45 protein-coding genes, 1 tRNA gene and 1 pseudogene are annotated in these 44,480 nt (G+C 39.4%); 19 read left to right on the top strand and 28 right to left on the bottom strand.

The annotated features are described in order from the left end of the window. The 3 genes and pseudogenes from K6D58_RS08960 to csrA all read left to right on the top strand — a co-directional run. A pseudogene (locus K6D58_RS08960) lies at positions 1 to 433 on the top strand (flagellar hook-associated protein 3); the annotation flags it as partial. Between the two features lie 37 nt (positions 434 to 470). Further along, complete coding sequence (gene fliW, locus K6D58_RS08955; protein WP_296829894.1) at positions 471 to 914, top strand: flagellar assembly protein FliW; 444 nt, start codon at positions 471 to 473, stop codon at positions 912 to 914. Then, positions 914 to 1,132 (top strand): carbon storage regulator CsrA, encoded by a 219-nt coding sequence (gene csrA / locus K6D58_RS08950; RefSeq protein ID WP_296829892.1) that lies wholly within the window; start codon positions 914 to 916, stop codon positions 1,130 to 1,132. Before fliW ends, csrA begins: the two co-directional genes overlap by 1 nt. A gap of 2 nt (positions 1,133 to 1,134) precedes the next feature. On the opposite strand, the gene tsaB is transcribed toward csrA, so the two are convergent. The 19 genes from tsaB to lnt form a co-directional block, all read right to left on the bottom strand. After that, a complete protein-coding gene (tsaB, locus tag K6D58_RS08945; RefSeq protein ID WP_296829890.1) occupies positions 1,135 to 1,824 on the bottom strand; it encodes a tRNA (adenosine(37)-N6)-threonylcarbamoyltransferase complex dimerization subunit type 1 TsaB in 690 nt (229 codons plus the stop codon). Continuing rightward, positions 1,824 to 2,255: a tRNA (adenosine(37)-N6)-threonylcarbamoyltransferase complex ATPase subunit type 1 TsaE gene (tsaE, locus tag K6D58_RS08940; RefSeq protein WP_296829888.1), complete on the bottom strand. Its 432-nt coding sequence runs from the start codon at positions 2,253 to 2,255 to the stop codon at positions 1,824 to 1,826. The genes tsaB and tsaE overlap by 1 nt, the downstream gene beginning before the upstream one ends. Before the next feature lie 14 nt (positions 2,256 to 2,269). Beyond that, entirely contained in the window at positions 2,270 to 2,533 is a 264-nt protein-coding gene (locus K6D58_RS08935) for a hypothetical protein (RefSeq protein ID WP_296829886.1), read from the bottom strand. Between the two features lie 60 nt (positions 2,534 to 2,593). Continuing rightward, positions 2,594 to 3,679: a PilZ domain-containing protein gene (locus K6D58_RS08930; protein ID WP_296829884.1), complete on the bottom strand. Its 1,086-nt coding sequence runs from the start codon at positions 3,677 to 3,679 to the stop codon at positions 2,594 to 2,596. Positions 3,680 to 3,729: 50 nt separating this feature from the next. After that, positions 3,730 to 4,326 carry a hypothetical protein gene (locus K6D58_RS08925; RefSeq protein WP_296829882.1) on the bottom strand — a complete coding sequence of 199 codons (597 nt, stop codon included), beginning with the start codon at positions 4,324 to 4,326 and terminating at the stop codon, positions 3,730 to 3,732. Between the two features lie 15 nt (positions 4,327 to 4,341). Next, positions 4,342 to 6,408, bottom strand: a complete 2,067-nt coding sequence (gene fliD, locus K6D58_RS08920; RefSeq protein ID WP_296829880.1) for a flagellar filament capping protein FliD — start codon at positions 6,406 to 6,408, stop codon at positions 4,342 to 4,344. A 38-nt stretch (positions 6,409 to 6,446) separates the two neighbouring features. Further along, complete coding sequence (locus K6D58_RS08915) at positions 6,447 to 6,827, bottom strand: flagellar protein FlaG (RefSeq protein WP_296829879.1); 381 nt, start codon at positions 6,825 to 6,827, stop codon at positions 6,447 to 6,449. Between the two features lie 123 nt (positions 6,828 to 6,950). Next, on the bottom strand, positions 6,951 to 7,805 hold the full coding sequence (locus tag K6D58_RS08910; protein ID WP_296829877.1) for a flagellin N-terminal helical domain-containing protein: 855 nt from the start codon (positions 7,803 to 7,805) through the stop codon (positions 6,951 to 6,953). A 335-nt stretch (positions 7,806 to 8,140) separates the two neighbouring features. Beyond that, entirely contained in the window at positions 8,141 to 9,001 is an 861-nt protein-coding gene (locus tag K6D58_RS08905; protein ID WP_296829875.1) for a flagellin N-terminal helical domain-containing protein, read from the bottom strand. Positions 9,002 to 9,273: 272 nt separating this feature from the next. Beyond that, the gene (rdgB, locus tag K6D58_RS08900; RefSeq protein ID WP_296829874.1) at positions 9,274 to 9,912 is read right to left on the bottom strand and encodes an RdgB/HAM1 family non-canonical purine NTP pyrophosphatase; all 639 of its coding nucleotides are present in this window, start codon (positions 9,910 to 9,912) and stop codon (positions 9,274 to 9,276) included. After that, complete coding sequence (locus K6D58_RS08895; protein WP_296829872.1) at positions 9,881 to 10,846, bottom strand: hypothetical protein; 966 nt, start codon at positions 10,844 to 10,846, stop codon at positions 9,881 to 9,883. Before K6D58_RS08895 ends, rdgB begins: the two co-directional genes overlap by 32 nt. A gap of 269 nt (positions 10,847 to 11,115) precedes the next feature. After that, positions 11,116 to 12,099, bottom strand: coding sequence for a DHH family phosphoesterase (locus K6D58_RS08890; RefSeq protein ID WP_296829870.1), 984 nt, complete (start codon positions 12,097 to 12,099; stop codon positions 11,116 to 11,118). Between the two features lie 78 nt (positions 12,100 to 12,177). Further along, positions 12,178 to 12,609 (bottom strand): hypothetical protein, encoded by a 432-nt coding sequence (locus tag K6D58_RS08885; protein WP_296829868.1) that lies wholly within the window; start codon positions 12,607 to 12,609, stop codon positions 12,178 to 12,180. Between the two features lie 11 nt (positions 12,610 to 12,620). Continuing rightward, entirely contained in the window at positions 12,621 to 13,571 is a 951-nt protein-coding gene (argF, locus tag K6D58_RS08880; RefSeq protein ID WP_296829866.1) for an ornithine carbamoyltransferase, read from the bottom strand. 136 nt (positions 13,572 to 13,707) lie between these two features. Continuing rightward, positions 13,708 to 13,780: transfer RNA gene (locus K6D58_RS08875), tRNA-Met, on the bottom strand. A 26-nt stretch (positions 13,781 to 13,806) separates the two neighbouring features. Beyond that, positions 13,807 to 14,088 carry a thioredoxin fold domain-containing protein gene (locus K6D58_RS08870; RefSeq protein ID WP_296829865.1) on the bottom strand — a complete coding sequence of 94 codons (282 nt, stop codon included), beginning with the start codon at positions 14,086 to 14,088 and terminating at the stop codon, positions 13,807 to 13,809. 2 nt (positions 14,089 to 14,090) lie between these two features. Continuing rightward, positions 14,091 to 14,561: a transcriptional regulator NrdR gene (gene nrdR, locus K6D58_RS08865; RefSeq protein WP_296829864.1), complete on the bottom strand. Its 471-nt coding sequence runs from the start codon at positions 14,559 to 14,561 to the stop codon at positions 14,091 to 14,093. Further along, positions 14,558 to 15,211 (bottom strand): biotin transporter BioY, encoded by a 654-nt coding sequence (locus K6D58_RS08860; RefSeq protein ID WP_296829862.1) that lies wholly within the window; start codon positions 15,209 to 15,211, stop codon positions 14,558 to 14,560. Before K6D58_RS08860 ends, nrdR begins: the two co-directional genes overlap by 4 nt. Then, a complete protein-coding gene (gene lnt / locus K6D58_RS08855; protein ID WP_296829860.1) occupies positions 15,208 to 17,409 on the bottom strand; it encodes an apolipoprotein N-acyltransferase in 2,202 nt (733 codons plus the stop codon). The genes K6D58_RS08860 and lnt overlap by 4 nt, the downstream gene beginning before the upstream one ends. A 72-nt stretch (positions 17,410 to 17,481) precedes the next feature. Between lnt and K6D58_RS08850 the strand changes: the two genes are divergently transcribed. From K6D58_RS08850 to K6D58_RS08835, 4 genes are read left to right on the top strand one after another with little or no spacing between them, the layout of a single operon-like run. Continuing rightward, on the top strand, positions 17,482 to 18,657 hold the full coding sequence (locus K6D58_RS08850; protein ID WP_296829858.1) for a galactokinase: 1,176 nt from the start codon (positions 17,482 to 17,484) through the stop codon (positions 18,655 to 18,657). Continuing rightward, positions 18,654 to 19,409, top strand: a complete 756-nt coding sequence (surE, locus tag K6D58_RS08845; RefSeq protein ID WP_296829856.1) for a 5'/3'-nucleotidase SurE — start codon at positions 18,654 to 18,656, stop codon at positions 19,407 to 19,409. The genes K6D58_RS08850 and surE overlap by 4 nt, the downstream gene beginning before the upstream one ends. A gap of 24 nt (positions 19,410 to 19,433) precedes the next feature. Then, positions 19,434 to 20,147, top strand: a complete 714-nt coding sequence (locus K6D58_RS08840) for a tetratricopeptide repeat protein (RefSeq protein ID WP_296829854.1) — start codon at positions 19,434 to 19,436, stop codon at positions 20,145 to 20,147. Further along, complete coding sequence (locus tag K6D58_RS08835) at positions 20,144 to 22,258, top strand: VWA domain-containing protein (RefSeq protein ID WP_296829853.1); 2,115 nt, start codon at positions 20,144 to 20,146, stop codon at positions 22,256 to 22,258. The genes K6D58_RS08840 and K6D58_RS08835 overlap by 4 nt, the downstream gene beginning before the upstream one ends. Positions 22,259 to 22,265: 7 nt before the next feature. On the opposite strand, the gene K6D58_RS08830 is transcribed toward K6D58_RS08835, so the two are convergent. From K6D58_RS08830 to K6D58_RS08815, 4 genes are all read right to left on the bottom strand, one after another. Then, positions 22,266 to 22,814 carry a hypothetical protein gene (locus K6D58_RS08830; RefSeq protein WP_296829851.1) on the bottom strand — a complete coding sequence of 183 codons (549 nt, stop codon included), beginning with the start codon at positions 22,812 to 22,814 and terminating at the stop codon, positions 22,266 to 22,268. A 53-nt stretch (positions 22,815 to 22,867) separates the two neighbouring features. Further along, on the bottom strand, positions 22,868 to 24,895 hold the full coding sequence (locus K6D58_RS08825; RefSeq protein WP_296829849.1) for an ATP-dependent helicase: 2,028 nt from the start codon (positions 24,893 to 24,895) through the stop codon (positions 22,868 to 22,870). 63 nt (positions 24,896 to 24,958) lie between these two features. Further along, on the bottom strand, positions 24,959 to 26,143 hold the full coding sequence (dinB, locus tag K6D58_RS08820) for a DNA polymerase IV (RefSeq protein ID WP_296829847.1): 1,185 nt from the start codon (positions 26,141 to 26,143) through the stop codon (positions 24,959 to 24,961). Beyond that, complete coding sequence (locus K6D58_RS08815; protein ID WP_296829845.1) at positions 26,124 to 28,055, bottom strand: hypothetical protein; 1,932 nt, start codon at positions 28,053 to 28,055, stop codon at positions 26,124 to 26,126. Before K6D58_RS08815 ends, dinB begins: the two co-directional genes overlap by 20 nt. A 59-nt stretch (positions 28,056 to 28,114) precedes the next feature. Here K6D58_RS08815 and K6D58_RS08810 point away from each other — a divergent pair, with 59 nt between their 5' ends. The 4 genes from K6D58_RS08810 (at position 28,115) to ligA (ending at position 32,679) form a co-directional block, all read left to right on the top strand. Next, on the top strand, positions 28,115 to 29,281 hold the full coding sequence (locus K6D58_RS08810; protein ID WP_296829844.1) for a DUF8084 family protein: 1,167 nt from the start codon (positions 28,115 to 28,117) through the stop codon (positions 29,279 to 29,281). 87 nt (positions 29,282 to 29,368) lie between these two features. Continuing rightward, positions 29,369 to 29,944: a hypothetical protein gene (locus K6D58_RS08805; RefSeq protein ID WP_296829842.1), complete on the top strand. Its 576-nt coding sequence runs from the start codon at positions 29,369 to 29,371 to the stop codon at positions 29,942 to 29,944. Between the two features lie 21 nt (positions 29,945 to 29,965). Beyond that, positions 29,966 to 30,727: a tRNA (guanosine(46)-N7)-methyltransferase TrmB gene (gene trmB, locus K6D58_RS08800; RefSeq protein WP_296829840.1), complete on the top strand. Its 762-nt coding sequence runs from the start codon at positions 29,966 to 29,968 to the stop codon at positions 30,725 to 30,727. Positions 30,728 to 30,732: 5 nt separating this feature from the next. Further along, positions 30,733 to 32,679, top strand: a complete 1,947-nt coding sequence (gene ligA, locus K6D58_RS08795; RefSeq protein WP_296829839.1) for an NAD-dependent DNA ligase LigA — start codon at positions 30,733 to 30,735, stop codon at positions 32,677 to 32,679. Here ligA and K6D58_RS08790 read toward each other — a convergent pair. From K6D58_RS08790 to recO, 3 genes are read right to left on the bottom strand one after another with little or no spacing between them, the layout of a single operon-like run. Further along, positions 32,660 to 33,628 (bottom strand): M23 family metallopeptidase, encoded by a 969-nt coding sequence (locus K6D58_RS08790; RefSeq protein ID WP_296829837.1) that lies wholly within the window; start codon positions 33,626 to 33,628, stop codon positions 32,660 to 32,662. The genes ligA and K6D58_RS08790 overlap by 20 nt on opposite strands. Then, positions 33,625 to 35,772, bottom strand: coding sequence for a single-stranded-DNA-specific exonuclease RecJ (gene recJ, locus K6D58_RS08785; protein WP_296829835.1), 2,148 nt, complete (start codon positions 35,770 to 35,772; stop codon positions 33,625 to 33,627). Before recJ ends, K6D58_RS08790 begins: the two co-directional genes overlap by 4 nt. 39 nt (positions 35,773 to 35,811) lie before the next feature. Next, on the bottom strand, positions 35,812 to 36,591 hold the full coding sequence (gene recO / locus K6D58_RS08780) for a DNA repair protein RecO (RefSeq protein WP_296829833.1): 780 nt from the start codon (positions 36,589 to 36,591) through the stop codon (positions 35,812 to 35,814). Between the two features lie 163 nt (positions 36,592 to 36,754). On the opposite strand from recO, the gene K6D58_RS08775 reads away from it, so the two are divergent. Together K6D58_RS08775 and miaA are read left to right on the top strand one after the other, a co-directional pair. Beyond that, on the top strand, positions 36,755 to 36,955 hold the full coding sequence (locus tag K6D58_RS08775; protein ID WP_296829831.1) for a DNA-directed RNA polymerase subunit omega: 201 nt from the start codon (positions 36,755 to 36,757) through the stop codon (positions 36,953 to 36,955). A gap of 8 nt (positions 36,956 to 36,963) precedes the next feature. Continuing rightward, positions 36,964 to 37,899 (top strand): tRNA (adenosine(37)-N6)-dimethylallyltransferase MiaA, encoded by a 936-nt coding sequence (gene miaA, locus K6D58_RS08770; protein ID WP_296829829.1) that lies wholly within the window; start codon positions 36,964 to 36,966, stop codon positions 37,897 to 37,899. Here the strand turns inward: miaA and K6D58_RS08765 are convergent. Both K6D58_RS08765 and K6D58_RS08760 read right to left on the bottom strand, forming a co-directional pair. Then, complete coding sequence (locus K6D58_RS08765) at positions 37,862 to 39,283, bottom strand: HAMP domain-containing sensor histidine kinase (RefSeq protein WP_296829827.1); 1,422 nt, start codon at positions 39,281 to 39,283, stop codon at positions 37,862 to 37,864. The two genes, miaA and K6D58_RS08765, sit on opposite strands and share 38 nt — an antisense overlap. Further along, positions 39,280 to 39,969 (bottom strand): response regulator transcription factor, encoded by a 690-nt coding sequence (locus K6D58_RS08760; RefSeq protein ID WP_296829825.1) that lies wholly within the window; start codon positions 39,967 to 39,969, stop codon positions 39,280 to 39,282. Before K6D58_RS08760 ends, K6D58_RS08765 begins: the two co-directional genes overlap by 4 nt. 144 nt (positions 39,970 to 40,113) lie before the next feature. On the opposite strand from K6D58_RS08760, the gene K6D58_RS08755 reads away from it, so the two are divergent. From K6D58_RS08755 to K6D58_RS08730, 6 genes are all read left to right on the top strand, one after another. Further along, positions 40,114 to 40,311: a flagellar FlbD family protein gene (locus tag K6D58_RS08755; protein ID WP_296829823.1), complete on the top strand. Its 198-nt coding sequence runs from the start codon at positions 40,114 to 40,116 to the stop codon at positions 40,309 to 40,311. A gap of 42 nt (positions 40,312 to 40,353) precedes the next feature. Continuing rightward, a complete protein-coding gene (locus K6D58_RS08750) occupies positions 40,354 to 41,136 on the top strand; it encodes a motility protein A (RefSeq protein WP_296829821.1) in 783 nt (260 codons plus the stop codon). Between the two features lie 2 nt (positions 41,137 to 41,138). Beyond that, positions 41,139 to 41,864 carry a flagellar motor protein MotB gene (motB, locus tag K6D58_RS08745; protein ID WP_296829819.1) on the top strand — a complete coding sequence of 242 codons (726 nt, stop codon included), beginning with the start codon at positions 41,139 to 41,141 and terminating at the stop codon, positions 41,862 to 41,864. 122 nt (positions 41,865 to 41,986) lie between these two features. Next, on the top strand, positions 41,987 to 42,535 hold the full coding sequence (locus K6D58_RS08740) for a flagellar basal body-associated FliL family protein (RefSeq protein ID WP_296829818.1): 549 nt from the start codon (positions 41,987 to 41,989) through the stop codon (positions 42,533 to 42,535). Next, a complete protein-coding gene (gene fliM, locus K6D58_RS08735; RefSeq protein ID WP_296829816.1) occupies positions 42,532 to 43,566 on the top strand; it encodes a flagellar motor switch protein FliM in 1,035 nt (344 codons plus the stop codon). Before K6D58_RS08740 ends, fliM begins: the two co-directional genes overlap by 4 nt. After that, positions 43,563 to 44,402, top strand: a complete 840-nt coding sequence (locus K6D58_RS08730) for a flagellar motor switch protein FliN (protein ID WP_296829814.1) — start codon at positions 43,563 to 43,565, stop codon at positions 44,400 to 44,402. Before fliM ends, K6D58_RS08730 begins: the two co-directional genes overlap by 4 nt. The last annotated feature ends 78 nt before the right edge of the window (positions 44,403 to 44,480 follow it).

The following is a 44,480-nucleotide window of genomic DNA, read 5'->3' as shown; positions in this document are numbered from 1 at the left end:
AGATAAAGACGGAAATACTCTTGGTGACCTTGGAATTATTAAGGATAAAAGTCAGCTTCCTCCATACAATATTGCAGATAATGTAAAAGTTTCAGGTGGTTCTCTTTTTGATTCAGTTATTGCACTTAGGGATGCAATGCTTCGTGGTGATACAGAAGCTATCGGCGGAAGAATTTTAGGAACTGTAGATGAAGGTATGAATAACCTTACAACCCGTCTTGCAAAGTCAGGCAGCGAATATGAACGTGCCATGAACAATGTAGAACTGGCTAAGACAAATAATCTTAACGTTACAAGACTTGTAAGCAGGGAAGGTGACATTGATATGACAAAGGCAATTACTGACCTTAAAATGCTTGAATATGTAAATCAGGCAACCCTCAGTAATGCCGGAAAAATGTATTCAAGTACTTTGCTTGATTATATGCGTTAATAAATCAGGTAATTAAAAATAAGGCAGGTTATATAATATGCAGGTTAAAACAAAGATGATGGGAACTGTAGAAGTTGATCAGAGTCATGTTATTACTATTCCGGAAGGTCTCTTTGGTTTTGAAGAGTATACTGATTTTGTTTTAGTAGAAAGTCAGTACAAACCTTTTGTGTGGCTTCAGTCACTTAAAGAAGAAAATCTGGCATTTTTGCTTATAGATCCCTTTATCATCTGCAGTGATTATGAAGCTGATATTGATGACAGGGAGCTTCTTAAAATTGGTATTAAGGATCCGGCTGATGTTACGGTTATGACTGTAGTAACTGTTCCAAGTGACGGTAGTGCAGTGACTGCAAATCTCCAGGGACCACTTATTATCAATAAGAAAAACCATCAGTGTATGCAGGCCATTCTTGACGGAACAAAATGGACTACAAAGCACAATATCCTCGGTGCCCTTAAATCAAAGGAGGGTAACTGATGTTAATTTTATCTAGAAAAGTTGATCAGAAAATACGTATTGGTGACGAAATTACGCTTACAATAATTGAAGTAAGGGGTGATCAGGTTAAGATCGGCGTTGAAGCTCCAAAAAATGTAAAGGTATTCCGTCAGGAAGTTTTTGAAGAAATACAGAATGAAAATATGGCTGCCTCAAAGCAGCCAACAGAAGAACAGCTTAAGAAACTTTTTTCTTAAAACTATTTACTTTCATTAAGTTTTTTTTCACGAACAATTTCAGCTTCGCTTTTGCGGACATAAAGGGGACCATCATAATCAGAAAGTGGTTCCCTTTTTTCTTTTATCATGTTTTCTGCAATTTCAAATAAACTTTCACAGGCATCGTTTTCAGGACTAAAACAATGTACGGAATACATAGGATAATCTGTATTTACCCTTTCCGTAAAATCCTTTGCTCCAGGGCCGCATACAAGAACCCCTGCATCAGCATCTATCTGTTTAAGAATATCTTCCGTAATTAAGTCTTCATCTTCCCTGAGTTTTTCTCCCCTTACAAAGAAATTGCAGAAGTATTCATCTTCTTTTGCTTCGATTAAAGGAACTACTGTTTCAAGGGCTTTTTTGTATGGCCAGGCATAGGCTTCCAGGGATGGTACTCCATATAGGGGTACATTGTGGGAAAGGTTAAGGGCCTTTAAAGTACTCATACCCAGTCTTAAACCTGTAAAAGTTCCAGGGCCAGAAGTACATACTGTATAATTAAGATCTGAAGCAGTAAGACCTGCCTCTTTCATAACATAATCAACCGCAGGAAGAAGTTTTTCTGACTGTTTAATTCCTACATCCAGAGTAAGTTTAATAAGGTTATTTTCTTTTTTTGCTGCTACTGTAATTTTTGATACGGCACAATCAATTGCAAGGGCATTCATCAGTTTATCTCCACATCCCAGTTTTCTATTGTTATTGTTCTTCCTGAATCTTTGTCAGGAGTAATAGTCATGTAAATTGTTTTTTTAGGAAGTTCTTTCTGAACTTTTTCGCTCCATTCAATAATGCATACTCCGTCTCCGTAAAGCATTTCTTCTACACCCAGATTAAGAAAGTCTTCTTCTCCTTCAAGTCTGTAAACATCCATGTGATAAAGAGGCATTCTGCTGCCTTCATATTCACTTATGAGACAGAAAGTAGGGCTGGTAATATTGTCTTTTACACCAAGAGCCTGAGCAATTCCTTTTGTAATAGTTGTTTTTCCGGCAGCAAGTGTACCTGTCATGGCGATGACATCACCGCTTTTTAAATGAGCACCGATTTTTTTTCCAAGTTCAATGGTTTCTTCTGAGGAATTAGTATGAAAAGTCATAATTTGCCTTTGTATCAGGGAAGTTTTCCTTCATTGGAAAGTTCCGTAATGTATTGTTTTAAAGATTTTGTAATAGGAAGGACCGGATAGTCAAGAGTTTTTGGTAAAGGCTCCAGATCTATATTTTTCATTCCAAGAGGATTTATTTCAATTGAAAAATTCACTTGAAAGGATACCTGCTGATTGAGCACTTCCATAATGACTGTGGCTTTGTATCTGTCGATGTAGTATATGTAGCTTTCCTCTTTAGAAATTGCTCGTAATCCTAAAATCCTCATAAAGTATATTTTAATGCTTATCAATTAAAAAAACAATTAGCTTTTATAAAATCTTATGCTTCAGGAAAGGGCGTCATAACCGTAAATCTGGGCATAAATCCTGTTCTGGGCAGATACTGAAATCTGATTGAATTTAACATGAAGAATGTAATTCTTTCCGTCCTGGGCTTTATTTGTAACTATTATTTGTCCTGAAGCCTCCAAAGGTTCCGGTGTTTTCATCTGAAAGTAAAGCTTAAGGAATTGTCCTTTTTTTATTGGAAGGGAAGTTTTTAAGCTGCATCCTGTAGCTGATATATCCTGAAGTTTTCCCGGGTATCTGTGGTCTAAAACGGTAATTTTCTGTTTATTTTTGCTGCTGTCAATTTTTACTGCAGAGAATTCACATGGACTTTCTACATCCATACGTTTTGCCATTCTGCGGAGTATAGGCTGAAGCTGATCAGAAACAGTTACAACCATAAGTTCCCGGTCTTTATTATCTTTTTCGTATCTGATTACCCTTGTAATCATTTTATAACGGGTATCTGATTGTGTACTGAAGGACATGCTTATTTTGCTGAAAACATCAGGCTTGCAGTCGCATTCATTGAAACCCTGGGGAATTTGCAGGGTCATGCCTGTTTCTTTATTTTCAAGAAGGGTAAAATTCCACAGTCTTTTTTTATTGTCATTGTAAGTAAAAGTCAGGCCTTCCTTAAGGCTTCGTGTACTTTTAAGCTGTAACTTCTTTTCGTGACATTTTTCAAGTTTATATCTGAGACTGAAAAGTTCCTGAATTTTATTTTCCAGATTTTCAAGTACTATCATGTCCTGATAATCAGAAGCAAAGATACTGTCCATCAGCTTGTTGTCCCTGTAACTGAATTCAATATTTGGTATTTCATTTTTTTTACACAGATTCCAGAGAAGAACAGTTTCTTTTTTTGTAAGGGAAGCTTCCTTTGCCAGAGCCTTAACGTTTTTAAGGGTTGTAGGCAGGGATTTATGGGAATCAATCCAGTTTTTGGAACTATGAAGGTTCTTAAAGTAACGTAATATAAGGTAGATTATAAAAAGAACAAGAAGTACTCCAAGAGCAGCGAGAATAAAGAGATAAGTAAAGCTGTCCTGCCTTGCGTTTACAGGGGATAATTCTTTTGGCATACTCCCTCCTTATCTTTCGTTTTACCTTAAGTTATGGAAAGATTCTTACTTTATTGTAACATATTCTTTACGGATTGTGAAAGTTTTCTAAGCCTTGGAGAGATTTCGTATTCAGCAATATCACCTGTTGTTACAGTGTCATTGTTTTCCAGGGCTTCCTTAAAATCTGCAAGAAGTGGTGTGAACTCCTTAAAGAATTCTCCCATATCCTGACCGTCAACTTTAATGGCAGTATAGGTTTCCGGAAAAAGTGCGCTGAATGTAGCTGTACGGCAGAAGGAATCAACTGCGTCTGCAAGATTTGCAATAATTGCATGAGCTTCCTTATCTTTTCCACCCTGAAGATAAATGCTTACGTTGGAAAGGTCTTCCGTTAGTTTTTCAAAAAGGGACACACAGCTGATAAATGAATTTCTTATTTCTGATTCAGAAATTACTTCAAGTTCTATAAGTGTATCTTCAGCAAGTTCAATCTGGCAGGCCTGATCAAAATCGTCAGCAAGTATTCTTTTACCATTGATTTTTATTCCGATTGTGGCTGCATTATTTTTTACAGCTTCTTCTTCAAAAGCTTTTAAAACCTGACCTGCAGTTTTTTCATCTTCCAGTGTTACATCAGCATTCTGACCGTTAATTATAAGTTTCACAATATACCTCTTATATTATTGTCGGCTGTTTGCATTGGAATAATTATTTAAAGTATTCTGCTGGGCTTCAAGATTGTTTAATGTTCCTTCCATAGTCGCATACTTGGATTTAAGTTCTGCTTCTTTCCGTTCAAGCTGAGTCTCAAGCTTTGTAATCTTGGAATTTGAATTCTTTATGCTTGTTTCAAGGGCATTTGTTTTTGCAGAAATAATTCCACCTGACTGAACCCAGGATGAAATCTGTTTATCAAGAAGGAAGGCTACACCATTATCAATAATAAGGTCTCCGTCTGAATCAAAACCAAACATGTTTTTTATTTCATCAAGACTGGATTCAAGCATCTGGTCCAGTTTTTTTTCATCAACTTCAAGATAACCCCTCATTTGTCCAGGATTATAACCCCTGCTGCCAGTACTTGCATTAGTAGAAATACCTATTTGAGAAAGAAGTGTTACCTGTGCATCTGTGGAATACTTGTATCCTGAAGAAATAATTCTTTGAAGGGATGTTTTTCCGTTTGTAAGGGTAAAGTCCCCCTGGAACATTCCCAGCCTTTCTTTTGCTTTTTCCTGTTCATCAGAAGAAAGATAGTCAAGTTCAGAAATAACTTCCTGCTTGTCTGTAGAAAGAATATTCATCTCTGCTATAGTCTGGTTATAGTTTCCGACAAAATTAATTAAAGCGTCTTTTGCAGAAGCCGTATCCGGATCTATTTTTACCGTTACCGTTTTTTCGCTTGCATCATGAAGGTGAAGGGTTACATGAGGAATAACATCGTCTATGTCATTTGTACTTCTGTTCATGGTAATGCCTTCGTATTTAATGACTGCATCTCCTGCTTCCGTAATAGGGTGGGATGGAGCAAAACCCTTGTTTTTTGTTGAATCAAAGGCTTTAAAGTCCGTAACGGTTATTTGAGAGTTAGTGCTGGAATTTCTGACAACAAGAGTTTTTGCATCAGGATAATCCTTAAGGTTAAAGGTAACACGGGTCATGCCGCTTTCTTTATCTTCCTTAAATTCTGCCTGATCAATTTCTGTTTCTTTTCCGTCAGAATCCTTAACATAAAAATAATGACTGCTGCTTATGCTTTCCAGAGGTTTCCAGTCTGGATCTTTTTTCATTCCAGAATCACTGCTGCTGTTACTTACAGAGATTCCCCCATAAGTGATGCTTCCCGGGGCAGGCATCTGGGGCAGGGAAGACCTTTCGTTTATTTCTTCTGTAATATCTTCCTTAAGCTCTTTTTTATATGAAAACTGAATTGCGAAATCCTTATTATTTCTGGCCTGTGATGGAAGTTCTGTTTCAAAACCGCTTCTCTGGGGGAGAGTAAATTTATTATCTTCAAAACTTACATTATCCCTGGAAATTTCCGGCATATTTTTTTGAACGACTGCGTCTTTTGTATCTGTATCCTTTATTTTTGTAAGATCTGTGGCAAAGTCAAAAGTTTCAGGTTTTACTTCACCAATCATGTCTATGGATTTTACAAAGGAAAGGGCATCGTTTTCAAAGGTAAGGGCGTTTTCTTTTCCTGTTTTTAATGATTCAATAAGGAGGGATTTTTTATCTGCACTTACTCCGATAAGGCTGGCCTTGATAATGTTACTGCCTCTTTTATTTACGGCTGTTACAAAATCACTTACTTTTCCACCTTTCCAGTTAAAGTCCAGACTTTTATCTCCTGTGTGAAATGTGTATTTCCCCTGTGGTACTTCCAGGTCTTTATCAATGTTTCCGCTTAAAAATCTGTCAGCGGTAGCAGGTTTAATTACGTCTACTTTAAAAGAACCGAACTCTGCTTCTCTTCCTGCGTCTACAGTTAGTGAATTTTCGTCTGAAGAAGTTGTGAGTTTACTGTTAAATGGATTTTCAAATGAGTAAAGGGTTTTTACGCTGTCTCTGAGAGCAGACATTTTTTGATTAACATTACGCCAGGCATCCTGCTGCTTCTGATAGTTTTCAAGCTGAGTTTGTTCCCTTTTAAGAGGAATTCTCTCAACTTCCATCATTGATTCAACGAGATCGTTGGTTTTATATTTGTCAGTGACGCCTGGAATTCCGATTCCGTCTGCCATAGATTTATACGCTTTTCCTTAATGAAATTTACTGAAGGTCAGATAACTTCGTCAAAAAGTAGTCCAATTTGCTGCTTAAGTCTGCTCTGAAATTTCTGAACTTCCTCAGATGGAATTTCACGTATAACTTCGTTGGTTTTGGAATTTACGACTCTTACGATTACTTTGTCGAGATCTTCGTTAACGTTAAACTGAAGTTTGTGTCCGTAAACCATGTCAGAAAGTCTCTGAAGCTCCTGAACATCAGCTTTGGTATCTTCAATACTCTGTGAGATGTTTTCTGTTACTTCTGCAGCGCTGTCCGGCAACTTGTTGATTGATTCTGCCTGAGCCTTAACTTTTTTTGTTGCCTCGAAAGAACTGCTGACTGATGTGCCATCCATTGCACTGGTCTTTCCAATCATACTAATTGTATTCATGGCATTCCTCCTTGAAAAAAAAGAGTGGGGAAGGGGGCGCACCCCTCCTCTCTCTTACGGGATTTTATTGTCCAAAAGAAGACATCCAGATTTCTCTCAAAACAATAAAACCACGATTTTATTCTACTGAAGCAAAGCCAGAACGTTCTGTGACTGACTGTTAGCCTGTGCAAGCATTGCTGTACCAGCCTGTGAAAGAATAGAATTCTTTGTGTATTCTACCATTTCAGAAGCCATGTCTGTGTCACGGATACCAGATTCTGCTCCCTGCATGTTTTCTGCAGCTACTGCAATACCGGCAGAAGCCATTTCAAAACGGTTCTGATAAGCACCAAGATCTGCTCTCTGACGAGAAACTGTCTTAAGTGCGGCATCGATAGTACCGATAGCCATGTTTGCAGTATCAGGAGTAGAAATACTGATCTGTTCATCAGTTCCCTGTGTTCCCTTCAAGCCAAGAGCCTGAGCGGTCATAGTACCGATGAAAGCAGTAACTCTCTGATCCATATTGGCACCAACCTGGAATGTCATAACCTGGTTTGTTACAGAGTTTTCTGCAAAACGACCTGTAAGAAGGTTCATTCCGTTGAACTGTGCCTGACTTGCAATACGATCTACTTCTGCTACAAGCTGAGAAACTTCAACCTGAATCTGCATACGGTCTTCATCGCTGTAGATACCGTTTGCTGACTGAACTGAAAGTTCGCGGATGCGCTGAAGAATGTCTGTAGTTTCCTGCAGGTATCCTTCTGTAGACTGAATGAATGAAACACCATTCTGAATGTTTCTGTTAGCCTGATTCAATCCACGAATCTGTGAACGCATTTTTTCAGAAACTGCAAGTCCTGAAGCGTCGTCTCCAGCTCTGTTGATTTTTTCGCCTGAGCTGAGTTTTTCAATGCTGCCCTGAAGCTGTGAGTTAGAAACTCCAAGTTCGCGGTTTGCAAACATTGAACTCATGTTGTGATTAATAACCATAATTGCCCTCCATGATTCTTTACGTATAGCTTCATGCCATACGCCTGTTTGTATGGGTAAATACCGGTTTTTGCGCCCCCGATATTAGTTTTAGCCCCTTACAGCAGGAACTGTTTCTTATTTTAGAGCCTTGTACAGAAAAATAAGTAACCGTCTGTGCTGTTACAAACACATTTCGGACATTTTCAAAGAACAAAATCCTTCTAAAACAAAGGATAAATGGATTGTTAATTGATACGATTTTTATTAAGCGAGAAGGGTAATGAAAAAACGTACCGCACAATCAATCAGTATGGGCATATTTTTAGATACACCCATACCGACATTATACTACACTATTGGAGCAAAGACAATACTGACTGGCTCTGGCTGTTAGCCTGAGCAAGCATAGCTGTTCCTGCCTGTGTAAGTACTGAATTCTTAGTAAACTCTACCATCTGTGATGCCATATCAGTATCACGAATTCTTGATTCAGAAGCCTGAGTATTTTCAGCTGCTACATCAAGTCCCTTTACTGCATAGTCAAGGCGGTTCTGGTAAGCACCAAGGTCTGCACGCTGTTTGTTAATCTTTTTAAGAGCTTCATCCAGTGTGCCGATTGCACGGTTGGCTTCATCCGGTGTCGCAATTGTCATTACATCTTCAGTACCGATTTCGCGGATACCAAGAGCTTCTGCAGTCATAGTTCCAATATAAACCTGAGTTCTCTGGTCCATATTTGCACCAATGTGGAGCCACATAGAAGCTGTAGGAGTGTTTTCTCCTGTTGGCTTTGCAAAGCGTCCTGTAAGCATGTTCATACCGTTGAACTGTGCCTGGGAAGCAATGCGGTCTACTTCGGCAACAAGTGCTGAAACTTCAACCTGGATCTGCATGCGGTCTTCATCGCTGTAGATACCGTTTGAAGACTGTACGGCGAGTTCGCGGATACGCTGAATGATATCAGTTGTTTCCTGAAGATAGCCTTCAGTTGTCTGAATGAAACTGATACCGTTTGAAGCGTTTCTTGAAGCCTGGTTCAAGCCGCGGATCTGTGAACGCATTTTTTCAGAAACTGCGAGTCCTGAAGCGTCATCTCCGGCTCTGTTGATTTTTTCGCCGGATGAAAGTTTTTCCATGTCTTTAGTAAGACTGCCATGAGTAACTCCTAAAGAGCGGTTGGAAAACATTGCGGACATGTTGTGGTTGATAACCATAGTTTGTTCCTCCGTGGAAATTGTCAGGTCAAAATCCTTTTTAACCTGTTGTAAAAGAAGGCATCTGCATTACAAGGCTACATCTGCCTTTCTTTTACATGAATCCCCTGGCAGCTGCCGATCTCAACGAGACCATACTGCCATAGTTATTCTCTTTGTCTATCGGCGGTGTAAAATAAAAACTTTAATATTTTTTTTAATTTTTTTTATTTTTTTAATAAAAAAAGGGCCTGTCCTTAATTTTCGTAAGGACAGGCCCCGTAAAACTTTATTCAGGCTAAAACCTGGGAAGCTATTTTCTTTATAGCCCTTGCAGCTTTACCCCTGTGGCTGATGGCATTTTTTTCTTCTGCAGAAAGTTCTGCTGCAGTACATTTTCTTTCCGGAAGATAAAAGACTGGATCGTAACCAAATCCACCTTTTCCCCTCTGTTCATTTATGTCTGCAATCAGTTCTCCTTCCATTGTTTCCTGGGCTACATAAAGCCTGTCAGGGCCCATGTAAAGCACCATGGCACATACGTAATGTGCCTGTCGTGTAAGTTCAGGGTTTTTACTGACTGCATCAGAAACCTGCTTTACCAGATATTCATTCTGTTTTTCCTGAGGAATTTTACTCCCGTCAGGTTTGCCCTTCATATATTCCGGACCTGCATATCTGGATGTGTAGATTCCAGGTGCTCCATCTAGTGCTGTGGCACATAAACCTGAGTCATCTGCAAAAACAGGGCAGTGTACTATCTGCCATAAAGCTTTTGCTTTTATAAGGCTGTTTTCGTAAAATGTTGAACCTGTCTCTTCCGGATCAAATTCGATTCCTTCATCAGAGGGAATTACCACCTGGTGTTCCGGAAAAAGTTCAGCCATCTCTCTTTTTTTATTAATGTTTCCGCTGGCAAGGTAAATTTTCATGTTCCCGAGGATACCACTTGAGCTTTATCTTGTCCACGTCAGTTTGAACCCTTTTCATTACATATTCACAATGACGTACTGACATTCCCAGAATTGATGCTACTGTTTTTGTTGATGGTACCAGCATGCGGTGACTTTTCAGCAGTTTCTGATTTGCAAGTTCCCACATTCTTGTGTGTTTTTCGTATCTTGCAGCCAGATGTTCAGCCCAGTTACTGTGTTTTCTTATTCTAGGAATTTCAAGGGAATACTTTCTATGATAAAAAAAAGCATTATCCCTGGCTCTTGTACACATTATTCTCCTGGTAATTTTGGAACTTATTGAATTTTTAGCTTCTGAAATCATGTCTTCAAGAACGTTTCTGGAAGTCTGGGTAACAAAACTGACTTTTTCTATGAGTTCATCCGTAATGTTGTAACAGGATTTTAAGGCAAGAATAAGAAGTGCGTCCCTTTGCAGCTTTTCTTCCTTTTTAAGATCAGGCTTTCTTTTTTTACTGCAAATCCTTTTTCTCCATTCCTCCTTCATTTCTTCAATAGAGTGGTTTTCTTCGTTGACAAAGGGTTTTAAGGAACTTTCACAGCAGCTGTATTTGTAAGCTTCACTGTCATATTCAATTTCCATAACACCCAGACAGGATTCTTCAGATACATTTTTTCTTGTACTGAATTTTTTCCATGTTATCAGGGAGTTCCTGATATTTGAGTGAAGAAAAGCTAAAAAAGTTCCATCTGCCGGGTTGTAAACCTCCAGCATTTTAATGAACCTTGAATGAAGGTATACAAGAAAGTCCATTAAGCTGTCATAACTCAGACTGGTAAGTGAAAACCTTTCTTTCTGAGTGTAAATCAGCTCCCATAGGATTTTTGCTCCTTCCTCCGGAGAAATAATTTTTTTGTTGACCGCCAGGGCAGTCAGTTCAATCTGATCCATTTTTTTCCCTCCCTTTAAAAATGATCAGATAATTAAATAGCAATTTCCGTGCCAGTTAATAAAATTACTTATTTTGACTGTTTAAGGTATTTTTCTGAATGAAAAGAGGGAAGTATTCTTAGTAATTAACTAAGAATATTAGGAAATAAATAATAAAATAAGTGAGTAACTAATAATATTAGTATATAACTAATATAAATAATCAGTTTTTTTATAAAAAAATCCTGCCGGATGTCAGACTTTTCTTTAACCCGGCAGGATTGTATATACTAAAGTACCTTCATGAATTCCTTTATAAGTACAGGAAGCAGTGTTTCTATTCTGCCTTCGGTACTGGCTCCACTGGCATTTTTGTGACCGCCGCCACCAAATTTTGCAGCTATGGCACTTACGTCACATTTGTCCCTGGATCTTAAGCCCAGGGTGCAGGTGTGTTCAGTGTCCTGTCTTACGAAGGCAACTGCTTCTACTCCTTCTACAGCAAGCATAAGGCTGTAAAGGGAATCACTATCCCTTCCTTCTGAACCATACTTACGGGTATCTTCCATTGTTTCATAAGTTACTACAAGTTTTCCTTCTGCATGGCGTTCAGCTCTTTCAAGCATAATGCCCAGGAGCTTTCTTGTAGACCAGGGTTTTCCACCGGTAATATCCTGATAAACGGCCCTTGGATTAGCGCCTGCTTCTACGAGTCTTGAAGTCTGAAGGAATACTTCTTTTGAATTTTCCGTAAGGAACCTGAAGTATCCTGTATCTGTAGCCATTCCAAAGAAAAGTGTATCTGCCTGTTCTTTTGTAAGTTTACCTGACAGTGCTTCGATAAGCTGTTGTACAAGAAGACAGGCTGCGGGACTTGTAGGGTCAATAATTGTATTTTCACCCTGAACTTCTGCAGTTTTATGATGATCAATTATAAAGGTATCAAGTTCTTCAAGATCACCTTCTATTTCTCCCAGTCTTTGAATCTCGCTGCAGTCTGTAATTATAAGTCCGCATTCCTTTCTTTCCTGCTGATTTATAAAGGGAAGGGTCGGGGTAAAAAGGTCTGCATATTTTTTTATTTCGCTTCTCTTAAAGGGACCTGCATTTATCATTATGTAAGGTTTATGAAAGAATTCTGCAATATAGGAAAGACCCATACAACTGGAAATACAGTCTCCGTCCGGTTCCTTATGTCCTGCTATTATAAAACTTTCATGGTCTTCCATGAATTTCTTAAAGCTGCTGATTTTTTCCTGTGAAATAATCTCCATGATGTAAATCCTTTTTTGTTTTTAAAATAAAAAAGGCGGGAACCTTTGGATTCCTGCCTTCTGCTTTACAAAAAGCTTTTAGTATTCAATTTCGAGGGTTTCAGCATCTGTTCCCTCAATCTTGGCACCATTCGGCATAAGTCCCCATACAGGGTCCCTTTTGTCTGTAGTTACATTAAGCCATACCTTAAGGAAATTTCCGTCCTGCTTGATAACAGTCATGTATGGGCTTACACGCTTTGCTTTTTCACGGAATTCAAGCTTGCGTGGTTCTTCCTTCATCCAGGCCTTGGGAAGGGTGACCTGTCCAACATTTACTCCACCTTTAGCATAGAGAACTACATATGCGTCCTTGGAATCCATTACGCGGTAAATTTCCAGGTTCTGATATGTTAACGGAGAAATATTGTCTCCATGATCCCAGATAGGCTTTGATTTTTCATTGTCCTGTGCAAAAAAAGGCATGCAGAAGCAAACTGCCAGTGCAAGGGCTGCTGATAATTTTTTCATGTTAAACCCCTTTAAATTAAGGCGAGCATGATGGCTTTTATGGTATGCTTGCGGTTTTCTGCCTGATCAAAAACTTTGCTTGCGCTGCTTTCGAATACATCTTCCGTTACTTCCTGACCTTTTACGGCTGGAAGGCAATGAAGGAAAATTGTACTGCTTTTACCGGTAGCGGCCATAAGTTCCCTGTTCACCTGATAAGGTTGAAGAAGTTTTGTCCTCTCATCCTTGAGGGTTTCTTCTCCCATAGAAACCCAAACATCAGTATAAAGGCAATCTGCGCCTTTGACAACTGAAATTTCATCTGAAATAGTTATTACGGCACCGGATTCTTTTGCAAAAGGAGTACAGATTTTTATTATTTCTTCATCAGGGGAAAGTTCTTTTGGAGCAAAAATGGAAAAATTAATACCGAATTTTGCACAGATAAGCATAAGGCTTCTTGCCATATTGTTTCTTCCGTCTCCACAGAAACATACTGTAAGTCCCTTAAGGTAACCAAACTCTTCTTTAAGTGTCATTATGTCTGCCAGAACCTGAGTAGGGTGGAATGAATCTGTGAGGCCGTTAATTACCGGTACACCAGAGTGTTTTGCAAGAAGTTCTACATGTTCCTGACTGAAACCGCGGAATTCAATTGCAGAAAACATTCTTCCAAGAACACGGGCTGTATCTTCTACACTTTCTTTTCCGCCCAGCTGAATGTCAGCTGTAGACATAAATACAGGGTGGCCGCCTTCTTCTCCGAAAGCTGTCTCAAAACTTGATCTTGTTCTTGTAGAACGCTTTTCAAAAATAAGGGCTATTGTTTTACCAAGAAAACGCTGGTGAACTTCTCCTTTATGGGACTGTTTCTTTACAAGAAATGCGGTGTCAAGAATCCACTGGATTTCTTCTTTTTTCCAGTCAATCCAGTTAAGGAGGCTTCTTCCTTTGAACGGGCTTTTGAATTTTTCTGCTTTCATACCTGAACTTCTCCTTGAAGGGTTTTTGTTTTTTAACTTACATTTCTGCCTGGTGATGTTTTTATATGGAGAAACATCATTTTTGTAATGTAAAAACAAAAAAGGCTTTCCATTGCTGAAAAGCCTTTTTACAGTATAGGGGCAATAGGATTTGAACCTATGACATACGGAATATGAGTCCGGTGTTCTACCAGCTGGACTATGCCCCCATAGAATGATGAGAGTATATATTTTTTTACTGATTTGTGTCAATAGTATTTTTGAAAATCTGTGGAAAAATTTTTAATAATTCATCTCTTTCACTACATCTGGCTGTTTCTGTCCCATCTTCAATAAAAATAATCTGGGGACAGGTTATTACACCGTATTTTACTGCAGTTTCCCTTCCTTTACGGGAGTTACAGTCTATTTCTTCCAGAATAAAATCATATTTATTACGGAGATCCATAAGGGTATCTTTTACTTTACTGCACCTGCTGCAATTGTGCTGGTAGAGGAAGAGAAGTTTTTTCTGCATTTTTACTGTTCGCTCTGTTCTTTTTCAAGACGCTTTACTTCGTTGATAAATTCCGTAAGGTTTGCAAACTGCTTGTATACACTGGCAAACCTGATGTAGGCAACTTTATCAAGATTGTAAAGCCTTTTAAGTACCAGCTCACCAAGATCGGCTGTACTTATTTCCCTGCTGGATTTTCCGGCCTGGTAAGCTTCGTCTTCGATTTCGTCGTTAATCTGTTCTACGAGGGAAGTTGGAACAGGTCTTTTTTCCAGGGCACGTTCAATTCCCTTGTAAAGTTTCTGAGGATCAAAAGGTTCACGCCTGCCGTCCCTCTTAATTACCATAAAAGGCTTTTCTTCAATTCTTTCGTAACTGGTAAACCTGTAACCGCAGCTGCAGCATTCCCTTCTTCTGCGGATACTGCCGCCGTTTGCCATGGTTCTTGATTCAATTACTTTATCTTTTAAACTTCCGCAATAAGGACATCTCATTTTTCTTTTCTCCTGTTTTTTTTCTGGTTATAGGACCTGAGTTTTTCCATTAATTCTTCTTCTTCCTTAAGGGCACTTTCAAGTCCGGGGTACATGAGCTTAGCTGCCAGAGGCCTGAGTATTATACTTGATGCGGTGCATACTGCAGCCTTGCCCAGCTGAAGGTTCAGTTTAAGTAAATGTCTTTGAATTATAAGGCCCGGATTTTCACCTGAACTTTTTATGTACCAGAGAAGCCCCGGAATGTAGCTGAAAAAAAGACCTGCCGTAACTGCAAGAATTGTCCTGATCCAGATACCCTTATCTTTTCTTTCAAAGGGTGAGGGATGTTTTAAAATAAGTCCTGCTGCCAGGGCTCCCGTAAAATATCCCCAGAGCCAGCCTCCGTCTGCTGCCGTAAAGCTTTCAAATCCCTTTTCAAATCCGGGAAAAAGTGGAAGTCCGGCTATTCCTGCCATAAGGAAGATTCCGGCTGATGAACTTCCGTTTACTCCACCAAGGACGCAGCCTGCCATAACTGCAAGCAGGTTCTGTACTTCCATGGCACTTTCTCTGGAATGAAAGCTTAAAAGAACACTTAAGCCTGTTAAAAGGGAGAATGTCAGTGTTCCAAGGCTTCTGAAGGAGTTTCTTATGGTTCTTTCTTTCATTCTTTAGTTTTTCCCGGGGCAGCTTTTTTTGTGCCTCTGCTTTTTGTAGAACTGCTTTTACTTTTTGATGCTGTGCTTTTAGCTGCAGTTGTTTTTTTAGCAGCGGCTTTTTCCGTTGTGGTTTTTGCACTTGTGCTTTTAGCTGCAGTTGTTTTTGCCCTTGCAGTTGTTTTAGGAGCTGAAGTTTTTGCCGCAGCTGTTTTTTCAGGCTGAGTTTTTGAAGAGGCTTGACTTTTCTTTTTTGCAGCAGTCTTAACTTTTGATGCTGAACTTTTACTTTTTCCTGAAGTCTTTTTTTCTTCAAGTAAAGAAGCAGCTGAGTCTGTAGTATCTGTATCTTCAGAAAAACTTATTTTCTGATCTTCAATTTCCTGTGAACTGTTTTTGATTGAGATAGTGACTGTTAATCTTGAAAGCCTTTTAAGTTTGTCTTTGTCTATATAAGGACTTAAAGTTTCGATCAACAGGACAGCAAGAATAATGATAAGGCCTGTTATGGCAATATAGTCTCCAAAAACAGAGAAAACCGTAATCTTACGCTGGTATACCGGCACGCTTACAGCCATTACGTCTGTTGTAAAAGGTTTTAGATCTGCCATAATCTTTCCGTTTGGAAGGACAACAGCTGAATAGCCTGAATTGCAGCATCTTACCAGGGTAGTTCTGTATTCAAGGGCAAGAAAGCTTGCCACTACAAAGTGCTGGTATTCTGCAACCGGTGTCTTTGACCAGGAATCATTGGTTATGTTCATGAATACTTCGCTGCCTGAATTATAGAGATTTCTGCAGACAGAGGAGAAAGTGTCTTCAAAGCATATAGGTGTAGTAAAGTTAACAAAGGCAGAAGGATTTTCCCTGGTGTTTTTCCTGTATTTTTCCGTTACGGAAGAATCTGAATTACCGTTTTTATCAAGGGGGATTGTTGTATATCTTTCTGCTCCGTAATTAAGGGGAGTTTCCTGATATTTCTGTGACTTTAGCGGAATGCGGAAAAGTACATGCTGAAATCCAGGTTCCCAGCCGTCTGAACCATAGTGAACAATGTCATCCATTATGTATTTGATTAAAGGAGAATCAGACGAAGGAACATATTCGGCAAAAGGTACAAGCTGCATTTTGCTGTAAAAGCCTGAATACTTTCCTTTTGCATCATAGAAGATGGCACTGTTTGAGTCCAGTTTGTTTTTTCTGTCTATAAGGGTGTCTCCGCCTATTATAAAGGGAGTTGACTTTTCCTTTATGTATGAAGAAAGGCTTTGTTTTGCAGGATAATCTTCGTAAAAAGATTCACCTCCTGGAAATTTATGGGAAAGGACACCTTCACTCCAGAGGACAAGGTCTGCCTTACTGTTTTTTTCTTCAAAGATTTTAAATGCCCTGTCAGTCTGTTCCATGGAAACTTTAATTGTTTCAGATTCATCTGTTTCCCATGGGTCCCTGTTCTGCTGGACTATAACTGTATTTACATGTTTTACGGGCTTGCCTGTAAAAATATAGTTCCAGCTGCCGTATAAAAGACTTACAAGAAATAAAAAGGCAGTAACTTTACCCAGGGCTTTAAGCTGAATCAGGTCCTTCCTGAATTTAACTGAATCAATTTTTGTAATAAGGAGAATGATTCCCTCTGCCAGAAAGGCATTGGTCAGTGCCATTATAAAGGTTATACCCCATACACCTGTAACTGCTGCAATCTGAGTCAGCAGCTTCCATCTGTAGGAAGCCATAAAGATTGTTCCCCATGGAAAACCCATGCTGCCTGTTGATTTTATATATTCCCAGACAACATAGCAGATGGAAAACCACAGGGCTCTTTTTATCATAAAGGTGTGGTCCATTTTGAATGAATCACGTAAAGAAACTGATTTTTCTTTTTTCATGTAGGGAAGCATAAAGAAAAGACCGCAGCAGCCACCTTCAAAGGCCGTACCAAGGGCGCTGGCACCTAAGGCGAATATTCCGAATCCCCTGAAGTTACCAAGCCACCAGCAGGAAGCTAGGTGAACGGTAAGTATCTGTATGCTGCTTATGGCAAAGGCCTGTCTGAATTTTTTAGTGCTGAATATGGCAATGTAAAAAGGTATAAGGGAAATTAATCCCAGTGATGGTATTCCAAAAGTATATATGCTGCCTGGAATGGCAAGGGAAAGTGCCAGTCCCGAAAAAACGGCGTAAAAAACTTGTAAAATGAAGGAAATCATTATATTATTTTAATTATTACAGATAAAAAAAGCAACATTCAATTAAAAACAGGGGTTTAGGGGTATCTGACTATGGATGAGGTAATAAAGTCACATAAAAAAGAATACGGTTGCAAACCTGACGTGGTAGTTTCTGCACCCGGACGATTTCATCTTATGGGTGAACATACCTGGTTTTTCAGGGATAAGACTCTTTCCATGGGAATTAATCTTCCGGTTTATGTTGCGCTTTCCCTGAGAAAGGATTCTGAGTTGAACATGCAGTTTGTTCAGATGGGCGAAAAAAGCCGTGCAGGTATGGTTCAGCTAAAAATCAAGAAAGAAGACAGATGGACTGCATCTTTAAAGGCTGTACTTCTTGCCTTTGCTGATTCAGGTTATGAATGTTCAGGTATGGATGTGACTATATGGTCAGAAGTTCTTCCTTCTGCAGGTTTTGGTATTACAAGTGCCATTAAGGTTGCCTTTACCTGGGCTGTCGGTGAAGTTTTTTCCTTTAAGTGCTCAGACAGTGTTCTTCTTAAGATAATTGAAAAGGCAAACAGAAAGTATCTTTCCCTCAATAACCTTAAGGCTGATAATTTTACTGCCGTTTATTCAAAGGAAGATTCACTTCTCCTTACAGATTACAGTACAGGCAGCTGTGAAAACATTCCTTTTTCCCTTGAAGGAAAGACTGTTGTACTTACTGATGCTGAAGTACCCCGGATTGTTACCTGGAACGAAGAAAGCCTTTTTCAGCCGGAAAATGTTCTTCTTCTTGGTGAACTTAAGGAACTCCGCTCCAATGTTTACGGTGGCTGGCAGTATGAGGAAAACCGTTCAGAAATAGCAGAAGTTTTTTCTGTAGTCAATGAAGATACAAAAAGAAGGCTTACCTGTGTAATGCAGGAACATAAGAATGTTCTTGATGCAGTTAATGCCCTTATGAAAAATGATTTTTCTACATTTGCCCGTTCAGTAAATAAAAGTCACGAAGTTATGAGGGATTTATATGATATCTCCTGTCCTGAAATTGACTGGCTTTTAAAAAGACTTCAGGATATTGCCCCAAGTCATGACTATATAAGAAGTCCTGAAAGCTGCGGCAGAATTACAGGCAAGGGCTTTGGCCGTTGTACCTATTCAATTTTGCGTAATGAAGATCTTGATAAATACAGGGAGAAACTTGCTGAATACGAACGTATTTTTGGTTTTTCTCCAAAGCTCTATGAAGTTAAGCCTGCAAGAGGCGTGCAGATTTTATGAATATACTGCTGACTAATGATGACGGTTACGGGGCAGCAGGTCTTGAAGCTCTTTATGATGCACTGTCTGAATATAATGATCTTACTGTAATAGCACCGGCTTCCAATCGTTCAGGCTATTCAGCCCGTATTACAATGAACCGTAAACTTGAACTGGTCTGTCATGGAAAAAACAGGTATTCCCTTGACGGAAGTCCTGTTGACTGTGTAATAGCAGGTTTAAGGTCAGATCTTTGCGGTGGTATTCCTGACCTGGTAATTTCCGGTATTAATCACGGCTATAATCTTGGAACAGACATAATTTATTCCGGAACCTGCGGGGCTGCAAAACAGGCCTGCGTAAACGGAATCCCGGCCCTTGCCCTTAGTGTAGAAGGTTCTTCCTTTAAGGCAATGGCATCCTTTGCTTCTAAAAACCTTGAACTTCTCTGCAGTCTTTGCGGCGGTAAGAGTAAGAGCTGGGGAAATGAACTTGAATATTTTGTAAATGTTAACGGTACTTCCTTAGATGCCTATAAAGGTGTACAATTTACTTCCCTTTGCTACAGAAGTTATAATGATAATGTAATAGCAGAAAAAGAAGATTCCCGTACTTTCTTTTCGATTACAGGGGGAGGCAGTATAGTGTCTGAGGGATCTGAAGATAATGACTATATTGCAGCAGAAAAGGGATATATCAGTGTTTCCCTTGTAAGTCCGGGGCCGGGTTTAAACAGGTCACCGCAGTCCTGCAGCGGTAATTTCATTCTGTAAGTCATTTGAATGGAGGGGAACATCATGGCTGAAGATAACTTTGAAGAAAATGCTTTACGTGAAGGAATAGCTCTTTTTAACCGGGGAAATTATTCATCAGCCCTTACTTTTTTTCTTTCTCTTCCTGACAGTGATGATATTGATAGTATAGAGTTGTCTTATTATCTTGGCCTCTGTTATGCCAAAATGAAACGCTATGATGACGCCCTTGTTTATCTTGAGCAGGTAGTTACTGCAGCTCATGGAAAAAAGATTTCAGAAGTAGAAGAGGGGCGTGTTTTTCAGTGCAGGTATCTTCTTGCAGTTATTTACTGTCTCAGTGGAAGACTTAAACTTGCTGATTTTGAATTGAAGAAGCTTCTGGATACTGGTTATAACAAGGATAAGATTTATTCATCCCTTGCTTATCTGTCCTGGGAAAAGGGAGAAATGGACCAGGCTGTTGATTTTTATGAAAAGTCCCTTAAAGAAAACGAAAATAATCCTACAGCCCTTAATGGTCTGGGCTATATGCTGGCACTTGAGGGAAAAGAACTTACCAAGGCATTAAGCTGCTGTAAGAAGGCTCTTGATATGGAACCGGAAAATGCAGCCTGTCTGGACAGTCTTGGCTATGTTTATTTTAAGATGGGGCTTTTTTCTGAAGCAAAAAAGTTCCTTGAAAGAGCCTATGATAAAAGACCGGACAGTCAGATTATAGAAGATCATATAAGAGAAGTTCAGGCAGGTGAAGAATGAAAAAAATACTGTTTTTATCACTTTCTGCCTTTGTATTGTTATCATGTTCCAAAAAAACTGAAGTTTCCTATGTAGAGCGTAAAAGTGTACTTGAAGACACAATGAAAGATGATACATCTTCCAGGTCAGTTTCTGCAGCCTTTGCAGAAGAAGAATTCCGTCTTGGAGTACAGAGCTTTAACAGGGGACAGTTTAACGAAAGCATAAGGGTATTTGAACAGGCCCTTTCTCATCTTCCTGGAGAAAATATGGTTCTTGACTGGCTGGGAAAGGCTTATTACCGCTCAGGAGAAGAGGGGTCAGCCCTGCAGCAGTGGAATTTTGCAGCTTCCCAGGGATATGGCGGCATTCTTCTTCAGAACAGGATAGAGATTGTTAAGGACCGCCGTATTACGGAAAAACAGTATGGCTTTAAACAGAACTATACAAAAATAGGAACTTTCTCCCATGAGAACAAGGGTAAGCTTGTTTTCAGTCAGCCGGTTTCTGCACTTCCTCTTTCTGACGGTTCCCTCCTTGTTGCTGCTTACGGATCAAATGAAATCCTTCACTTTAATGTAAACGGAGATGTTCTTGACAGAAACAGGGGACCTTTAAATGGATTTGACAGGCCTCTTGATATTATAAGGCTTTCTTCCGGAAATCTCCTTGTAAGCGAAATGGCAGGTGACAGACTTTCCCTTTTATCTTCAGAAGGAGATTTTATCCGCTATATAGGAAGCAGGGGTACAGGTTTGGGACAGATGGTTGGTCCTCAGTACCTGGCAGAAGATTCCCATGGTAATATTTATGTTACGGACGGGGGAAATAACCGGGTTGATGTTTTTGACAGTGAAGGAAAGGGGCTTTTTTCTTTTGGTGATAAAAACTCTGTGTTTGAAGGTTTTGGACTTCCTACCGGTATAGCAGTTGTTAATGACTCCGTTTATGTTGCAGACAGAATCAGGGGTGGTATTTACATATTTGACCGCTTCGGAAACTATACAGGCGTCCTGGTAAGGGATGGAAGCCTTCGTTGTCCTGAGTCCATGCGTCTCTGGGGAAAGGATGCTTTTGTACTTACAGATGTAAACGTAAACGATGAAGGCCTTTCAGAAAGCCTTGTAAAGGTTGTAGATATTTCTTCCGGGGCCCTCCATCAGATTGCTTCTTCAGGCCATACTCTCTCCAAATATACCAGTGCAATTTCTGATGCAAACGGAAACCTTGTAGTAACAGATTTTGCTGCCAATGAGGTAGATGTTCTTACAGGCGTTGATGAACTTGCAGGGGGTCTTTTTGTACAGATAGAAAGAGTTATCAGTGACAATTTCCCTAAGGTTATTCTCGAAGTAAGGGTAGAAAACCGCAAAAGACAGCAGATTGTGGGTCTTAATAAAGCCAATTTTATTATAACTGAACAGCATCATGCAGTTAATGACGTTAATTTTATAGGTGCTGCCAATTACAATGATTTTGCAGATATTGTTTTTGTAATCGACAGAAGCCTGCAGATGAAAAATTATGAGGAACAGTTGAATCAGGCTGTCAGGGAAATATCCAGATCAATGGGAGCTAAGGGAAATATAACCATCATAAGTGCCGGCAAAAATCCTGTTCTTGAAAGTTCCGGTCACAGTGAAAACTATGCATCTTTCTCTTATAAGGACTTAAAGGCTTCTTATACTGATTCCATGGCCCTGGATCTGGCTTTAAGGCTGGGGGCAAATGATCTTGTAAACAGGGAAAAGAAAAGGGGTATAATTTTTATTACCACAGGTAAGACAAATCATTATTCCTTTACTAAATACAGTCTTTCTGATTTATCAACATATCTCAATAATAATGCAATCTCCATGAGTACAATCAGTCTTACTGACGGTTCTCTTGATGAGGCTGTTTCTTATCTTACTGAGAATACAAGCGGAGACAGTTACTATGTTTACAGACCGGAAGGAATCTCTTCTGTAATTGATGATATTATTGCACTGCCGTCAGGACTTTATCAGTTTGAATATACTTCATCCATGCTTACTGACTATGGAAGACGTTACCTGCCTGTTGAAGTAGAAACCTATCTTCATAACAGGTCAGGCCGTGATGAAACAGGGTATTTTGCACCCCTTGAATAAAAATCAATCAGTCTCTTTTTACAAACTGAATGTAATCAAGACTCATACCTGTATGGCCAAGTCTGTTTTTACTGTTTGCCTGAATTGTAATGAGAATTGTACGAGGTTCTTCGATTGTAAAGTAAACCGGAACCCTGGAAGTAAGTTCCCATGTACCTAAAGGAGGGTCACTTGGATAAATTCTATGGGAAATGCCGTCCAGGTAAAGGTAAAAGGCACTGTGGTCTCCATCGGGAGCTTTTTCGCTGAGCATGCATTCATAGGTTCCTGCAGGAAACTTTACCTTAAGCTGGGCACTGGCTCCTTCATCATTAAGTCTTGCACAGTATTTTTTGCTGGCGTCTTCATCATACATAACGATAAAGTGATTAAGAAGCATGGATTCTACTTCGTATCTTATCCCTTTTCCTGAATAATTAATTACCGGAAGTTCTGTAAGTACAGGAGGAGGTGGTGGAATTACGGCATCTTCTTCTGCTTCCGGAAGTTCAGTTTTGGTTGAAGAACATGACATAAAGATAAGCGCTGTAATAACTGATAAAAGTAATTTTTTCATGGTAACTCCGTAAATATTTCTTCTGCTTACTGTAAATAATTCTAACATAACTTTTATAGTTTTGGAACACGAGGCTTTGCAAAGTTTTTAAGCATGTTCTGTAAAAGTTCGTGGGCCTGCTCAGCGGATACGTTGGCTTCCTTTTCGTGGTATTCAACAAGGTTTTTTGGTATTTCGTCAATAAATCTGCTTGGTTCACAGCTGACACTGGCATTCATTTTTCTACGGCTCTGACAGCTGGATATTAAAAGCCTGTCCCTTGCTCTTGTTACTGCAACATAAAAGAGTCTTCTTTCTTCTTCTACGGCTGCTTCTCCACCTTCTTCTACAGCCCTGGCATGAGGCATAAGGCCTTCTTCTGCACCGGCTATGAAAACTACAGGAAACTCCAGTCCCTTGCTTGCATGTACAGTCATAAGGTTTACTTTTCCTTTATCTGCTTCTCCGTCATCCAGATCGTCCCTGCTTAAAAGGGTGATTCGGTTCAGATAGGCATAAAGACTTGTATCATCATGCATAGGATTGTTTTCCCACTGTTCCATACTTTTTATAAGGCTTTCTATATTCATGAACTTAAATCTTGCAGCCTTTTCGCTTTTAGGATTGTCCAGAACCAGGTAGTCAAAGTAATTTATATCTGCAACCATTTCCCTTACTTTTTTAGCAAGACCTTTTCCGGAAAGCATGTTTTTATTGTTTTCAATTACGGAAACAAAAGATTCAAGATCAGCCTTAGTTTTTTCTGAAACGGGACATTCTTCCTGTGGACAGGTTAAAATTGCCTGTAGTGCTTCGTAAAGGGGACAGCTTAAATTTTTTGCAACTTCATTGATTGCTTCGATAGTGGCTCTTCCAATACCTCTTCTTGGTGTGTTTATTATACGCAGCAGGTTAATGTCATCGTCATGGTTTGAAATAACCCTCAGGTAACTGATTATATCCTTGATTTCTGCCCTTTCAAAAAATGAAGTACCGCCGCTCATGGTGTAGGGAATGTTGTTTTCAAGCATGGCTTCTTCTATGGCACGGCTCTGGGTATTGCTTCTTATAAGGACACCAAATTCATCATATTTTCTTTTTTCGTCTGCAGCTATTCCCAGAATGCCCTCTGCAATAAAGTCAGCTTCTGCAGCTTCGTTTTCGGGCATGTAAAGTTCAATAGGTTTTCCGTTGCCGTTTCCACTCCACAGTTCCTTGTCTTTTCTGTTGGTATTATGCTTTATAACACCGTTTGCAGCAGCAAGAATGGTACCTGTAGACCTGTAGTTCTGCTCAAGACGGATTTCCTGAACGCCGGGAAAGTCCTTTTCAAAATTAATGATATTCTGATAGTCCGCACCACGCCAGCTGTAAATACTCTGGTCATCATCACCAACGACTGCAACGTTATTGTCAGAGAGAAGGTGCATGAATTCATACTGCTGATGGCTTGTATCCTGAAATTCATCTACCATAAGGTACTTGTATCTTGCCTTGTAGGAAGCCAGTACTCCCGGATGTTCCTTAAAAAGCCTGATTGGAAGGACAATAAGGTCATCAAAGTCTACGGCATTGTAAAGCTTAAGACCTTCCTGATAACCTTCGTAAAGTTTTTTATAAGTATCCTGACTGTGTTCCCAGGATTTTCTTCCTGTTTTTATGTCACTAAAAAGGGTAACTACTTCATATAAGTCCATTGCCTGGGCACTTAAACCCAGTTCTCTTGCGGTTTCCTTAATAAGGGCTTTTTTGTCAGTTTCGTCATATATGGAAAAATTGTTTCTCCAGCCAAGTTTGTCTATGTCCTGCCTTAAAACTTTAACACCAAAGGCATGAAAGGTACTTACCGTAAGGTTCTGAAGTTTTCTGCCTGTAAGTCCTTTGATGCGTTCTTCCATTTCTCTTGCAGCTTTATTGGTAAAGGTAAGGGCTAATATGGCACTTTGAGGTATGCCTTTTTCCAGCATGTTGGCGATTCTGAAGGTAATAACCCTGGTTTTTCCGGAGCCTGCACCGGCTATTATAAGGATAGGTCCGTCTATTGTTGTTACAGCCCTGTACTGCTGGGGATTAAGTTCATCTTTAAGTGTATCTTCAAGCATAGGATGAGTATTTTAATGGTATTTTTAAAAGCAGTAAATACAATAAAAATACAATAAACAATATCAGTCTGACAGAAGGCGGGCTTTTCTGACTTTAAGGGATGGATTTTTTTCTTCAAGATTGTAAATTGCCTTTTCAAGCCTGGCCTTTTTTTCTTCACCAAAATCAAAAAGATTCTGCTGAACCGGAAGGTCCCTGGATTCAGTATTGCAGGCACAAATACCTAAAAGCCGGATTCCTGAAGAGCCGTCATATTTTTTATTAAAAAGGTACATGGTTTTTTCGTACAGGTCATCACTGCTGCTGACGGGGTTAGTAAAACTTTCCTGGACTGATATTGTAGTAAAGTCTTCGTAGCGGATTTTTACCATAATAGTTCTGGAACGCAGATTTTCTTTATGAAGGCGCCACATAAGGTTCCAGCAAAGTTCCATCAGGGCCTTTTCTATGGAATTTCTGTCTGTAAGGTCAAATTCAAAAGTGCTTTCTGTGCTGATGGAATGGCTTTTTGCTTCTGTACCAAAAATATAATCTTTGTTTCCCCTTACTGCATTATACAGGAAACTGCCTGCAGACTGACCGAATATGGAAATTAAAAGGTTAAGGGATTTTGAATGAATATCCCTGATTGTTGTAAGGCCTATTTCCTTTAAATGAGCCTGGGTTTTACTTCCGGCACCCCAGAGTTTGTCCAAGGGCAGGGAAAGCATAAATTTTTCTTCATCTCCCGGAGGAATTATTGTAAGGCCGTCGGGTTTTTTATATCCGGAAGCAATTTTAGCTACGTACATGGAAGAAGATACACCAATACTTACAGTCAGACCTGTCTGTTCAAGAATTTCCTTTTTTATTTTTAAGGCGGCAGATTCCGCAGGTCCAAACAGCTTTTCTGTTCCCGTCATATCTATAAAAGCTTCATCTATGGACATTTGTATTACTACAGGAGAAAAATTGCTGAAGATGGACATGATTCTGTGGGAGATTTCGCTGTAACGTTTGTAGTTTCCCCTGATAAAAACAGCCTGAGGACAAAGTTCGACTGCTTTAGAAAGGGGCATTGCTGAATGAACTCCGTATTTTCTTGCTTCATAGCTGGCTGTAGAAACAACGGCCCTTCTGTCTCCGGGAAGTCCACCTATAATTACCGGCTTTCCCTTGTATTCAGGGTGGTCCCTTTGTTCTACAGAGGCAAAAAAGGCATCAAGGTCTACATGAAAATAAGTTTTATTAGAGGAATCTGCATTCATGAGCAAGTTCCCCGCTTTCATTAATTGACCAGGCATCTACCCTGATTGAAGGTTTTATTTCTTCTGTTGCCGAATAAATTATTTCGATTTTACTTCCGGGGTACTCAGGTATAAGAAAACGAATCTTTCCGGCATTCAGGAATTCATAGTTATAGTTACTGTCAAAAACTGGTGATGAATTATCAGTTTCCATAGTTACTTCGTATTTAATGTAGCGGTATGGAGATTCAATTATTATGTGTCCTGTCCTGATACCATAAAAAACAGAGTCGTAATTTTTAAGTGTAAGGTAAGAATCCTGTTCTGCTTCTGTTGTTACAATATTTTTCTTAAAGGAAGAAAGCTTGTCTTTACTTGTAAAAAAGACTGTCCTTGTTATAAAAATAGATGCCGAGAGAATACCTGTAGTAATAAGGATTACCAGAGTATAGCCTGATATGGTTTTTATTTTATTTGACCTTGGGGAATTTTCTATAATCCTCATGCGCATGATTATTCTGAGCCATAAAAGCTGCAGGGGGAATATGGCACAACTGAAGATAATACTCAGGAAAAAGGTTATTTGTTCCGGTGCAAAAATAATTGACCCTTTTTCTGCTGTCATAACTGATTCAGCCAGATGTATTCCAGGGAGAAGGAGCAGGATAAAACATATAATAAGAACTACTGTATTTTTCTGTCTTGAACTTATAAAAATAATAAGGTACTCAAAGAGAAAAAAGTACATAAGGGAAAAATGAATTGAAGAAAAAATGAATATATTTGCAGCTCCGGTTATAAGCATCTGAAAAGCAAAACCGGAAAACGATACGTAAAAGTTATAGTGCATCTGAAGAATAAAAAGAATGAGCATAAGGGTTACGCTTAAAAGGCTTGAAAAAATAATGCTGGAAGAAAGCTTAAGGTTAACATGGAATAAAATGGCTGTAAGAAGTATGTAAACTGGAATCCAGAAAACTGTTCTTGTAAGGTTTTTTATTCTTGAGTAGTTTTCACTGCTTTTTGTAAAGGCTTCAAAGCATAGTTTTAATAGAATAAGAAGGGTAAAGGTAATAAAAAGTATCAGGGAAGCGTTTTCGTTTATAAAAAATCCCTTTGAAAAAACAGAAAAATAGGAATAGTTTACGTCATTCAGATTACTTCTTCTGTCTGCAAGGAGTTCTGCAAGCTTTATAAGGTTACCTTCATCATCTTTATTTATTCCGATTCCGGCAGCAGCAATTCCGTGACTTAAAAAAAGACCTGTTCTGGCATCCTGCTTATCTGAATCCTTGAAAATTCTGTAAATATAGTTTTGAAAAATGTGGAGTTTTTTACCTTCATCTGTAAAAGCCGAATGTATTGAATTAACCAGCCAGAGGGGAGATATATAACCATTTCCACCGGAAACAAGTTCCCTGTTTTTTTTAGTTTTATATATACAGACTGCAGAAACAGATGTGTTTTCGTAAATCTGTTCAATGAATACTGCTGTGGACGGCTTGTCTGCTCTTGTATCTTTTATGTGAAAGTTTTTTTCTGCTGCACTAAGAAGAATTGTTGAATTATAGGGCAGATTTTTTTCCTCAAGATCATGGAGAAAGGTGTTTACAAAGGAACTGTCTTCTACATAAAAATCCTGGGTAAAAGCAAAAATAATGGTTTTTATAGAACTTTTATTTTTGTCACTGTCACTATTTCCTGCTATTTGAATTACTATGTTTTCCGGAAAGAGATTGTCCTGATTTACCGGAGAAAGATGTCTGTATTCAGGCTTAAAGCCTTCAAGAATAAGTTCATTGTAAATGGCTTCTGATTTCTGAGCCGGGTCCATTAGGGAAGCTGCGCTGTTTAATCCGTAAAGTGCAGGCTTTGCGGCGATGAGAAAAAGTACTGCTATTGCAAGAATCCTATTCAGTTTAGGCAGACCCATACTTTTAAGTTTATATTTTTAGTGTTTACAACGCAATACCCATGCGATATAATAGTAGTATGTGCGCGGAAAAGAAAAAGTTCATTCTTGATTTACCTGTAAAGATTATTCTCACTGAGGGAGGAGCTTCAAGCTTTATCAGTAACAAGAAAAAACTTCTTCGTATTCGTCTTGCCGACAATCTTGAAGAATATGGTGTAAGTATGGATAAGGTTTCTCCTATGTCCATTCAGAGTATGATTCTTCTTGATTATATTTCTAAAATTGAAATTTCCATGCCTGAATTTGTTACCCGCCGTCAGGAAGTCATGGATCTTTCCAAAGTTATTGTATTTTCCATCCTTTATAAACAGTTTGACCGGGAAATATATAATTCCTTTATTAAGTGTGATGTTGTACGCCGTCATAACAGGTCAAATCCTTCTCAGTTAATTGATGAAAAAACAGTAATGTCTGACAAGCAGCTTAGAACCCAGCTTTCAATTAAGGATAATGTTATTCAGATGGCAAGGCAGACTATTCTTGAGCCTGTCTGGAAGAGCATTATGGATAATACGGAATTTACTCCGGAAGAAAAAAACGTATATCTTCTTATGACAGAGAAATTCCTTAACCGTTTAAGCCTTATGAACTGGTATATTATTACAAAATTCTATAAGGCTGATGGTTTTGATGAACTTTTAGGCATTTTAAGAATGTCCCTGTCCAATTATATGGATAAATCAAAGGTTGCTGAGTACATATCCGTAATGGTTATGGAACTTGCCCTTAATGCAGAAAATACAAATATTCGTAAAGAAGCCCGTATCCTTTACAGAGGTGTAGAGAAGGGAGATACCCTTATTTATGACCCTGATATCCGTGCAAAGATTGTAAAGGAAATGGAGCGTAAGCATGAACTTGTATTCGTTTCATGGAAGCTTGGAGGTGGAACTGCAGCTATTGGAAAGCAGGGACGTCTTCAGATTACCCTTTATAATAAGGATGATGAATTCCAGGAAATGAAGGAAAATATTGAAAGTAAGATGTCCGCAGATTTAAATAAGCGGTCCCTCATTGATTTTTACCGTCAGATGCCTGATGAAGCAGAAGGTACAGATCTTGGCCTTTACTATCTTTCTTATCTGGAAGATGCATGTAAAAAGGTAAATGTAAAGTTTGAGTCTCTTGTTAATCAGTTTACTTCATCAGACCTTACAGTCATTACACTTATCTTTAATTTTTAAGCAAAGATGCGTCATAAAGTCCTTATTCTTTTATTTTCAGTTTTCTCTTTAACGCTTTTTTTCTCATGTGCAGATAATTCTCCGGAGGTGGCTTCCGTTTCTGTAATGACTATTGTGGATTTTAAAAACGAAGAAAGCCTTCCGTCCCTGCGCCTCTCTCTTTTTACGGAAACTTCCAGTGATGTTCAGAGGGCAAAAAAAATAAGGGCTGTAAGTAATGAAACTGGTCTTTCCTGGATGTGTTCAGATCTGGTAAAATTTAATGAAGGCAGTAAAAAAAGCTGGGCAGGGTATGCAAATATCGTTCCTGCAGAGGGCAGTCTTATACCGGAAGGCAACTGGAGTGTTTATTATACAGACTGTGCAGAAGAAAGCTGGGAAGGGACTTTTACAGTAAAATACAATGCTGATTATCTTCAGAAGCATGCCGGAGATTTTCCAGACTGCATTAATTCATCAAATACGGAAAAAATAGCAGTTTATTCAGCAGAAGGAAAACTTATTTATTTTGGTGAAAAAAAGAAAACCTGGACTGATATTTCCAAAGTAAAAAATGATATAAAAGCAGCAGTAAAATACCGTATCTGTTACTTTATAAGTACAGAAAATGTAATGATATTAATGCCGGAGCAGGGAGAAAAAGAAAATACCCTGCCTGAATAAAATTATACAGGAGAAATTAAGGTGAACGAAGAAGGAACTACGGCTGACAGTAATAATTCGTCGGCTGCTGTTGCAGAGGATCCTGGCGCTGACAGTAACAGTGCAGTGTCGGTTTTCAGGAGAACAATTAAAACATACGTACTTCGTGCAGGACGTATGACAGACAGTGAGAAGCGCAGTTATGAAGAACTGCATCAGGTATGGTGCCTGCCATTTGAGCATAAGACTCTGAATTTTACAGAGATTTTCGGGAATACAAATCCCGTTACTTTTGAAATCGGCTTTGGAATGGGACACGCTACTTCTGCTATTGCCAGGGCTAATCCCGAAATGAATTATATCGGTTCAGAAGTTCATGTACCTGGAGTAGGAAGGCTTCTCAGTGAAATTAAAAAAAATCAGCTGAAAAATCTTTTTATCATAGAATACGATGCCCTTGAAATTCTTAAGAGCATGATTCCTGATGATTCAATAGAAGCATTTCATATTTTCTTTCCGGATCCATGGCCAAAGAAAAAACATCATAAAAGACGTCTTGTTCAGCGTCCTCATACGGATCTTCTTATGCAGAAACTTACTCCGGGAGGATACATTTATTTTGCCACAGACTGGCAGGAATATGCAGAAGAAGCTCTGACTGAATTAACGGCAACAAAAGGCCTTAAAAACAAGTATGACGGTTATGCCCCTCATCAGGAGTGGAGACCACGTACAAAATTTGAACAGAAGGGTCTTGATGCCGGACGCCAAATCTTTGAACTGTATTTTGAAAAGGAAGAGTAAATAAAATGGAGCTTTTTGATCTGGAACATGAGTTTAACTTAAATCGTATTGCTGAACTTGAAAAACTTATCCTTAAATACCAGAAATCCTATTACAACGGTGAAGGTGAAATTTCAGATGCTGAATTTGATAAACTCTGGGATGAACTTAAAGACCTTGACCCTGCAAATCCTATTCTTCATAAGGTAGGTCAGGATTCCGGTAACTTTCAAAAAGCTCCTCATGTAATGCCTATGGGCAGTCAGGAAAAGGCTGCCGACCCGGAACAGTTTCTTGCCTGGGCTCAAAAGCATACTTATTCAGAATACCTTGTTGAATACAAACTTGATGGAGCCAGTCTTGAACTTCAGTACAACGAAGGCAGTCTGGTAAGGGCTGTAACAAGGGGTGACGGCTCAACAGGCGATGTAATTACTGATAATGCAGTAAAAATGCAGGGAGTAATTAAAAGCCTTAAAATTAATAATCAGACAGAAAAATTTACCGGTGGAATTCGTGGTGAAGTTATAATGACCCATGAAGTTCATAAGAAATACTATTCAGATAAGGCAAACTGCCGTAATGCTGCCAATGGACTTATGAAAAGAAAGGACGGAGAAGGCAGTGAACACCTTTGTCTTATTGTATATGACGTTTGGGCAACACAGGGAGAACAGCCTTTTTCTGATGAAGAAGAAAAACTTACCTGGCTTACCAGCTGTGGCTTTAATGTTGTTCCCCTTAAAATCTGCAAATCAGCTTCAGAGGTAATTGAATACAGAAGTTCCGTAATGGAATTCAGAAAGGGCCTTGATTATGATATTGATGGTCTTGTAATAAAGGAAAGGGCTGTTAATCATGAAGATGCCAGCCGTGACAGACCTGACAGACAGATAGCCTTTAAATTCAGTCTGGAAGAAGCTGTATCTGTAGTAAGGGATGTTGAATGGAACGAAAACGGAGCTACCTATACTCCTGTTGCAGTTTTTGATCCTGTTGACCTGAATGGTACTACAGTTCAAAGGGCAAGCCTTGCAAATCCTAACAATATACGTTCCCTGGGACTGATGATTGGAAGTCATGTAGTAGTTGTAAAAAGGGGAGAAATTATTCCTAAAATAGAAGCTGTATTAAAAAATGACGGTTCAGCTGTAACTTCTCCTGTTTCTTACCCTGTAAAATGTTCTTCCTGCGGCAGTCAGCTTGTTGATGAAGGAAGCCGTCTTTACTGTCCTTCCAAAAGCTGTCCTAAAAAAGTCCTTCATCAGCTTTTAAAATGGGTTTCTGTATGTGACATAAGGGATCTGGGAGAGACTCTTGTTACCCAGCTTTTTAATACCGGACTTGTAAAATCCATAACAGATATATATTCCCTGGATGAAGAAAAACTGACTCCTTATTTTCTTAATGAAGACAGTATTTCTCAGGATAAAAAATCCCTGGGAGCAAAAAAAGTTGCTGCTTCAATTCAATCTCACAGAAAGATTACCCTTGCAAGATTTATAGCAGGTTTTGACATAGAAAATATTGGAGAAACTGTTGTAGAAAAACTTATGGATGCAGGCTATTCAACCCTGGAAAAAATTCTTTCTGCTTCACCGGAAGATATAGAAAAGGTTTACGGCTTTGCAGGAATAATGGCAGCTACATTATGCAGTGGCCTTGAAGAATGCAGGGAAGAAATGAGGTCTTTGGTTTCTTCCGGAACAATAAGTCTTGAAGAAGGTGATAAGTCCGGCAGTCTTGCAGGCCTTTCCTTCTGTTTTACCGGTGAACTTCATTCCATGAAGAGGACTGATGCCCAGAATCTTGTAAAGGAAAATGGAGGCAGCGTAAAATCTTCCGTTGTTAAGGGCCTGAGTTATCTTGTAACAAATGATACTTCTTCAGGTTCTTCAAAAAACGTTAAGGCTGCCTCTTTAGGTATTCCTGTTATCAGCGAAGAAGAATTCCTTACTCTTGTGAATAAGTAAAATCTCTAAGGAAAAAATCAGGATTTACTGACTGCATTAAAAGCCTTACTTCCCAGTGAAGGTGAGGCCCTGTTGCCAGTCCTGTGCATCCGCTGAGTCCTATTTTTTCTCCCTGTTCAATAAAGTCTCCTTCCTTAACATCAAGACGGCTTAAATGATAATAAAGGCTGTAAAGTCCCGGCAGGTGTTCTATAACAACGCTGTAGCCTGTAGATACCCTGTCTTCTGCAAGAAGAACTTTTCCCCTTCCACAGGCAAAAACATCTGTTCCTTCCGGAATTCCGTAATCAATTCCGTGGTGAAGTCCTGTTGTAGAGCCTCCGGTATTATATTTGTAAATACGTCTGTCTGCAAAAAATGCAGTTCTTCTTTTTGAAGTTACAGGAAAGGTAAAGGCCTTTTTCTGCCAGAGGCTTTGTGTATTTATCTGGGCCAGTATGGCATTAAGCTTTTCTATGTCCTTTTGTCTTCTTGAAGATGAATCGGTTTTTATTGAAGTGTTTTTTTCATCAAGATAAAGGGTTTCGCTTATAAAATCTTTGTGCATTAAAGTAAAAGGAAGTTCAAGAGTTTCTTCTGTTTTGCCATAAAGGGAGCAGGTGATTTTTAAAGACCAGCCGTCTTCCTGATCCCACCAGGTAGAAAGGGGAAGTCCTGTAAGCATTGTAATTGAAGAAGAATCTTTTTCTTCAAGAAGATAGAAGTCGGAAGATATAATCTTTTTCTGATTAAGATAAAGAGTAAGGCTTGCCTTTGTATCCTTAAGCTGATTTTTACCGCTTTTTTTTACGGGACTGACAGTCATTCTTACAAATTCTGCATCGCCTGGATAAGCCTTGCTTTCATAGCTGACCTGATAAAAGGCATTGTCTTTTTTAACTGAATATTTTTCTGCATATATAAGTGTAAACTGTAAAAGGGTTATTAAAAGTAAAGTTAATTTTTTCATTTTTGTTCTCCTTCTGATCTTTTTATATCTTTAAGTATAAGCTGAAGATTTTCTACACCGTTAAATACATTTCTTTCTACATTAAAAAGAATGTCCACCTTATCTCCAATTTCTATTTCTGTATGAAGCTTTTCTCCTTCATTCCAGAATAAGGCAGGCCAGCGGGTTTTACCAGCCTGAATATTAAGTTTAAGGTGCTGCTTTTCTCCTTTACCAATGGCAATTCCATCTGTTACGGTAAGATTTTTGGCCATAAAAACAAGGGCAGGGTTTTCTTCTCCGTAAGGTTCAAACCTGTCACAGATTTTTATTATGTCACTGGTTATATAGGCTGCCGGAAGTTCTGCGTCCACATCAAAAGTATCTTTTTCTGAATTCTCAAGTTCTATTGAAGAAGAATAAAGTTTAAGCTGTTTTTCCAGTTCCGGAAGATTTTCTTTTTTAAGGCTGAATCCTGCGGCTGCGTTGTGTCCCCCAAAGTTAAGGAAGAGGGATGAGAGATTATTTAGGAATGCAGTAAGGTTAAAGCCCCTGCAGCTTCTCATTGAGCCTATAGCCATATCATCAAGTACAGTTACAACCATGGCTGGAATATCGTAGGTAGAAACAAGCCTGCCTGCAAGAAGACCGCATACACCTCTGTTGATTCTCGGGTCAATTACTACACAAAGATTCCCGTTGTAATTAGGTATGGATGCCTGGGCCTGAAGTATTCCGTTGTTCCATGCCTGCTGGGACAAATCTTTTCTTTCCTGATTAAGGGCAAGGATTTTATCTGCAACAGCTTCCCTTTCGTAAGGGTCTTTTGTAAGAAAAAGCTGGGCTGCCAGTTCCGGCTGTCCAAGTCTTCCTGCTGCATTAAGGTTTGATATTACATTCCAGCTTAAGTCTATAGAAGTAATGTGTCTTCCTAAAAGATTAAGCCTGCTTAGAAGTTCTTTAAGCCCCGGTCTTGCCCTCTGGGCATTAAGGTATTCAAGTCCCTTTTTTACAAAAATACGGTTTTCGTTTTTCATAGGCATAATATCTGCCAGGGCTGCCAGTGCTACTAGCTGCAGGTCTTTTTCTTCCAGGGAAGTCAGGGCAGGTTTTTCTTTTTTAAGGGACTGCTGTACGTAAGTTACATAGATATTGTAAAAACCTCCGATTTCCGTAGGTGCATGATTACCGTATCTTGCAATCTTAGACATGTCCTTGATTCTTAAAAGTGAAGAATCTGCAAACTGAGGAAAGAGCCTTGATATTTCTGTCCTGATGTCAAGAAAGTTAAATTCAATTCCAGAACCAAAAATATTTTTAAGTTCTTTTTTTATTGTATTTTCATCCCACACAAGGATAAGCTGCCCCTTCAGGTATTCCGGAAGTCTTGTCCTGCTTATGCTTACAGTGCCTGGTACTACAGTTTCGTCCATGCGGCTTACAGGAACAAGGTTTCTGAGCTTTATACATTCAATCATGTAGGCATCAGTCAGGGGCCTTACATTTAAAAGTGTTACTTCCTGCTTGTACCATTTGCTTTCGCTGAACCTGAGGGCACTTACAATTTTAAAGGCTACTGCACAGCCTGATATATCTTTAAAAGGGTAACCTGAATCTTCAAGTTTAGGATCTATAAGAATGGCGTTTTCCGGAAGAATCTCTGGGGCGTTATGGTGGTCTGCAACAATTACATCCATTCCCTTGTCACAGGCATAGGCGATTTCCTGAACATTGGAGATACCGCAGTCAACCGTAATGATTAATGTACCACCTTCTTTTTCAAAATCATCTACAGCCTGAATTGAAAGACCGTAGGCATCATCTCCTGAAGGAAGCCTGTACCTTACGTCCATTCCCATGGAAGTAAGACAGTCGTAAAGTACCGTAGTAGAAGTAACCCCGTCTACATCCCTGTCTCCAAAGATAAGGACCTTTTCTCCTTCTTCTTTTGCTTCAAGAATACGGTCTACTGCATCTTCCATTGAGTTAAAGAGGAAGGGTGAATGGGTAAACCTCATGTCATCTTCCATATAATACAGAATGTCCTTGCCCTGGGTAACGTTTCTTCTGGAAAGAATGCTTGCGCTAAGGGCATCAAGACCATACCTGCTTCTCATGTCGTCAATTTCTGTTTTTGTAATCTCTTTTTTTATCCACTGGGACATATATATTCCTTATATAACTTTTATTTACACATTTATGGGCTAGAGAATTCCTTCTCCAGTTCTTAAAGTATTCAGCAGAGTGCCTGCAGAATTTTCAAGTATATGAAAAACAACTCTTTTCATTTTATAGGCTGAATCTGCACTTAACTTCATCCGCCTTACACTTCCGGGAGTCAGTTCATTTATGGCATTCAGATAGTTAAGGGCTGTGGAATCAGTTTCCAGAATCCTGCTGCTGCTTTCATGAGAATCCCTGTAACTGTGACAGCAGTCTGAACAGATAAAGGCAGATGAATATTCAGAATAATAGGACCTGGAGTTTTCTAAAAGAAGATTTTTTCCGCATTCTGCACATTCATGGGGATCAGGCTGTATGCCAAGAAGGGCAAGATATCTCCATAAAAACCTGATTGTTCCAAGCCTTGCTTCTTCTTCTGAAGAGGCGTCAATTCCGTTTAAAAAAGCCCTTAAAAGTGTAAAGGAACGGCTGTTTTCTCCGGCGCATTTTGTTTTAAGAACAAGTTCTCCAGCCAGATTTGCTGCATAGATTTTATAAATATCGTCCCTGAATGATGGGTGAAATTCTTTGGAATCAAAGTCCGTTATTTTTCTGGAATGTTTTACTTCGTCTTCGTAAAGCCATATGTTCCCGCAGTTAAATGGCTGTACCAGAGACCTGAGCCTGTTTTTAGGTCCCCCATAGAGAAGTGCGTTGAATATTCCAAGATCAGGAGAAAGGGCACAGATATTCCTGTTGTTTTCTCCCTGCTCCCTGACAGTAAGAATTACTGCCTGAGTACACTTATTTCTCTCACCCATGGTATTAATATACTCCTTTTTTTTAATGTTGTGTTTAAAAAAGACTTACTTGTCTTTTAAAATTAAGGGATTTTTACCTTTTTTTTGAGCCTTTTTTTGAGCGTAGACAAGAAAGACCTTTTAGTGTAATATATGGTTACAATTTTAAAAGAAGGAAGTAGCTATGATTTTTCCACTTGAGAATATGGTAGAATTTAAAGAAGGGATGTATGAAATTACGGTTGCTGCCAGCCGCCGCGCATATCAGCTTGCTATGACAAAGGATCCTCTTCTTGAAGAAAATGACGGAAAGGTTGTTAGCCTTGCAGCAAAACAGCTTTTTACCGGTGATGTAAAATATTCAATTGAGGAATCCAAGCGCTAAATCGTAAGATGAAAAGCGTAATAGTAATTTTTGCACCAACTGCATGCGGAAAGACTGCCCTTGCCGAGGATTTGTTCGGAAAGAGCAGCCTTTCTTGTTTTAAAGGCAGGGGTGAAGTTGTTAGTGCAGATTCTCAGACTGTATACAGGGGCCTTAATATAGGAACTGCAAAACCTTCACCTGCAGAAATGGAAGAACTTCCCCATCATTTAATAGATATAGCTGATCCCCAGACACAGTTTGGAGCAGGGGAGTTTATGGATGCTGCTGATTCTGCCTGTAGGGAAATTTTAAGCCGGAATCATTTTCCCCTTGTAGTTGGGGGCAGTGGTTTTTATATGAGGAATTTTCTCATGGGTCTTACAAAAGCTCCTGTTTGTCCTGATGAGATACGCCTTAAAATTAAAAAACGCCTTGACCAGGAAGGTCCTGACACTCTTTACAGGGAACTTCTTGCTTTAGACCCCCTTTATGCTTCAAAAATCAGTCCTAATGATCACGGAAGGGTATGTCGTGCACTGGAAGTTTTTTACACTTCAGGAAAACCCTTGTCTTCTTATAAAATGCCTGATTCCCTCCGCAGGGATTTTGATTTTCTTGTCCTTATATTGAATCGTCAGAGGGAAGATCTTTACCGCCGGATAGATTTAAGGGTAGACAGGATGTTTGAAGAAGGCCTTGAAGAAGAAGTCAGGGCTCTTAAAGCTTCAGGATGTACAAAAGATACACCTGCCATGAAAGCTATCGGCTACAGTGAATTTTTTGAAGAAGGACTAAAGCGGGAAGAAATTAAGGAAAAAATAAAGCTGGACAGCCGTCATTATGCAAAAAAACAGTATACCTTTATGAAAGGGATTCCCGGCGCCTTTATTGTAGATGCAGACAACCGGGAAAGAATTGAAAATCTTATAAATCAGTTCTGTTCTGGTCTAAAGGTATTGTAATGGTAAAGCAGCTGCCTTCATTAAGCTGGGACTTTACGTCAATACTCCAGTTCATTGAGTCAACAATTGTCTTTACTACAGAAAGCCCGATACCGTAACCGGCTTCCCTTCTGGAAGAAGAGGCTCTGTAGAAAAGATCAAAAATATTTTTAAGGTCTTTTTCTGCAATTCCGCAGCCAGAATCCTCAATGGAAATCTTAATACACTTATTATCCTGGAGAGCCTGGAATTTAATCTGGTCTCCGTCTTTTGTATATCGGACTGCATTATTAAAAATGTTCTGTACGGCTCTTTCAAAAAGTGTTTTATCCAGAGGAATCTTTACAGCCGGCTGAATATCAATGTTTGTGCTGATTTGCCTTTTGTAAAGATCTGCCGTTGAACGGAAAGAAGAGGCTATTTCGTCAAGAACAGGCTTAACTTCCCTTACTTCAAGGCTTCTTACCCAGTCAGTACTGTTAAGCTTAACATAATTAATAAGGTCATTAATCATGTCTTCCAGGGCTTCACTTTTGGAATGAATGATATCCAGGGATTTTTTTACGGAAGCAGAATCCATGTCTCCTGCAACGCCGTCAGTTATGGCTTCCGTATATCCCTTTATAAGGGCAACAGGAGTCCTTAAGTCGTGGCTGACACCCATAATGAATTTTATACGTCTTTCTTCATCAGCCTTAAGGGATGAACGCATTTTTTCAAGGCTTTTTATAAGTGAAGTAATTTCATTTGAGCTTTTTTTATTAATCTGATTTTCGTCAATTTTAGTATCCAGGTCTCCATCAGCTATATGGCGGGTTCTTTCTTCTACATAAGTGATGGAAGAAGCTATGGATTTGGAGACTTTCCATATAATGATGATTACTCCCGTTTCAAATACAAGAAGGAAAATAAGGGAGGGCAGAAGAAATTTTGAGCCCCTTTTGTTTTCTCTTGTAATAGGGGAGCGGCAGACAGTAAGTATATTTTTTCTTTCATTCCACTCTCTTTTATCCCTGCTAAGGCCTTCTTCTTTTTTACTGCCGGCCCTTCCTTCGTGAATCTGATAGTCAAATTCAGAGCTTGTTGTATGTATAAAGTCAAAAAGTTCACCCTTGGTTATGTGGTCTCCTGACTTTAACTGGGGAAAATTGGAAGTAATAATGGTGTCATCGTAAAAAATAAGTATTTCTATTCCCGGTGGAACATTGTGAATGGCTTCCCTGACTTCTGCCCACTCGTTATCACTCATCCTTATGCTGCCCAGTTCCTTTACTTCTTCATAGCCCTGCATCAGGTAGCGGGCAGGAGAGGTAAGGTAATGATATACCGGCAGGGTAATAATGGCTGTAAGAGGTATTATTACTACTATAAGGATGAGTATCCTGAGCTGGGATTTAATGGTCATCTGTCAAACCTGTAGCCCATTCCAAACATAGTATTTATGTATTTTGGATTAGCCGGGTCATCTTCAATTTTTTTTCTTAAACGCTGAATGTAAACTGCAACTGCAGTAAGGTCTCCGTAGGAGTTTTTCCATACGTGATTGTAAATTGATTCAGGATTAAGAGGTCTTCCGTCATTTTTTACCAGATACTCAAGAACTTCATATTCTTTTGTAGAAAGGGGAATCTTTACATTGTCTTTCTTTAATATGCAGCTGTTGCAGTAAAGGGTAAAAGGACCAAAGGTAATGGTTTCTTCTACAGAAGCTTCTGTTATTGAAAGCCTGTCCAGTTTTGCCTTTACTCTTGCAGCAAGGACCTTAGGGCTGAATGGTTTTGTAACAAAGTCGTCAGCACCATAGCCCAGGGCTGTAATGATGTCTTCATCAGCATCTCTGGCGCTTACAATGATTACAGGTATGGTTGTTTTGTGATACTGCCTGAAATACCTTAAAAATTCCAGGCCGCTCATGCCCGGAAGGTTAAGGTCAAGAAGTACCAGATCAGGTTTGTAACCTTCTGTCATGGCTTTTACAGCATCTTCTGCAGTTTCACAGCTTTTGCATTCATAACCTGCATTGTTCATGTAGAGACAAATAAGTTCCGACATTTCAGGAACGTCTTCAATTACAAGAATCTGATTTTTCATGCTTTTATCTTATTGCTGAAAATAAAAAAAAACAAAAAAAACTTGTTATTTTGGTGTATAATTATGGTGTAGATTTTTTATCTGAATTTTGATTTAATACTTGACGGCTGAAGGAATTACGGCCATTATTAAAAGTGATATTTTATGATTGAAGTTACGCGTCTGAATGGAAAAAAATACTGGATTAATCCTCATCAGATTGAATGTATGGAGCTTAGACCGGATTTGACCCTGACGCTGCTCTCCGGCAGGACAATTGTGGTTTCGGAAACTCCGGAACAGATTATTGACCGTATTGTTGAATACAGGAAGCGCATTGGTAATTACAGTCAGGAATTATAAAAACGTTTATTCTAGTGTAAAAATTGGGGAGGATTTTTATAAATGGATATAGCTACTATTATAGGCTTTATCGGTGGCGTTGCCATGGTTATGCTGGGTGTTATTTCCGGCGGTTCTTCTGTTATGAACATCATCGATATTCCGTCCCTTATCATTACTGTCGGCGGATCCTATATGGCTCTCTTCGTATCATCTCCAATGAATCTTGCAGTTGGAATCTGGGGTATCCTTGGTCGTTGTTTTAAGACCTTTGATTTTGGAGAAAAAACAGCAGTACAGAACATGGTTAACCTTGCAGAAAAGGCAAGACGTGAAGGTATTCTTGCCCTTGAAGAAGGTCTTGATGATATTGATGATAACTTCTTAAAAGAAGGTCTTCGTCTTATGGTCGACGGTAGTGATGCTTCAGCAATCCGTGCAATTCTTGAAAACGAAATGGCTCAGGCAGAAGCCCGTCATATGGAATGGGCAGGCGTTATGGCTCAGTGGGCAGGTTATGCTCCAGGTTGGGGAATGATGGGTACGGTTATTGGTCTTATTGGTATGTTGCAGAACCTTGAAGATAAAAGTTCCCTTGGTCCTAACATGGCGGTTGCCCTTATTACAACACTTTACGGTTCCATGCTTGCCAACTGGCTTTTCGGTCCTATGGGTACAAAACTTGTAGCTCAGAACACCCGTGAAATGAATGCCAAGGAAATGGTTCTTGAAGGTATTCTTTCCATTCAGACTGGTGATAACCCTCGTATTCTTGCTCAGAAACTTCTTACTTTTCTTGATCCTAAAACAAGAAAGGCAATTGAAGCCGACGTTCTTAAGGACTAAAAATGGCAAAGAAAGAAAAGAAAGAGCCGGCAAAACCATCAACCGCGTGGCAGGGTACTTATGGAGACATGATTACACTCATGCTCTGCTTCTTCGTAATGCTTTATAATCCTGATGAATCAGATGCCATTCAGATGGCGGCTCTTCAGGCTTCTATTTCCAATAATAATACTGGCGGCGGTATTTCTTTAAGTCCCGGCAGTCTTGCTGATATGGGAAACGTTGTCAGTGCCCTTCCGTCTATGGAAAAGGGTAAGGCTCTTGGTTCAGCTTATAAAAAGGCTGTTTCCAGTTTTGCCCCGATGCAGAAATCAAACAAAGTTACAATTACCAGTGATGAAAGGGGTATAGTAATATCCCTGGCTTCTGATTCTTTCTTTAAACAGGGAAGTGCAGAACTTGATATGGAAGAAGCCCGTGACACTTTACGTAATATTTCAGTCTTTTTCAGGGCTGAAGAAGTAAAAGGCAGGCGCTGGAGAATAGAAGGTCATACTGATAATACACCGGTAGCTGCAGACAGTGAATTTCCAAGTAACTGGGAATTATCTGCTGCAAGAGCCGCAAATGTACTTCATTATCTGTCAGATTTTGGAGTAGATGAAAAGATGTTTTCAATTGCAGGTTATGCAGACACCCGTCCGAAGTTTCCTAAAAACAGTACTGAGGAAGAAAGGGCTTATAACCGGCGTGTTGATATAATTGTTCTTGATGACGGACATTTTTAGTTTTTCAGCAGGAATAATTAAAGTACTAAGATATTTAAAAATAAAACCGATAATAAATACAGAGGGCTTTTTATGAAACTTTAGTTTCTTTTTGCCCGGCAGTTGATACTTGGAGGAAGGATATGGCAGATGAAGGCGCAGCAGATGATTTAGGTGCTGGTGAAGGTGGTCTTGACACCTCATCAAAAAAAGGCGGCGTTGGCGGTCTTTTTTCCGGGCTCTTAAAGTGGATTCTTATTGGTATTGCTGCTGTAATTTTAGTTGTAACTATAGCCGTAGCAGTATTTAAGATTATGGATCCTTCTGGAACAGCAAAAAATACTCCTATTTCAGAAGAATATAAGGCAACAAGAGAAGAACTTGAATGGTACAGATCTATTGATCAGATTAGAACTCAGACAAGTGATCTTGTTCCAGCAAGCGTTACAGTTACTGTAGCAATCGGTTATAAAAAGGATGACAAGCGTGCTTCTTCGGAAATAACTGCAAGACAGGTTGAAATTATCGACTTTTTGAGGCGTTATTTTGCTGAATGTACAGTTGAAGATCTTAAACCGACAAATGAGGAAGTCATTAAGCTTCAGATTAAAGATCAGATAAATGAAGATATTTTGACTAGTTCTTCAATCAGGGATATTAAATTTACCCAGAAGGATGTGATCCAGCAATGAACGAAGTTCTTTCACAGGATGAAATTGACCAGCTCCTTCAGGCAATCAGTTCAGGGGAAAGTGATTCCGATGAATTTAAGCCGGTCAGTGACACCCGAAGAATTAAGATTTACGATTTCCGCCGTCCGGATAAATTCTCAAAGGAACAGATTCGTACAGTATCTAACATGCACGAATCTTTTGCCCGTTTAACAACAACAAGCCTTTCGGCACAGCTGAGATCCCTTGTTCATGTACACGTTGCATCAGTAGACCAGCTTACATATGAGGAATTCATCAGGTCCATTCCTACTCCTACAACTCTTGCTGTAATCAATATGGACCCTCTCAAAGGTAATGCGGTTTTGGAAATAGCTCCGGAAATCACATTTATTATGATTGACCGCCTTTTTGGTGGTAAAGGTGATACCGGTGGTAAAGTAAACAGAGACCTTACGGATATTGAACAGTCCGTAATGGAAGGTATTATTGTTCGTATTCTCGCAAATATGCGTGAATCATGGACACAGGTAATTGATCTTCGTCCAAGGTTGCAGCAGATTGAAACAAACCCTCAGTTTGCTCAGATTGTACCTCCAAACGAAATGGTTATCCTTGTAACCCTTGAAATTAAGATTGGTGAGGAAGCAGGTATGATGAACATCTGTATTCCTTACATTACTATAGAGCCGATTGTATCAAAGCTTTCATCAAGTTTCTGGTTCAGTTCGGTAAGACGTGGTTCTACAACCCAGTACCTCAGCACACTTAAAGAAAAGCTTGCTGATGTTTCCATGAAGATTGTTGCAGAAATCGGCAGCATTAGTGTTCCGATTAAAGATGTTCTTGGATTAAGGTCTGGTGATGTAATCCGCCTTGAAAATGCAAAAGTAGGGGATCCTCTTACCCTTAGTGTAGGTGGTAAACCTAAATTCTACTGTCAGCCTGGTGTTGTAGGTAAAAAAATGGCAGTACAGATTATAAGTAAGATTGAAGAAATTCAGGATGAAGAATTCGAAGAACTTAGTGCAGAAGGAGAAGAAACTATATGAGTGAAGGTTCTATTTCACAGGAAGAAATTGACGCATTGCTGTCCGGCGTAGACATGGGCGGACTTACTTCCGGCGGTACTTCTTCTATTGTTCCGGAAGCAAATATTGACATACCGACACTGCAGAACTTTGTGTCTTCAACAAAAGATAAGTTTGCAGAAGTCATTAAGAATATGACAGAAAAGGATGCTTCTGTAAGTTCTGCTGATGTAGAAGTAAGTGACCGTGATGTATTTATGTCACGTTTACCGGAAGAATTAATTGCCGTTATGGCAGATTATTCTACCGGACTTATAGGTGATCACCTTTTTGTTATGTCCAATGAACTTGCAACCAAGCTTGTTGGCCTTATTAACAAGGAAGATAATCCTGCCCTTGATGATATGGGACTTTCAGTACTTTCTGAAGTCATTTCATCTATGTCAGGTTCAGAAATCACTGAACTTTCTAAAGGCGGAAAATTACCAGGTCTTGTAACAAATCCTCCTGAAGCAGTGAGCCAGCCAAAAGCTATGGTTCGTATGCCTCAGAATAAATTTGCCCTTATTACCTTCCAGCTTAAACTTGACGGACAGGATTACACTTTATGGGAAGCCGTAGGTGGTTCTGTTGCAGAAGGTATGGCCCGTGCTCTTGGTGGAGGAGCAGCTGCTTCTCCTGCAGGCGGAATGGGTGCTTCTCCTGTATTTACAGGTGGTTTTGCCGGAGGAACAGCTGCAGGTGCTGCTGCTTCTCCTATGGGTGGTATGGGCATGATGACAGGTGCCGGAATGCAGCAGCCAATGATGGGTATGCAGCAGCACCTGCAGCTGTTCCTCCGGCAAAACCACCTGTAAATACAGGAGAAGCACCCATTCCGCCTGCAGGAGAAGCAGCTGCTCCTCCACCAAGAGCACGGGCCATACCTTCTGCAA

The sequence above is a fragment of the Treponema sp. genome, from assembly GCF_024696245.1.
Lineage (GTDB): Bacteria > Spirochaetota > Spirochaetia > Treponematales > Treponemataceae > Treponema_D.
This window is presented reverse-complemented; position numbering and strand designations above follow the sequence as displayed.

Excerpts from the sequence above, each read along its gene's own strand:
- fliW (WP_296829894.1), top strand. The coding sequence starts at position 471 with ATGCAGGTTAAAACAAAGATGATGGGAACTGTAGAAGTTGATCAGAGT.
- csrA (WP_296829892.1), top strand. The coding sequence starts at position 914 with ATGTTAATTTTATCTAGAAAAGTTGATCAGAAAATACGTATTGGTGAC.
- tsaB (WP_296829890.1), bottom strand. The coding sequence starts at position 1,824 with ATGAATGCCCTTGCAATTGATTGTGCCGTATCAAAAATTACAGTAGCA.
- tsaE (WP_296829888.1), bottom strand. The coding sequence starts at position 2,255 with ATGACTTTTCATACTAATTCCTCAGAAGAAACCATTGAACTTGGAAAA.
- K6D58_RS08935 (WP_296829886.1), bottom strand. The coding sequence starts at position 2,533 with ATGAGGATTTTAGGATTACGAGCAATTTCTAAAGAGGAAAGCTACATA.
- K6D58_RS08930 (WP_296829884.1), bottom strand. The coding sequence starts at position 3,679 with ATGCCAAAAGAATTATCCCCTGTAAACGCAAGGCAGGACAGCTTTACT.
- fliD (WP_296829880.1), bottom strand. The coding sequence starts at position 6,408 with ATGGCAGACGGAATCGGAATTCCAGGCGTCACTGACAAATATAAAACC.
- K6D58_RS08915 (WP_296829879.1), bottom strand. The coding sequence starts at position 6,827 with ATGAATACAATTAGTATGATTGGAAAGACCAGTGCAATGGATGGCACA.
- K6D58_RS08910 (WP_296829877.1), bottom strand. The coding sequence starts at position 7,805 with ATGGTTATTAATCACAACATGAGTTCAATGTTTGCAAACCGCGAACTT.
- K6D58_RS08905 (WP_296829875.1), bottom strand. The coding sequence starts at position 9,001 with ATGGTTATCAACCACAACATGTCCGCAATGTTTTCCAACCGCTCTTTA.
- rdgB (WP_296829874.1), bottom strand. The coding sequence starts at position 9,912 with ATGAAAATTTACCTTGCCAGCGGAAACATTAATAAAAAAAGAGAGATG.
- K6D58_RS08895 (WP_296829872.1), bottom strand. The coding sequence starts at position 10,846 with ATGGATCAGATTGAACTGACTGCCCTGGCGGTCAACAAAAAAATTATT.
- K6D58_RS08890 (WP_296829870.1), bottom strand. The coding sequence starts at position 12,099 with ATGGAGATTATTTCACAGGAAAAAATCAGCAGCTTTAAGAAATTCATG.
- K6D58_RS08885 (WP_296829868.1), bottom strand. The coding sequence starts at position 12,609 with ATGAAAAAATTATCAGCAGCCCTTGCACTGGCAGTTTGCTTCTGCATG.
- argF (WP_296829866.1), bottom strand. The coding sequence starts at position 13,571 with ATGAAAGCAGAAAAATTCAAAAGCCCGTTCAAAGGAAGAAGCCTCCTT.
- K6D58_RS08870 (WP_296829865.1), bottom strand. The coding sequence starts at position 14,088 with ATGCAGAAAAAACTTCTCTTCCTCTACCAGCACAATTGCAGCAGGTGC.
- nrdR (WP_296829864.1), bottom strand. The coding sequence starts at position 14,561 with ATGAGATGTCCTTATTGCGGAAGTTTAAAAGATAAAGTAATTGAATCA.
- K6D58_RS08860 (WP_296829862.1), bottom strand. The coding sequence starts at position 15,211 with ATGAAAGAAAGAACCATAAGAAACTCCTTCAGAAGCCTTGGAACACTG.
- lnt (WP_296829860.1), bottom strand. The coding sequence starts at position 17,409 with ATGATTTCCTTCATTTTACAAGTTTTTTACGCCGTTTTTTCGGGACTG.
- K6D58_RS08850 (WP_296829858.1), top strand. The coding sequence starts at position 17,482 with ATGGATGAGGTAATAAAGTCACATAAAAAAGAATACGGTTGCAAACCT.
- surE (WP_296829856.1), top strand. The coding sequence starts at position 18,654 with ATGAATATACTGCTGACTAATGATGACGGTTACGGGGCAGCAGGTCTT.
- K6D58_RS08840 (WP_296829854.1), top strand. The coding sequence starts at position 19,434 with ATGGCTGAAGATAACTTTGAAGAAAATGCTTTACGTGAAGGAATAGCT.
- K6D58_RS08835 (WP_296829853.1), top strand. The coding sequence starts at position 20,144 with ATGAAAAAAATACTGTTTTTATCACTTTCTGCCTTTGTATTGTTATCA.
- K6D58_RS08830 (WP_296829851.1), bottom strand. The coding sequence starts at position 22,814 with ATGAAAAAATTACTTTTATCAGTTATTACAGCGCTTATCTTTATGTCA.
- K6D58_RS08825 (WP_296829849.1), bottom strand. The coding sequence starts at position 24,895 with ATGCTTGAAGATACACTTAAAGATGAACTTAATCCCCAGCAGTACAGG.
- dinB (WP_296829847.1), bottom strand. The coding sequence starts at position 26,143 with ATGAATGCAGATTCCTCTAATAAAACTTATTTTCATGTAGACCTTGAT.
- K6D58_RS08815 (WP_296829845.1), bottom strand. The coding sequence starts at position 28,055 with ATGGGTCTGCCTAAACTGAATAGGATTCTTGCAATAGCAGTACTTTTT.
- K6D58_RS08810 (WP_296829844.1), top strand. The coding sequence starts at position 28,115 with ATGTGCGCGGAAAAGAAAAAGTTCATTCTTGATTTACCTGTAAAGATT.
- ligA (WP_296829839.1), top strand. The coding sequence starts at position 30,733 with ATGGAGCTTTTTGATCTGGAACATGAGTTTAACTTAAATCGTATTGCT.
- K6D58_RS08790 (WP_296829837.1), bottom strand. The coding sequence starts at position 33,628 with ATGAAAAAATTAACTTTACTTTTAATAACCCTTTTACAGTTTACACTT.
- recJ (WP_296829835.1), bottom strand. The coding sequence starts at position 35,772 with ATGTCCCAGTGGATAAAAAAAGAGATTACAAAAACAGAAATTGACGAC.
- recO (WP_296829833.1), bottom strand. The coding sequence starts at position 36,591 with ATGGGTGAGAGAAATAAGTGTACTCAGGCAGTAATTCTTACTGTCAGG.
- K6D58_RS08775 (WP_296829831.1), top strand. The coding sequence starts at position 36,755 with ATGATTTTTCCACTTGAGAATATGGTAGAATTTAAAGAAGGGATGTAT.
- miaA (WP_296829829.1), top strand. The coding sequence starts at position 36,964 with ATGAAAAGCGTAATAGTAATTTTTGCACCAACTGCATGCGGAAAGACT.
- K6D58_RS08765 (WP_296829827.1), bottom strand. The coding sequence starts at position 39,283 with ATGACCATTAAATCCCAGCTCAGGATACTCATCCTTATAGTAGTAATA.
- K6D58_RS08760 (WP_296829825.1), bottom strand. The coding sequence starts at position 39,969 with ATGAAAAATCAGATTCTTGTAATTGAAGACGTTCCTGAAATGTCGGAA.
- K6D58_RS08755 (WP_296829823.1), top strand. The coding sequence starts at position 40,114 with ATGATTGAAGTTACGCGTCTGAATGGAAAAAAATACTGGATTAATCCT.
- K6D58_RS08750 (WP_296829821.1), top strand. The coding sequence starts at position 40,354 with ATGGATATAGCTACTATTATAGGCTTTATCGGTGGCGTTGCCATGGTT.
- motB (WP_296829819.1), top strand. The coding sequence starts at position 41,139 with ATGGCAAAGAAAGAAAAGAAAGAGCCGGCAAAACCATCAACCGCGTGG.
- K6D58_RS08740 (WP_296829818.1), top strand. The coding sequence starts at position 41,987 with ATGGCAGATGAAGGCGCAGCAGATGATTTAGGTGCTGGTGAAGGTGGT.
- fliM (WP_296829816.1), top strand. The coding sequence starts at position 42,532 with ATGAACGAAGTTCTTTCACAGGATGAAATTGACCAGCTCCTTCAGGCA.
- K6D58_RS08730 (WP_296829814.1), top strand. The coding sequence starts at position 43,563 with ATGAGTGAAGGTTCTATTTCACAGGAAGAAATTGACGCATTGCTGTCC.